The organism is Pedobacter sp. MR22-3 (assembly GCF_026240075.1).
Taxonomy (GTDB): Bacteria; Bacteroidota; Bacteroidia; order Sphingobacteriales; family Sphingobacteriaceae; genus Pedobacter.
In genome coordinates this window covers 461,372-519,042 of the sequence record NZ_JAPIVF010000003.1, presented here as the reverse complement: position 1 = coordinate 519,042, position 57,671 = coordinate 461,372, and the positions used below count along the sequence as shown (strand labels likewise).

Sequence of the window (57,671 nt, the reverse complement as noted above, 5' to 3'; positions counted from 1 at the left end):
GTTTTGAACATCAGTAGCCTCACCATTTAAAACATCCATGAAAATTTTTGCAGAAGATTCTACGGTATCTCCACCTTTAATATCATTCACGGAAACCTTTTCAAATCCCATGTCATTCAGGGTTAAAATACCCTCTCCCTTATTGTTAAAGGTTTTCACATCGCAGGTTAATGAAATTTCGTCATAACCTTCCAGCGCATGAACAATGGTATAGCTTTTTGTGGTGTCCTGGTAAAGATAATTGTATAAACGAGCCAGTTCCAGACTGAAAACACCCACCATCTGGTATTTAGGCTGCGAGGGGTTTACCATCGGCCCCAGCATATTGAAAAAGGTTTTAACACCTAAATCTTTACGGATGGGGGCCACAATCTTCATGGCCGGATTAAATAAAGGTGCATGTAAAAAACAAATGCCGGCGGTATCCAGGCTACGCTTTAGAGCATCCTGGTTATTGGTGAATGAATAACCCAGATATTCCATCACATTTGAAGAGCCACAACCAGATGACACGCCATAATTACCGTGTTTGGCTACCTGATGCCCTGCACCGGCCACTACAAATGATGACAAGGTAGAAATATTAAAGGTATCCTTTCCATCGCCACCTGTTCCGCAAAGATCAATCAGTTCATAGTCTGAAAAATTGGCTTTAATGCCCAGATCCAACATGGCATCACGGAAACCCTGTAACTCATCAACCGTAATGTTGCGCATGGCGTAGGCTGTAATAAAAGCGGCAATCTGCGAAGAATTAAATTCTCCTTGTGAAATAGAAATGAGGATATGCTTAGCCTCTTCCCTGCTGAAGCTTTTATTTTCAAACAAATGGTTTAATATTCTTTTCATGTTGATTTGCTTCTTTTGACGATAGCCCATAAAAAAAGGATTGCTTTTTGGGCAATCCTTTTTATCGTTTATAAAATAATTTAAAATATATAACAATAGAATTTGCCTAACGAATTTCGTTATGCCACCACCAATTGTTATTTAAGTTTTTAATGATCATGTTTGTATAGAACAAATATTGATATACTTTTTTGTAATTCCAAAATCTTTCTAAAAATATATGTCTTTTTTTAAGAGAAGAGTACAGTTTAATGATGATCTGGGTTTCGGCTCTACGCCCGTGATCAAAAACCAGCGGGTATTAAATACGGATGGAACACCAAATATTGAGCGGACCGGTCTGCCCTGGTTCAAGTTCGATGATACGTATACCCGACTGGTTACCATGAGCTGGCCCCGGTTTTTTCTTGTGATCCTGATCGCCTACCTGATTGTAAACACACTTTTCGCGGTTGCCTATAATGTAATTGGAATTGAAAATTTAGACGGCGCAAAAGGCATTACTTTAAGAGATCAGTTTTTTGATGCTTTCTTTTTCTCCGCACAAACCATTTCAACAGTAGGTTACGGACATATTTCACCACAGGGATTTATTACCAGTGTGCTCGCGGCCTTTGAGAGTATGCTTGGTTTACTGGCCTTTGCCTTAGCTACCGGATTATTATATGGTCGTTTCAGTCGCCCTACGTCAAAAGTGTCTTTCAGTAAAAAAATGGTTATCGGCCCCTATCAGGACCAAAAAGGCTTGATGTGCAGGCTCGTTAATTTAAGAAGGAACGCACTTATTGATATTGAAGTGCAGATGATCATCACCTTCAACGAACAGGTAGATGGAAAATTAAAAAGAAGTTTTCATCCTTTGGATTTGGAACGCAATAAAATCAGCGTACTATCCTTAAACTGGACCCTGGTTCATCCCATTAATGAAGACAGTCCTATTTTCGGAAAAACACTAGATGAATTAAAGGCAGCGGAAGTAGAGATTTTTGTGATTTTGAGAGCCTTTGATGATACTTTTGCGCAAACCATTCATACCAGAACCAGCTATCAGGATGATGACATCGAGTTTGATGCAAAGTTTAAGATCATGCATTATCACAATGAACAGGGCAAAACCGTGATGGATTATAGCTTGTTTGATAAAATTGAAAAGGTATAATCAGCGTTACTAACTTTCTGTCTGATATGAAATAAAGTTAGTAATGCTAAATGAACAATAGTTTAATCAAACTGATGAATAAATGTTAAAATTTCTTCATACAGATCATTCCAGCCTAATATCATCTGGCTAATCATAGGCACATGACTTTTCCCTTCGATCTCCTTAATTTCTACAGGAATATGGTGTGCCTTTAATTCTTGATATAACCTGGGAGTTTGTAATTTGATCGCTTCGTAAGTTTTGCCACCATACAACAGCAGATGCGGATTTTTAATATGATCAACATAATTTAATGGTGATGCTGCTTTCCATACCGCTGGCTGACTGGTAAAGGTTCTGATAAAATCGAAGTAAAAACTGTCCTTTTTGGCCGTGGTCAGGTATTCATACAGATCCAGTCCGAAGGGATCATTTAAGATTACGCCTTTGATTGGATTTTTGATTCCGGCATGGTTAAAATATCTCGGATCAGCGTTGATAAGTTCTGCCAAATGCCCACCTGCTGAATGCCCCATTATAAAGATCTTATCTGAACTGCCTTTATAAACAGCGATATTTTCCTTAACCCATTTTACGGCCAATGCGCAATCATCAGCCATTTTTTCATATTGTGCATCAGGCGCGAGCGGATAATTGATAATAACAGCAACTACACCTTTCCGTGCAAAATTTCTCCCTAACCACCAATACGTTTCTTTCTTGCCACTGCTCCAGGATCCTCCATGTATGAAAATCAGAACAGGTTTGTTTTCAATCTGATCGGCATTGTAAAAAACATTAAGTGAATTTTCTGCTTTAGCGTTATGGGCATAATTGATATCCTTCGCCGTCTTTACCTGAGCCGATGCTGTTATGGTTTGAAACAAGAGAATTGTTAGAAATAGTTTTTTAAGCATATGAAGGAATTAGGTTATGAGATCTGATTAGTAACTATCGGGTATTAAGCAGCAAGTATCACTTTGAAGATTGAAAAACTGGCATTAAACTTTTGCTTTGACCTTTAAGCAATCGGCCATTAGCGCTAAGCCTTAATCAGCGGATTTTTCTCTTTAGCAAATAAATCGAAAACCTTTTTATCTACAAAAGCAGGAAATAACTTATTCATCCAAACAGCCAGTTTTCCCTGGCCTGTCATCACTAAAGTCCGTTTGCGTTTCTCGATTCCATCGGCAATAATACCAGCAACTTCTTCAGATGTCATCATTTTTCCCTCATCCATACTGGTTTCACCATGAGCCGCACCATCTTTTGATAGTGCTGTAACACGAATATTGGAAGCGGTGAACCCCGGACAAGCCACTAAAACATTGACACCGGTTTTTAAAAGTTCGGTCCGCAGCGACTCCATAAAACCATTCATTGCAAATTTTGAAGCGGAATAGCCAGTTCTTCCCGGCAAACCCCGGTAACCGGCAATAGATGAAATTCCCACTACCGTACCTTTGGTTTTCAGGATTTCGGGTAGGGCATATTTGGTGCAATAAACAGTTCCCCAGAAGTTTACATCCATCAGGTTTTTAAGTACAGATAAATCGAGATCATGAAACAATGCACGCATGGATAAACCGGCATTGTTCACCAGGATATCAATCCTTTGAAAAGAAACCAATGTTTGTTTGATGATCAGTTCACAATCGGCCTCCTTACTTACGTCTGCCTGAACAGCCACTGCCCTGATGTTATATTTCTTTTCTAAATCGGCCGTAATTTCGCAAAGGGTTACATACTGGCGGGCAGCTAAAACTAAATTAGCACCACGTTTGGCAAATTCTTCGGCACAGGCTTTTCCGATCCCGCTGGATGCCCCGGTAATGATGATGACTTTATTTTTGAGGTTCATTTTTTTTGTGAGTATTGAGTCGCAAGTATTAAGACTTGATGATTAGACTGATGTTAGTATTGAATATCACGTATGAAGATTGACACTTATATTTATTTCTTTTATAGTCTTTTCGGACTCCAGACTTTTGACTTACAACTCTGGACTCCAAACTCCCAACTATTTCATCATCGCTGTTTCATAAGGTACCCGGGTAATGATCGAGCGGCCGAGGGTAATTTCATCTGTATATTCCAGTTCGCCACCAAAGGCAATGCCGCGGGCAATGGTGCTTACCGGAACATTAAAGTCTTTTAAGCGCTTGTACAGGTAAAACAATGTGGTATCGCCCTCCATATTTGGGCTCAGGGCCAGAATAATTTCTTTGATCCCCCCGGCAGATACCCTGGAAACCAATCCATCGATAAATAAGTCTGTCGGACCAATTCCATCCATTGGTGAAATTAGGCCACCCAAAACATGATAAACACCAAAATACTGACCTGTATTTTCGATCGCCATAACATCCCGAGTATCTTCGACCACGCAAATCGTTTCCTTATCACGTTTGGCTGAAGTACAGATTTCGCACACCGTATAATCTGAAATATTGCGGCAAATTGTACAATGTTTGATGTGTTGCTTTAGCTTAATAAAAGTATTGCCAAACTGATTCACTTCCTCCTGTTCTTTATTTAAAAGATGTAACACTAAACGCAATGCCGTTTTTTGTCCTACACCAGGTAATTTAGAGAATTCGTTTACTGCATCTTCCAGCAGTTTGGATGAAAAATTCATGTACAAAAATATACTAAAAGTTTGATACGGAAAATTGTTTGATTGTTATATTGATAAATTGCTGTATGGCTTCATTGTTGTCCTTCTATAGCAAGACCATTGTTGAAGTTAAGTTTTAACAATGGAGCATTTTAACAATTCTTTAAGCCATTGACTTTAAATCGTAATTTCTTACATTTATCAGCTTAAAACAAAACCATGTCGCCAACCATACTTTTATGTTTCCTAATCGGTTATTTTTTATTGCTGATTATTATTTCATTCGTAACCGCTAAAGATTCGTCTGATAACAACTCTTTTTTTGTAGCCAACAGAAATTCAAAGTGGTATTTAGTGGCATTTGGCATGATTGGCACTGCACTTTCGGGGGTAACGTTTATTTCGGTACCTGGTGAAGTGGGTGCACCGGCCGGGAATCAGTTTCAGTATTTTCAATTCGTTTTAGGTAATGCCGTTGGTTTCCTCATTATTTGCACCGTATTGCTCCCGCTGTATTACCGGATGAAACTGACCTCCATTTACAGCTATATTGAACAGCGATTGGGGCATTACAGTTATAAAACTGCAGCCTCCATATTTTTGCTGAGCAGAACACTGGGTTCGGCCACCAGGTTATATTTAGTGGTGATTGTACTGCAACGCTTTATTTTTGATAATTACGGCATCCCTTTCTGGTTAACAGTGCTGATTTCCTTAGCCCTGATCTGGTCGTACACCTTTAAAGGCGGTTTAAAAACCATTATCATTACTGATACGCTTCAAACGTTTTTCCTGGTGCTATCCGTTTTCCTCACCATCTATTTTATTTGTAGCAGCTTGAATTTTAATATCCCACAGGCTTTTGAAACCATCAAAAGCAGCAGCTATTCAAAGATTTTCTTTCTGGATAATTTCCTGACGAATAAGTTCTATTTCAGCAAACAGTTTATCGGCGGTATTTTCGTGACCATTGCGATGACGGGTTTAGACCAGGATCTGATGCAGAAAAACCTGAGCATGGGTACGATTAAAGAGGCGCAAAAAAACATGTTCACTTTTACAGGAGTATTTGTCATCTTAAATGTCTTCTTTCTGAGCGTTGGGGCTTTGCTGTATATTTTCGCCGCAAAAAATGGCATTGAGATTCCTTTGGATCATCTCACCGGAAAGGCTAGAACCGATTTGTTATTTCCAGAAATTGCCTTAAATCATTTAGGTGCAATACCTGCCATTATCTTTATGCTGGGCCTAACGGCAGCAACATTTGCCACCACAGATTCTGCCTTAACCGCACTAACCACTTCTTTTTGTGTAGATTTCCTGGGCATGGCCAAAGCTGAAAATGTAAACGCGAAAGATGCGGTAAAAAAGCGCCATACCGTCCACATCGCATTTTCTATTTTAATGTTTTTAGTGATCATCATCATCAATGCACTCAACAGCTCATCCGTAGTCAGCTTAATATTTACCATTGCCTCTTATACCTACGGACCACTTTTAGGCTTGTACAGTTTTGGACTATTTGTAAAAAAACGTGGTTTGTACGACAAATTAGTGCCAATAGTTTGCATATTATCGCCTTTTTTATGTTACTTGCTTTCCACGTATTCAACCCGTTTACTGGGTGGTTACGTTTTCAGTGTTGAACTGATTTTAATTAATGGTTTAATCACCTTTATAGGTTTGCTTTTCATCAGCAAAAAGACTGATGCGCAAACAGAATTTTAATATTAGAATAGCGTAAATATGACGAGTGAAGAAAAAATAAGAAGTGCCTTTGAAAATAAGGACTGGCAGGAAATTAAAGTAACGGATTCCTGGCAAATTTTTAAAATAATGGCGGAGTTTGTAGATGGCTTCGAAAAACTGGCTAAAATAGGCCCCTGCGTAACCATCTATGGGTCAGCCCGGACGGCAGAAACCAACAGGTATTATCAACTGGCAGAACAATGCGGTAAACTTTTAACTGATCGTGGTTATGGCGTGATTACAGGCGGTGGCCCGGGTATCATGGAAGCCGGAAATAAAGGTGCACATACCAATGGCGGTAAATCGGTAGGGCTTAATATCGAACTGCCTTTTGAACAGTTTCACAATAAATATATTGACCATAACAAATTGCTGGAATTTGATTATTTCTTTGTCCGCAAGGTAATGTTTATGAAATACAGCCAGGGTTTTGTGGTTTTACCCGGCGGTTTTGGTACCATGGATGAGCTTTTTGAAGCTTTAACGTTGATCCAAACGGGTAAAATTGCACGTTTCCCGATTGTATTATTGGGTAAGGATTACTGGAGCGGTTTAATCGACTGGATTAAAGGTACCATGCTACAAAAAGAACATAATATCCATGAGGAAGACCTGAACCTGTTCAGGTTGGTAGATACAGCCGAAGAAGCCGCAGAGCACATTTTCAGGTTCTATGATAAATATGTATTGAAACCTAATTTCTAGAACAGATAAAGAACAGGATTAAAAGAATTTGAGGTTTTTCAGGATTTGGATGTTGAAGCATATTCTCTTCAATCCTTGAAAATTCAAATCATTATCAAAAAGGTGCTTGTTTTACAGGCACTTTTTTATTTACAAACTTTTTCTGTAACGATTCGTTTATTCGGCAGTCTTAAAGCAAAACCTTGTTGTGATGGAGAAAATACTGAATTGGAGAAAAGGCTTACTTGATAGTAATTACCAGGTATTTGAAGATATGTTATTAAAATTTTCTTTAAATTTCTTTTCTTTAAAAAACTCTGCCATTGCCACCACACAATCAGGAATTTACCTTTTAAAAAGTGAGGGGTACTCCACTCCGGAGTCGAAAATCCTCAATAACAAAAATGAAGTTCTGGCGGTCATCCGCTATGACTGGCTGGGGTTTAAGGCCAGAATATTTTGTACCAGTGGTGATGAATTTGACTGGAGTTTTCAGAACAGCTGGTTCAGCAGATGGTCAGTGAATGATCATAAAAATAAGCAGATTATTTATAATTCAGCTTCGGGCAGTGGCTTGATCCACAGCAATACGGAAGATGATTTAGTAATGGTGGCGGGATTATTCATCCGGGAATATTATATCAGGATACTTTATGCTTTTATATTGCTGATGGTTTTCCTATCCTTCGCACGGAACATTTTTTAAATGCTTTTTTAATTTAAATGATTAAGACCAAGTGGTTCAGTTTTTAACGCATCCAATGGGTTATGACATTCAACATGGCAATTAATTGAGCGTTTAATTTCTCCATTCAACCACCTGTAGATCCCGCTTTTAAATACTCAGAGTCCGCTCACACCACCACTTACCACTAGTTTCATCGCATCGGCAGCACTCATATCCAGATCTTTCACTTTTTCTCTTTTCACAATACAAAGCTGACCTGCAAAAGAGTACGACAAAGGAAAATAAACCGCAACATCGTCAGGTAAATTCAGTTTATGCAGATCGTTCTGTGTAAGGAAACCAATCTTTTTCAATCCGCCTTCTACCTCCACCAATACCGGGTGATTAAATTTCTTTTCATCACCCACAAACGCTTCAGTTAAATCTTTAATGGAAGAGTAGATGAAATTAAGTAAAGGCAAGCGCTGCATCATCCTCTGGAACCAATTGTACATCGGCTCGGTAACGAGATTAGTTACAAAAATACCTGCCAGTAGAATAATGGTTAAAACAGTTAGCAAGCCTAAACCAGGGATGTTCCTGCTTTCACCCGTCTGCGGATTAACCCCAAGTATATTATTGACATTCAGCCAGCTATCTACAGTGGTAACTGCCCAGACCACAATAAAGATACTCACAGCGATGGGTACCACAATTAATAAACCTTTGATCAAATAGTTTAAAATAGCTTTCCCGATTTTGTTCATGCTGCAAATTTATTTAAAAATGTTCAATAGTCGGTAGTGAATGGTTTATTAGTTCAATAGTCATTGGTTCATTGGTTAGCATGGTTTATAATTAGCATGGTTTATAATCTGCATCCAAACTAATGACTAATGAACCAATGACAAATGAACCAGGTTATCTGCATCCAGACTAATGACTATTGAACCAATGACCAATGAACCAGGTTATCTGCATCCAGACTAATGACTAATGAACCAATGACCAATGAACCAGGTTATCTGCATCCAAACTAATGACTATTGAACCAATGACAAATGAACCAGGTTATTTGCATCCAGACTAATGACAAATGAACCGATTTATTCATAAAAATAAACCCGTTTAACACGCTGAGAAATATTGGTTAAAATCTCGTATGGAATGGTACCTGTATCATTTGCCAGTTGCATAATGGTATGTTCCTGATTAAAAACAATGGCCTCATCTCCGGCTTTTACTTCTAAACCTGTGATATCCAGCATGGTCATGTCCATACAAACGGAGCCAATAGTGGGTACCAATTGTCCGTTGACTAACATCTTCCCTACGCCATTTCCAAATGCACGGCTATAGCCATCTGCATAACCAATTTTTACCGTTGCTATTTTACCGCCTTTGGGCATCCAGCCTTTCCTGCTGTAGCCCACACTTTCGCCGGGTGCAATGTTTTTGACCTGGGTGATGGTCGTTTTTAAAACCATTACCGTTTGCAGACCCTGATTCTGCTGCAAACCGGCATCAAATCCATAAAGGCCGATTCCTAAGCGAACCATGTCCAGCTGGCTGTCGGGCCACCTGCTGATGCCTGAAGTATTAGCGATGTGCAATAGCGGCTGATAACCTAAAACACGGATCAGTTTTTTTGCGGCCAGATCAAAGATATTTATTTGCCGACGGGTAAAATCATCATGCGCTGCTTCCCCGCTGGCCACCAGGTGAGAAAAAATACTTTGCACCCTAATCAGCAGGTTATCTTTAAGCAACTTCACCAGATCATCAATTTCTGTTTCGTCAAAGCCTAAACGGTGCATACCGCTATCAATTTTTAAGTGAACCGGATAATGCAGAATATCTTCAGGAAGCGCATTTAAAAAACTATTCAGCACGCCAAGGCTATAAATTTCGGGTTCTAAATGGTGTTTGATAATGGCTTCAAAAGCAGATTCTTCCGGGCTCATCACCATGATGGGCAGGGTGATGCCCGCTTTCCTTAAGGCAATTCCTTCATCGGCATAAGCCACCGCCAGATAATCTACTTTGTGAAACTGCAAGAGATTGGCAATTTCAAAACTTCCGCTTCCGTATGAAAAAGCTTTCACCATAGCCATTATTTTTACGCCAGATGTAAGTTTAGCACGATAGAACTGGAGGTTCGCCACCATGGCATTCAGATCTATCTCCAATACTGTATCATGTATTTTCTGCGTCAAAATCTTACTGATCCTGCCAAATTCGAAACGCCGGGCACCCTTTACCAAAATGGTTTCGTGGTTAAACTGTAAGCCGGGAAAAGCCTGTAAAAAAGCATCGGTATCATCAAAAAAGTGGGTTTCGCACTGAAAAAGTTCCGCATATCCGGCCATCTGTTTTCCGATTCCAATGAAGCGGTTAATCCTTTTCTGTTGCAGTAAACCGGCTATTTCAGTGTATAAAACCAAATCTTCTTTACCGGTTTCAAATATCTCGGAAAGGATAACTGTTTTTTTAGTGTGCTGATTTTGCTGGTTCAGGAAATCAAGTGCGATAACTAGTGATGAAATATCAGCACTGTAAGAATCATCGATTATGGAACACTGGTTAATGCCATTTTTCAGTTCCAGTCGCATGCTTACCGGCGTCAGTTTTTCTAATCGTGAACCGGCTTGTTCAGGTAAATAGCCCATGGCCAGTAAAGTGGCCCAGCAAATAATGCCATCTTCTATTGATGCCTGATCTTTAAATGGCAAGCTGCAGCTGATTTCCTGATTCTGGTAGATTGCCCGTAAGTGGCTGCCTGATATACCATGTTCTACCTCGATAATACGAAGATCAGCACCTTGTATGCCACTCCAGCTAAACCTCTTCTGCCCCGGCAATACCGGCAAATCAATTTCAGCAATGTCATCCGGTGAGTAAATCAGTAGTTCGCATGTTGTAAAGAGCTTGAGTTTTTCGGTCAGCTTTTCTTTTCTTGAAGCAAAGCCTTCCGCATGTGCTTCACCAATATTGGTTAAAATCCCGATTTGTGGCTGAATAATTTTGGCCAGGGTTTCCATTTCACCCACAGCAGAGATGCCTGCTTCGAAAATACCCAACTGGTGGCCGGCATTGATTTGCCAGATAGATAGTGGCACCCCAATTTGCGAATTATAACTCTTCGGACTCCGGATGATATTAAAATCAACAGCCAAAAGCTGATACAACCATTCTTTTACGATTGTTTTTCCATTGCTTCCGGTGATGCCTATGGTTTTTAAATGGAAATGCTGACGGTGTGCTACAGCCAGTAACTGCAGTGCAGCCAAAGCATTTTCTACCAGGATGAAGTTACAATCAGGATATGATGCAATATACCCCTGTTCGGTTACCACAAAATTCCTGACCTGTTTCTGGTAAGCATCTTTAATAAACTCATGCCCGTTCCGGTGTGCCGATAAAGCAAAAAACAAGGAATTTTCCGGAACCATCACCGAACGGCTATCCACCACCAGGTACTGAATGCTAAGTTCTTCATTACCTAAACGGGCTTCAGCACCAAGAATTTCTGCAATTTTGGAAATGGTATATATCGGGTTATGCATCATATTATTCAAAAAATACGTTAATCGCCATTATTTTTTGCGAATTTCATCAATTAATTATGAAAAGCGGCAAACAAGAGACAGCAATATTAGATAAAAAACAGGCATTGGCCAAAGCAGAAAGTTTTTGTGTTTACCAGGAACGTTCTCAAAAGGAAGTCCGTTATAAACTTGTTGAATGGGGTATGCGTGGGGATGAGCTGGAAGAGATTTTATCAGAACTGATTGTCAACAATTTTTTGAATGAAGAAAGATTTGCAAAATCGTATGCTTCAGGGAAATTTAACATTAAAAAATGGGGGCGCCTTAAAATTAAACAGGGCTTAAAACTGAAAGGCGTTCCGGATAAGATCATGCAAAAGGCACTGTATAGTTTGGATGAGGAGGATTACCTGCAGACTTTAGAAAATCTGGCGATCAGAAAAGCAGATACCTTAACCGAATCGCACCCTTTAAAAAGAAAAATGAAGCTGATGACCTATCTTCAGGGGCGCGGATTTGAAAATGATTTAATTTTACTTGTACTGAAAGACAGCAATTTAAATTAAATATTAAATTTTTAATAAAAAATCCCTTGACAGAAATATAAATCTGTCTATATTTGCATCACCAAAACGAAACGGCATATCAGTTTTGTTTCATGCGAAAGTAGCTCAGTTGGTAGAGCACGACCTTGCCAAGGTCGGGGTCGCGAGTTCGAATCTCGTCTTTCGCTCTAAATGCCTTCTTACCAGGAGGCATTTATTTTAAAACATTAATCTTACCGGGGATCCGGATAGACTAATGCTCGGGTGGTGGAACTGGTAGACACGCAGGACTTAAAATCCTGTGCTTTCAAAGGCGTGCGGGTTCGATTCCCGCCCCGAGTACTTCAAAAAAATCGAAACAGGAAACCTTTCAGCAATGGAAGGTTTTTTTGTTTACTTGAGTTTTCGGATCAATCAAAAAAAGCCAGAAACACGGGCTGGATCAGGATGAATATTCATGCAGATCTCCGATTTTTACGGACTGATCATCATGATAATCTCATCACTTTCTCATATATCATCTTTTCATTTTGACAAATGTCAAATACTGACCATCAACATGTATTTTGTAAATTTACTAAGACTATATTTGAGCAGTTAAATTATAGTTGTCAAATTATTCCAGTAAAGTAAGTCTCATATAACAATCGTTTGCATAAGGTAAATATAAAACCATTATTTTCCTGTTTAGGGTATATTTAATTTTATAAATTACCATTTAGTCAAATGTTGTAACAGATCAAAAGCTGTAATATTACTCGCTAATCCCATGGAGTTTATCTCAGATATACCAGATCTTAATTTGCCCATTTCGTTTTTAGAGGCGGGCGGGATTAGAAAGCATGAGCCTTCAGGAAATATGTGGTCTCCAGCAACAACTAAAGGAATAGATTCGAAGTTAAACAACGTCAATTACATCTTCCATAATTTAATTAACCAGATTTCAAATAAGGAATTTATCTTTTTAAAAACTTCTTTCCTGGAAATGAGTATGCGAGTACATCACTTAAATAAAGAGATGGAAAAAATACGGCACATGGTAGAACAAAAAGTAAAAGAACTAAAAAAAAGACTGAAATCACATCAGGAATTTTTCTCAAAAATTGCGATGATCAATGACACGCATATTAGCACAGCAGCTGTGAAAACCGCCGATGAAATTTCCGCCATTCAATATGAAATAAACAATTTACAACACCATAGAAGATATAACGTACTTTCTGATCGTTTACATAAGGCGCGAATAATTCCTGTAAGTACACTGGAGCGGCATGAAATCGTCAACCTGATTGGTCTCGGCCTGCTGGAGGAAATCCGGTTTCCGTTTAGCCTGAAAAAAGAAGATAAAATATTTATCCAGACCAATTCTTCAGGTGCTGATGTAGAATTAAAAGAATGCCGCTATTGTTATACCACGTTCGGACAAGCGTTTATGGAAGTATGTGAAGCTGAAAAACATGTATTCAGATCAATAATTTAAAAATAAAAGTCGCGTTCCCGAAAGCAAAATAGCCTTCTATACTTTGCCAGCAAATTCAAAAAACTTAATCTTTTAGACTCGTTCTGCAAATGCCTGCCTGATCAATAACTGGTTTTTAATAAATTAGTTTATTAATGGAAGGATGTCATAGCGTTTTCCCGGTTTTGTACTAAATGTAAGTTCATAGCCATTTCCAGATTTTTCGGACGGAAGCTTCAGGTGTTTTAACCTGAAGGGATGTGCAGCTTTCACCACACAAACCCCGCCTTTTTCAGCAGTAATCTTGCCGTAAAGCAACCGGCCATCCTGCCATTTCATATCCACCTCAAAACCACCTCTTGCCTTTAGGCCAGATACCATACCATCTTTCCAGGCCGATGGCAAAGCCGGCAACAGTTCAATAGCGCCATTATAACTCTGCAAAAGCATCTCTGCAATACCTGCTGTTCCGGCAAAATTCCCGTCAATCTGAAATGGCGGATGTGCATCAAAGAAATTGGCGTAGGTACCTCCTTTTGATTTTTCATTGGCATCCACATAATTTAATAATTTCCGCAACAGCAGGTAGGCATGATCACCATCTTTTAACCTCGCCCACCAGTTAATTTTCCAGCCCCTGCTCCACCCTGTTCCGTCATCCCCCCTGATGGATAGCGATTTTGCCGCTGCCTTAAAAAATTCAGGCTGATCCGGCGTAATTTCTTTCCCCGGATAAAGACCAAAAAGGTGTGATACATGGCGGTGATGGATATCGGTTTCTTCAAGGTCCTGATACCACTCCAGCAATTGCCCATTTTTTCCAATCTGCAATGGGTAAAGCTTTTTGATTTTGGCCTGCAATGTATCCCGGAAATTCAGGTCTGTGTTTAGGATTTGTGCCGATTTGATCACGTTACTGAAAAGATCGCGAATGATGGACATATCCATTGTAGTGGCAATGGATACGGACTGTGCCTTCCTGTTTTGATCATAAAAAGCATTTTCAGGTGAGGTGGAAGGCGCCGTAACCAGGTAGCCGTCTTTAGTCGGAACTAGCCAGTCGAGGCTGAATGCTGCAGCAGACTTCATGATGGGATAAGCTTTTTTCAGGAAATCCTTATCCTGCGTATATTGATAATGTTCAAACAGGTGCTGGCAAAGCCAGTTTCCACCCATCGGCCAGTTGGCCCATAAAGGATCTCCGGCACCAAAATCGCCTACCGGATTGCTCAATGCCCAGATATCTGAATTGTGATTAGCTGCCCATCCCTTCGCGCCATAAAACTGCCTTGCAGTAGACTTACCTGTTTGTGCTAAATTGCCGATAAAATCGAGCAGCGGAAGATGCATTTCGGATAAATTGGTAACCTCTGCAGGCCAGTAGTTCATTTGTGCATTGATGTTAATGGTGTAATTGGAGCTCCATGGCGGCCGCACCATATTATTCCAGATACCCTGAAGATTTGCCGGCGGACCTCCGGGACGTGATGCAGAAATCAAAAGATACCTTCCGAATTGAAAATAGGTAGTTTCCAGTTCCGGATCTGGTGTTGCGGAAGAATAGGCTTTTAACCTTAAATCAGAAGGCAGCTGGCTTTGCACCTTGTTCTTATCCTTACCCAATTGCAGTGATACCCGATTGAAATAGTGCGTATAGTCTTGGTGGTGGCGCTTTATTAAATCGGTATATGTCCTTTTCACCGCAGCCTGAAGTCTTTCCCCGGCAATTTTATTTTCATCAAGGCCTTCACTGTCCGGACATTTATCAAATCCGTTAAAACTGGTTGCTGCCGTAATATAGATGGTAGCATCCGAAGCATTTTTAAGTTCAATTAAATTTTTACCTGAAAAAATTTTTCCATCAGCAGAAACCACTTTTATCCTGAACTGAAACCGCATGCCCTTGCAGCCTGAAGTATCATTATAGGTTATGGGCTCCACCTTTTCAGGGTTATAATAAACTGGCAATACATTTGCCGGAGCTTTTCCCTGTACAATCATTTCACCGCCATCACCGATATTTTGATGGTATTTCAACAGGCTATTTGCGGCTATAGAGAAATTTAATGCACCCTTTTTACTGGCCTGAAGCCTGATTACCATGACCTGGTCGGGAGCAGAAATGAATGCCCTGCGAGAATATTGTACACCATTAACGGTAAATAAGGTGGTGGTTAAAGCACTATCCAGGCTCAATGCTCTCCGGTATGCCGTTGGTTTCTGACCCTTTAAATCCTGTTTAATGATGACATCTCCCATTGGCAGATAAGACTGGGAGTAATAGCCCTGCATTTTCCTGGTCAACTGATCTGCCAGGCCATAATCCTGGTGTTGTAACAAAGCTTCCCTGATTTGCGGTAGATATTTCAAAGCATCAGGATTAACGGATTGCGGAACTGGTCCACCGCTCCATAAGGTGCTTTCGTTTAACTGCAGTAGTTCTTCATCTACCTTGCCATATACCATCGCCCCGAGTTTACCGTTCCCTAAAGGGAGTGCTTCCACCCATTTTTCAGCCGGCTGCTGGTACCAAAGTTTAAGGTTTTGCTGTGCAAAGGATTTTTTTGTGCTGACAATCAGCACTAAAACAACTGACAAGGTAACGGCTATAAACTTATTGAAGTTAAATTTTTGCATTTGGATTAACCTATTTCTCATATCAAAACATCAGGTTCTAATTTTTTCCCATTGCGTAAATCAGAATAAACAATTTAACACCGGGCTGAAATGTAGCTTACAGCATGCATATGCCTGATCTGCGTGATTTCATTTAAAAGTGCTCAATATATAAATCTTTATACATTAATGCTTATTAATTGCAGGCATTTTGTTTAACAATTTGATGGTTTTCAACATAGCTGAAATTCCGCATTATTGATTTACAAAATCTTCACCGCAGTTTATGAAAGCATCTGAAAATTCAATTTAAAACTCAATTAACCTTGAAATTAAAATTTTATAAATTATTTTTGCATGTGCTATTTATATTCCTATATTTGCAACCCCAAAGGGAATACAGCGATTGTATTATCATGCGAAAGTAGCTCAGTTGGTAGAGCACGACCTTGCCAAGGTCGGGGTCGCGAGTTCGAATCTCGTCTTTCGCTCTAAATGCCTTCCTACCAGGAGGCATTTATTTTAAAAGGTTAATCGCCTGCTCGGGTGGTGGAACTGGTAGACACGCAGGACTTAAAATCCTGTGCTTTCAAAGGCGTGCGGGTTCGATTCCCGCCCCGAGTACTGATGTCCAAATAGGATAAGGTTTGTAAATAAAGCGTCATCCGTGATGTTTAGCTTTATTAGAACATATAAAAACACTGACATATATAGTTAGTTATAAAAATAGGTTCGATTCCCGTACGTGGTACAAACAAAGATTACAAAACTATAGAAGCCTGCAAATTAATAATTTGCAGGCTTCTTTGTTTATAGCTATCTCCCAACTTTCACAAAGATTCTCCAAATTAATTAGCGTCAATCGTGCGTCTCACTTTTTTAAAATAAAAGACGCACGATAAGTACTTAATTAATTGATTATCAATATTTTTAAAGCATGAACATTTTGTTTAGCAAAGGCTTCAATCCGACATTTGTTTAACTTAAATTATTCAGTTATGTTGGAGAAAAGCTTTGGCTTGCTTTATTATTTAAAGCAACCAAAAAATTAGAAGGGAAAAGATCGTTTTGTTTATTTAAGGATCACGGTAGATGGTAAGCCTAAGGAGGTATCAATTAAAAGAAGGTGGCATTGTGATAAATGGAACCAACGAGCAGGTAGGGCTACAGGAAATAAAGAAGATGCCCGTAGCCTCAACGAATATCTTGAAAGTTTAACTTCTAAAATTTATGAAGCTAAAAAGTTGCTCATTGATACCGGAAGACGGATTACTGCTTTAGGTATTATAAGCATTGTAACCGGAAGTGGTCCAGAAAGAAGAATGGTTGTGGATATTTTTAAGCAACATAACAAAATTATCGAGGGTTTAATAGGCGTCGAATTTTCAAGAAAAACATGGCAGCGCTATGATACGGCCTGTACCCATTTACAGAACTACATTAAGTTCAAAACAGAAATTGATATCGATGGCGTCGATATGGAACTCCGGGATGTTAACTATGACTTTATACAACAGTATTATTATTGGTTGCGCGCAGAGAAAAAACATTCTTACAATACAGCAGTAAAGTACTTGAGTTTATTTAAGACGATTATTATTCAATGTCGTAAAAAAGGATGGCTATATACAGATCCATTCGCAGATTTCAAAACGAGTCCCAAGGACATTCCTGTAATTCCGCTCAGGCGCAGCGGGGTCTATGCCATACAGAATAAGGTTTTCTTTACTGATCGGTTGAACGCTGTTAGGGATATATTCATTTTCAGTTGCTATACTGGTTTGGCTTACATCGACATCAAAAACTTGATGCGTTCTCAAATTGAAATTGATGACGAGGGTAATAAATGGATTTTATCGAGCAGACAAAAGAACGATGCACCTATTAAAGTACTACTCCTGCGCGTAGCTGAAGAACTATTGGACAAGTATGCTACGCATCCGAAATGCTTAATAAATGGTTTTGTTCTGCCCGTCGCGTCAAATCAGAAAATGAATGAGTATTTGAAGGAGATTACTGCGCTTTGCGGCATTAACCGAAGGTTGACGTTCCATATCGCACGACATACGTTTGCGACTACTATAACGCTTGCAAATGGTGTGCCTATCGAAACCGTTTCGAAATTATTAGGGCATAGTAGGATAAAACAAACACAGCATTATGCCAAAGTTATTGATACGAAAGCAAGAGAGGATATGCAAGAGTTAGATGATAAATTAGCTCCTAAACAGACTGTCGAAATAGAATTCGATTTCACCGACGCAGTTGCTAAGGCTTCTTGATGGTAGGATTCGTGTCTAAATTTGTATGCTTAATTGCGTTGACAACAAAAAAAAGGGATAGCAACCATACCAGTTGCTATCCCGTTTGATCCTAACCGCCTTTACTTTAAGAAAAGAGTATCGACCGTTACCTGGATATTGTAATGCACATTCTATAAGCATAAGACTGCCTTACTGCCAATCTTGGGATGATAAGACGGCTCATATTTTAAATAACCTGTAAGCACCAATTCTTTTAGGTATCGGTGATATGTCGCTATACTTTTAATATGAGAAATACCCATAACCTGCCGACGGGAAATTTGTACTGTCCGGAAACAACTAGTTTCGATTGCAATATGGAATATTGCCATGATTATTGCCATGTGGATCGCTTTAATCTTTGGGTCCCCTGACATCAATTCTATGTACCTGGCCAAAAGACCTGCATTTTCTTCACTTTTCATCCTCACATTTTTAATCAAACAAAGCCTCAATTTCATTCTTATTGTAGTAATAGACACCTAATATTTTTTTAGGCGTAATTTTGCCACTAATCCTCAAATTCTGAAGTGAGCTAAACGAAATTTGTAATATTTTTTTCACTTCCGCACTCTTTAGCCACTCATTCTGTTTCTCGAAAGGCCGCGCTTTGAGCAATTCGGCGATTTCATTCAGAAGGTTTCTTCCAAATTCTTCTAAGTCTTCTTTTGTTACATCTCTACACCCATCCGCTTTCAAATTCTTAAAATACAAATTCAATTTTACTTCCACGAAATCTGTTAAACGACGACCTATACCTTATATAACCGTACTCCGCTAGTTCCTTTATTGTCCTTTGATAGGTGTAGCGTCCTCCGATTTTTGCGATAGGCATTACCTCATGGGAAAAAACCAATACGCAACTATTTGTTCCTTTGTTGAGCCACGCGTAATACAATGCTGTGAAAACCGCAATATGAAATGGCCCGATCTTAGGATCGCTACGTATTTCTTTAAAAAAAGTAAGAAACGTCTGTATTGCTTGATCCCCCCGCTATTACACAATTTTCCATCCTCAACTTTATCAAACGATTTTCATTTTACTTCTGGCAGCCTGCTGCTGCTTAACCTCTACTTTTGATGACACTTTGCTCTCGCGCTCTCTATTCTTTTCGTTAAGGTATTGAGCGCTAAAAACGCTTAGCTGCCTTGGATTGGCCTCAATCTCTAACCCACCATTAACACCAACTGAATTTAAACGTACCGTTTTCCCATTTTCAAGTGCTGCCATAAGCTTTAACCGCTCTGCAGGGTCCTGGGTTTCTTTTGCCTCGATCTCGCTCAACAGCTTATCAAGATCGAAACCGTATTCTTTCGGAAACGACATTACCTTACAATTGCCCATTGCGTCCCGATCGTTGAAATCAAGACTGAGCCAGGTATCTCCTGACTTTATAGACTTACCTGCAAGCAATCGGTGAGCATGATCAGCAGTCAGGTCCTGAAGAGCACTGTCCAGTTTTAATGTACCGCCTTCTCTAGGCCGCCCCTCAATCTTTAGTACAGCTACCGCTTCTTTAATCTGGTAATCCCCATTGAGATCCTTTTGGATATTGATCTTAAACGACATCGTTTCTTTCTCTGAAACATTATAGGAAACAGGAATAGTAAATTCCTGTTTCCCGAGCCTGGCCTGCTATTCAAATTCCTTAACCGCAGCACCGAAGCCTTTTAGATTAAGTGACGATTTTACAGCATCATGGTTGCGTTCAATAGCGTAGACGCTCTTTCATGGTCAACAGCTTTTCTTCCTTATCCTTTCCGTAAAAATCCCGATCAAAAACGGACTCATTATGGATCATCCTGAAAAGGGCATTGGTCTGCTTATTGGAAAACTGTTGGATCATAATTTATTTGGCCGACGTGTATGCGGGCACAAATATAATAAAAGCGGCTCGGCAAAAAATACAACCGGGAAATCCTTGCTCTATAACAAACTGCAAGATTATTAATCCTAAGTGAATCCTTACATTGAAAAACTGCTTATATAATCACGTGGAAATTATTATTTTGCCGAAAATCTGAACACATGAATGTTGCACATGACACCCTTGAAAATCTACATCATCAAATCGATTCCTTAAAAAAGCTTTCTGAAGCACATAAATCTACATTTCAATTAAATGAAATACCTATACAGACAGCCCTAATCGCAGCTTGCACGACTTTAATTACTGTTTTTTTGGGCTTCCTTATCAAGGATTATCTTATCCCCTTGATAGTAGAAGATCGAGTCAAAAGGCGGAAAGGACAGGAGTTATTTTTAAAAATTAAACGTAATCTTTTTTCTTCCGCAAATTCCTTTAATCATCGGCTGCATGAGATCTTCCGTACAAGGTCACATTATTTGTGGAAACAAACACCTTTGATTGAGTTTTACGATTACAAATACCGCAGTACTGTATTCCGGCTTTGTACATTATTGGGATGGGTTCGTATCTATCGTATCCAAGAACCTAATTTAGTCATTAAGAAAAAGGCAGATACAAGTCACTTCATATTAGAACGAATACAAGCTATTGAGTCTAGCTTAGCAGATGGTCAACGAGTTGAAATGTATATAGTTAAAGCGATCTTCAGACTTTTAGGAAAAGATACGAACGCAGTGCAGAAAACAGATTTGGAAAAGTTTTCTGTAGAACTTGACCATTTAGTCCACGCTGTACATAGCAGGCACAATATCGTTCAGCTAAACGATGCTGATACCCCTATAAAAGATCAATTTATTAAAGATCTTGCATCCGCAGCGCAAAACATATCAATTACATTAGCCGATTTGCAGGATAATAAAGACAAAGTCATTGATGAAGTATCCGTAAAATTAGGGCTCATATATAGGGATTGGCAGCAAGCAATAGGAGATCTGATGCTTTTGAAAAATGGTGAGGAATATCAAACAATTAGTTACAAAACCTTTGAAGCTTACTGGGATCAAGCCGATACAACATCCGAAAAGAAATGGCTGAAGAGAGCAGAAGTGATGTTTGATAATTTGAACCTCACTGCAAATACTAAAAGCGATTCCCGAATCGAGCAGATACCTCTAATTTATTCATCGGTATATGCCCTGCAAAAAACACTTTATAACATTAAGATAGGTCCAGCCCCCATTAGCAAACTAAATTTCGATAAAATAAATGCAACCATAAGTTAATCTGTATAAATTAATAGTACTTAATATCTTGTTGAACTTAGGGTGCAGATACTATTTACCTGAAATATTGCTAAAATTTCATCGATGCTTGCGAATTGCATTTAAATTCTTAATATATCTATGCCCTAGATTTTTTTTGTATTTTACAACAAGTTCGACATTGAAATTATGAGCATATGGGCCTATAATGAAATATCCTCTTATACTGATCAAGAAAAAATGAGTAAATTCTTTTGTTCATTTTGTAATGTTAAGCTAACAGAACAGTCAATTAAGAGAGGAAAGGAAATTTTACAAGTTGATCACTGTCCTCAATGTGGTTGGTGGAAGGGGTATCACAATATTCAAACTCAAGCCTCTTCTCATACCGGTTTCTGGATTGAATGCAATATTGCCTATGCTACATTAAAAGAGTTAGACTTAATCAACATTGACATTCCACTATCAGACCTTATAGATTATCTTGCCCTAAGTTTTAAAAATGTAGATGTTATATCGCCAAGAAAATTTGAACTTGTTGTGGGTGATGTTTTCAGAAATTTAGGTTATCATACGGTGGTCACTAATTATAGCAATGATTATGGGATTGACGTTATATTGCACGACCCACAATCAAGGTTAATAGGAGTGCAAGTAAAAAAGTATAAAAATAAAATCGAAGCTTCCCAAATAAGAGAATTAACAGGTGCTCTAATGCTGGGTAATTATACGAAAGGGATCTTTGTTACTACATCAGATTTTAGAAAAGGAGCAAAGACAACAGCATCTTTATCGGAAGCAAAAGGAATCTCAATCGAATTACTTAATGCCAATGAATTCTACGATGCGCTTAAACTATCTCAATTATCCAAAAGTCGGGTTTTCGAATGGGAAGATTTCAACCTGGAAAAGTTTATTAAAGGTGGAACTTACGAAGGCGACTTTCTCGACGATGGGACAATTCTAACGTATTGATATTTTTCTTTAAATACGATATTAAAAAACAGTTCTCCTAACGATCATATAATCCTCACTCATAAGAATTAATGGAAAATAGCAAAGTCTATTAGAGTAATCGGATAGCCACTTGGATCAAGATAGAAGTATACTAATGGCCAAGTGACTTTCAAAATTTGCTGATGTCACGTTATCACTCGCCCTGTTTATAAGTCTCATTAAAGAAATTATCCAGGAATTCGTATCTTTGAGCAGATAAGGATTGTAGTACTTTGAAATCAATTTATATAAGTATTGCAGGCTTAATAGTAAGTAATGACATCCTTGATCTGTTGTTGTGATATTGCGTAATTCGTGCGTTCACCGGCAAAAGATAAAAAAACATACTGTACTACAGCGTGTTATCGAAACAGTTCGATTCCCGCCCCGAGTACTTAATGGGAAGCACATGCTAAAAGATGTGACTTCCCATTTTTATTTCCTTTAACTTTTTAGCAGTCAGCTAAGCTCAATCCCCTAAAAAGGGATATCCTAAATGGTCAATCCAGCCCGAACGATTAAGTGACTATAAAATTTGCATTTGTATTTTTTTGTTAATACTTTCAATTATAAATTAACAAATCTCAAACAACATGTTACCTATCAATTATTTTGCCGGGCCGGAGGCCTACAATTCCGATTTTTTCAACAGTACAGCCGAGGCATCTTTTGCGGTGTCAACCCCCTACCTTGTTGCCCAAGGCAATATCAGTATTCCGGATGTAACCGTGAGTGGCGAAACCGTAAGTTTCAACAACACAGCCTTTACTGTATTGACCAATTACATTAATCCCGGTCCCAATTCGTCAGGCGAAAATTATTACACCGAAACCCCTGCGGCTTTTGAACCGGTATGGCCGAAACCCTTATATCCTGATGCGGTATTTACTCCGGTTACAGGTGCTGGCGGCGGTACATTTACCGGCACACTGGATTGTGTGGGGTTTGGCTGCCGTGTCATCACTGCAGTGGGCAGTAATGATCCGCAAAACAATGCCTATAGCCTGTTACATCAACAGGTTGATTTTGATGCGATCCATTTTGCTGCACCTGGAATTGTACCCACGGCGTTGGAAATCGCGATCGCCTTCCCGGTACTTTTACCAGGCCGGTGGAGTTATGTTGCGGGTTGTATATCCGCAAGCACCATTCAGGAAGCTGAAAACGAGGAATCTCAAAAACTGAATCAGCCACTCAAAACCTATACCGGTGAATCGCAGAGCGGACTATCTTCTGCACAAGCCGGAGATATTGTATCCTTTGGTTATACTGCCGGACATTCTAACGGCCATTTCATGGTGCTTACTTCCGTACCAGAACGTGTACCACTTGATGAAGTGCTTAACCCGGAAAGCTTTGTCAAACAGGTTTACCGCATTTCCGTTTATGACAGTACGGATGCGGGAGGCTCTTTACATTTCAACGATTCCAGGAGAAACAGCAATCCGCAGAGCTGTGGCATCGGCTATGGTGAATTACTGCTACTGGCTAACGAACAGGATCAGCCTGTGGGATTTGTGTTTGGCCCCGAAGAACGCCCTCATTATGTCACCGGCTTAAGCCAGCTGGCAGACGAACTGGTGGTAGCTGCCATTACCGTTGCCCGTTTTCAATAACCATTCACCGTTTAAAACCTCAACCATGTCTACTGAAAATTTAGCTGTAGCAGATCCGCACTGGAATCTGAAACACCTCTATGAACATATCCAATACGCCGCAGACCTGGAGCTGTGGACGATTCCTTTTTACATGTCGGCCATGTATTCTGTTGTGAACCGGAGCGCAGAACCGTTTCAGCTGATCCAATCTGTTCTTCACCAGGAGATGCTGCATTTACAATGCGTCGCGAATATCGGCAATGCCTATGGTTATCGTCCTAAAATCAGCATGCCTGTTTATGAAGGACAGACTATTCCACATCTTGATTTTAACCTGGATGTACCAAATCCTACGCAAAACTTTCAGCCCTACACGGCCGAAATAGGTCCGCTGGATATGTCCCGGATCAATGCCATGTGCCTGATTGAATATCCGGAATGGGATTCTGCGACCCAGCCATCGCTCAAACAAAATATAAAGGAATATGCCAATATTGGCGATTTCTACCGTGCACTGCGTTATGGCGCCAGCCTTTTTAAAGACCGCATTAAGGGCGGTGTAAACCAGGTAAACTATTTTTCGGCTTATTACAGGCTCATGCCAGGTATGACAATCACCGAAAACGGAAATGCCGGTTTCAACCAGGTGGGCATGCTGATTGATCTGATCACCGATCAGGGAGAAGGTTCAAATGCCAGCCAGGGCAATGATCCGCTGATTGCGAATTTCCAGAACACGGCAGATGACCCGGAACAAACCGCTGATCATTTTGAAAAATTTGAACAGATCAAAAACAATACACCGCTACAGGATACCTATGCATTTAAACCGCTAAGCGATTATACTGATTACGACCGGCAACTGATCGAAATATTAAAAGAGAACTTTAATAAACTGCGTAACCGGCTTGATGCCCTTTTTGTTGGCGAAAACCCGGATGATTTTATACCCGCCATGGTCAGCGTAGGCGCAGCCATTCAGAACTGCTGGAAAAACGGCGTGACCCCACAATTCAGTTAACCTTAAAAGATTCAAACCATGTCAGTAAATAAAGTATTCCGCATACACCCTACCATTAATTTTGCGCGCATAGGCTCCAGTAAAGCGTATTATCTTTCGCCAGAAACCAGTGCCGGCTTGCCGCTGGCGGGTTCGGCAACGACGGGAGGACTGCCTATTAAACCAGGAACGGAAAATGAAGCCATAGCGGCGACCGACCTTCGCGATGAGGATGGTTACCTTAAAAGACAGGCGGCCCGCTTCCGCTTATATTATTATGAATTAGACGGACCCGATGCTTATCCCTGCCCCGCCAAACCTGCGGAAGTAGTTAAGGGGACCACGCTTGCTGACGGACGGGTGGTTAAAGATATCATCTGGACGGTGCACCTGGCCAATAAAAAGGCTGCTTCCTACAATGTGGTACCGCTGGTGGGTATCAATGCATTCCAGGACGGTTTTCCGCAATTGCGCAACCCGCAAGTATACGGTACAACAGGTACTGTAGCAGACCCGATCCGCTTAAGAAACCTGGTGATTGATCCTGGTCCGAGGGCTGTTTCCGCCATTGCGAATAATAAAGCCAAATTCAATGCAAAAACCCCGGCCAGTTATTGTTCAAATGGAAAGATTGAGGAAATCACCGCCTATCCGGTCACCTTCCCTGCCGGCGAACTGCATTACCCCGCTGGCAAACTCGATTCATTGGGTGAGGCGCTAACAGACGAGCAAGGCAGATTACTGGTATTGGCTGCTCATGGCCATACCGCTGCAGGAATAGATGAATATGGCGATCCGGTACCTTGCACAGGCGATCTTAATAACGCCAGCTGGTATGATGACGCTGCCGATGGGCCTGTATCTGCCACCATTGTCTTTGAAGATGGCAGCTTTCAGGAGGCTTTTAATGCCTGGGTGGTTTGCTGCGATCCGGCTTATGCGCCGCAGATCCGCAATGTTGTTTCCACCTGGGATGATGTTTATGATACCTGGGTAAGGGAAATGAACCTGCAGCCGGAACTGTTTGATGCCGAAAGTTTTAATCCGGCCTTTCTCCCGGCATTTGAAAGCATGGTGAGGCCGGTATTCAGGGCTGCGTTACTGCAACGCTGGACCGTAAACCTACCCCGAATGGCCGTTAAAGCACATGAAGCCGTGGATGCCATCACCGGCGCGGACAACCCTGACAAAACCATCATGGCCGGACTGAATTTTATCAGAAATCCGAACCTTACAGGCACCCCACAGTCTGAAGTGAACACCGGTGTACCGCTCATGCCTTTATCAGTGGGCGATGCCGGAACATCCTTCCTGACGGTGACCAAAACCCAGTATTTCTTTTTGGAACAATGGAGCAGGCACCAATTTATTGATGGTGAGGGCCAGCAGCTCGGCAAGGGTGAATACCTGGATATGGCATCCCTGAGCAACTGCCTCGGCGGCCGGTATGTACCCGGCATTGAAATGAGTTATATCGTGAGATCAACAGATATTTACCAGCAGGACTGGCAAACAACCGGCGCAGGACCGTTCAGATTGAAAGCCAGCCCCCTAAATTATGCTTCAGCGAATAAAGCGCCATTTTTAACTGCCGGATGGTTTCCGCTACAGGAAGACCTGAGTGGTCTGGAACCCGGTGATATGACCAAGTTCATGGCCATACCCTGGCAAACGGACTATAATTCCTGTTCCATACACCAGCCAAGTATCAATACCAACGGCGTAAATAAAACGAATGGCAATGGTACAACCCTGTATTGGTCGTGGCCCGCACAACGCCCTGATGCGGTTTACGTATCCAGCCAGGTGGTTAATAATGTTTTACCTAAACAGCAATGGGCCATCAGGGGAAAAGGTACTTATTCGCTGGATCCTAAAAGTGCCAGTACTTTCCAGAAAGCCAATCAATCTGTAAAAGACTGGGATAAGCTGGGCATTGTTGTGCAGGGTACGGTGATTGGACCTGACTACGATCCGGATTATTACCTTGAGGTACAAAACCAGTTTGATGAAACCATCATACCGGATAACCCGGCACTGGAATGGCCCTTTAACACCAGTCCTTCTGCCAACAACCCCATTTGATGCGGAGCGCAGCATATGATGTAGTGATCATTGGAGCCGGGCCGGCCGGGCTTGCAGCAGCCCTAACCCTGAAAAAACATGCTGATGTACAGGTGCTGGTTATCGATTCGGGAAAGGCTGACAAGATCAGGGCGGGGGAAAGCATCCCACCCGCCGCCCTGTCTTGCATCAGTTTTTTAGGTTTAAGGGACATTTTTGACCGTGCAAACCATTTTGCCTATCCTGGTCATGTATCGGTTTGGGGGCGTCACCTGGCCGGATTTAATGATTCGGTACTTGACCCGATGGGTCCGCCGTGGCGGCTAAACCGGCCGGTATTTGACTGCATGCTGGTGGAAGCGGTAAGCCGGCATCAAATCGATATCGCCTGGAAAACACAATACCTGAGCCGGCAACCCGCTCTCGATGGTTTTGAGCTTACCCTGTATGACCGTGTTAAACGGCAAAATTACAGCTTACGTGCAAAAATGGTGATCGATGCATCCGGACCTGGTGCGCACTTTGCCCGTTCGTTAGGCATCAAAACACATCTTCAGGATCAACTGATCGGTTTACTCAGGTTCAGTTCCATCACCGCCGGAAAACTGACTGCCCAAACCCTGTTAGAAGCAGATCAAAACGGATGGTGGTATGCAGCCAAACTACCGGAAGATAAACTGGTCAGTATGTATATCACCGAAGCCCCGGTGCTCCGGCAAATCAATGTGGCTATGGCTGAAAATTTTTCCAAAGGCATTAGCCAAACCCAACTCCTTGCTGCCCATTTAGCGCCGGTTGCGCTAAACGATCATTGCTTTTATAAATTTCCGGTCTACTCCTCCCGTTTGGAACAAGTGTATGGAAAACATTGGCTGGCTGCCGGCGATGCTGCCCTCTGCTTTGATCCAATTGCTGCGCAGGGCATTTACAAAAGCCTTTCAACTGGCATTAAAGCCGGAAAAACAGCATTGGCCATGTTAAAAAGCAATGGCCATGACATGAGCGCGGCGGTGCTGTATCAAAACCACATTGACAATTCCTGGCAGCAATATATTGATCAGCGCAATCAACACTACCGGCAAGAACAACGCTGGCCGGAATCCGTATTCTGGCAGAAACGGGCAGAGACTAAAGTATACCCGTATAAAATGAAGCAGGAATTCAATACTTAATTTGCAGCTGCTGAAATTGATTTCACATCCCTGGAAGATTCAAGCAGGACTCATATCTTCCAGGAAAAACGCCCGCATAAGCAGCCGGAGTGGAAATTCTGTTTGTGGTTTTAAGCTAAATAATGGTTTTGCGGGTGCTTAACCTGTTTAACGGATCATTTGCATAATTTTTCTTGATGTCTTTCAGCTTGGCATAACTCTCCTGAAAATACACAGCAGTAGGGATGCTGGCATCTTTGAAGCTGATAAATGCACCGTATGTTTGCGGAAAATCAAGATCCCGGCACCATTCCAACCAGTCCAATGCTTTATTTACATACTGGTCTGCCTGTTTATTAACCCCGTTCTGGTTCCACCATACCTGATACTGTATGGTGTAGGGACTGCTTTTGTATGGAAATGCACTGCCATCATATTCACCTCTTTTCTTTTTATTGATCTCACTGTTATATTCTGTATAAAAGGAGCCTGAAATAGCCCCGAGGGTGATATAACAGGCTAACCCGGCATCAAATCCTTTCTGTTCGAGCAAATCAGACTGCAGACTTTGAATTAAAATTTCCCGACCGGCTTTACCCAGTCCGCCGCCTTCATGACCTGCCTTCACCAGCTTTGATGTAATTTTCCGCGGTGCAGGATCATCAACCTCTGGCGGAATAAATTCATAGCTTTTCAATCCTGAATACTGAAGCGGTGAATTGTTGTTATCTTTCCAGTCAATCACCCGGTCCCAGGCAGAAAGACCGCCCCAGAAACTGTTGCTATTTAATCCATTCTCACCGGGATCTGCTGATAATCCATCCTGGAACGTCACATCATCAGGCGTCAAATCAGAATGGAACCATTGGCCAATTACTTTCCGGATCGCATTTTGGTCAACATCACTGCTCTGGTAATACCCATAAAAATAGCATTCCTGACCAGTTGATTGATCATCGCCTGATTTAGCCATTATTTTTAAGTTAGTACCCAGCAGATCAGGGTTGTCGCCACTGATAATTTCTTCCCACTTTTCCAGTATTTCCAATGCCTTTCCATTTTTCCAGGACACGGTAAATTTGGTGGTGTAAGGGGGAAGCTGAAATGTTTTATAGACTAAACTGGTCACAATTCCATAGCTCATGCCACCGCCGCCACGGAGTGCCCACAGCAATTTCCGGTCATCATCGGTTATGCTGGCTACCGGCTCGCCATTTGCTTTTTTGGGCAACAGTTTTTCATCCCATAATTCCTTTACTGTTCCATCACCTAAAACAATGGTTACGCCGGCCAGGCTTTCGCAGCCCATGCCTTTGGCGCGTGTCCATGGTCCCCAGCCACCACCAAATGAAAATCCGGCAACCCTTACCGAATGGCAGGTACCATGCGGGATTCCTACTCCATCCTGATTTAACTGCGTAATCAGATCAATAAACTGGATGCCCGGGTCAATGATGGCGTAATTGTTATCCTGTTCCTTTTCCAGATTAAAAACCTGCACACTGTTCATACCAGAAAGGTCTATCACCAGGGCATCTGTACCCATGCACTCCCCTTCATGATCATGTCTGCCGGAACAAACCCTGATCGGCCCATCGAAAAAAGGGATCATCTTCACAATGCTCTGTACATGCTGCGTTGTAAAACACATCGCAATATATTTTGGCATAAACCGGTAATAGCGGTTATGGATTTTTCTCTGTTGATCATAATAGTAGGTTTTACCCTGATAGGTGATCTCTTTTTTTTCAATCTGAAGCAACGGCGGAAATCCTTCGCTTATGGTGTCTATAATATCCGGCCGATCGGCCAATTCTTCAAACTGACTGCGCATACTTTCCATATGCGGACGAATCTGCTCGCGTTCCGAAACGCCGTTTTCATAGCTTACATCCAGCTTAGAGAGGAAGTCTAAAATTTTTGACATCGTTAAATTGTAATTTAAATACCTGTTGTGATCCGGAAGATAACATGGCTAAAGAGCCCTTTTAAACAATTCCTCGGCTTAAAAAGCAGCCTGTTTTGCCTGTTAACCTGTATTGATCAGCATGAATAAATGAATGAAATTTTTGATTTGAGAAAGCGTCAGCCCCTCATGACGAATATGTAGAGGCTGACGTATTGAATTGAAAAGCCATTAAGGCGCAGATACATCTATATCCGACCTTTAACGGCCTCATCAGATGTTATCCGCATAATGACCAGTCTTTGTTCAGTACCTCATCTTCACCTGGCCGGTCATTTTTATAGGCAATGGCTTCCGGAATATCCACCTCGGGCAAATGCACATGCACAATAAAATTGGTGTCTTTTACATCAAGTTTTTTAAGCACATCTTCCAGCTCATTCATAGTAGACACTTCGAAACCTTTGCCACCAAAAACATCTGCTAATTTGGCGTATTTCCACTGATGCATTTTATTATAAGGGTAAACCTCGTTCATATGCTCTACCGGATAATTTATTTTTTTATCGGCCGCTCTGAAAGGGTTTGGATTCGTGAGCATTTGTTCAATCCCATAAATGGTGTTGTCCAGTACAAATACAATGGTATTGTGCCCCAGTCTGGCCTGGTTGCTGATGGCCTGACAGGTTTCCTGGAAAGCTCCATCACCCACAAAAACAATCACCTGCTTTTCAGGTAAGGCACACTTGACGCCTACGGCAGCTGGTACCGAATAACCAATAGAAAGCCACGAGGCCTGCGCCACAAAACCATTGGCTTCTTTAATACGCAAACCTTGCGCACCCAGTAAGGAAAAGCCGGAATCAGAAACCACCACATGATCTGTCGTGATGAATTGATTCATCCGGCCAAAAAAGCTGTCGTAGGTGATCGGCAAATCAGCATCTTTCTTCCGTGGTTCAACCACAAAAGTTGCATCGGCCACTTTCTGACTACTATCGTACATATGATGGGGTTTATACGCTACGTCTTTGAGTTGCCTGCGCAGTTCGCTCATAAAATCGCCCAATGATACGTTGGGTTCAAACTGTGCACCGATCCGCACCGACGAATGGTTGGCCAGGACGGTATGCTCCCCCCAAATATTAAAGCCACCCAGGTTTTTACCTGTGGTCCAGGCACCGAGCCCGATTTTGACACCGGCTTTTTTAAACCGTTCCTGCACATCTTTTGGAGAAGCATTGCCATTAAAAACACCCCGGAAATACCGGTTGCTTTCTGAAACGACTGATTTGCCCATAATGGAAGTGGTAAATTCAATCTTCGTCTCTTCCACTAACTTTAGAAATTCTTCCTGTAAGCCTTTCCGCTGAATTTCTTCACCGGCCCAAAAAATGGGCGCACCAAATTCCTTAATCAGTTCTACCGTTTTCTTTGCGGCCTCCACAGCATTTTGCGTGCAACGCTTATAACCATTAATCGCCAGTTTATGCTTCGGTGCTTCACAAGGCATGCGCCATACATCTTCAAAAACCTCGAGATAAACCGGCCGGCCATAAATCAGGCAGGCCATCAGTACAGCGTCTATTTTATAGGGTGCATCTACACTGCTCATCACCAGCTCTGCAGCAACGGTAACATGGCGATATACGTTGATGTTGCTGTACATGTCGCCGGTCATGTGTGAGGCCAGCAGGCCTTCACCAATACTTTTCATCTGATCGGCATTGGTGGGCGAACCATTGATCACCAGTACCGGGCAATGCTCTACATACGAACCTGCCGTAGCATTCAGCAAGGTAAAAGCACCCACGCCATAGGTCACTGCTACGGCAGCAAAACCTTTCAGCCTGGCATAGGCATCGGCGCAATGGCCGGCATTAATTTCATTCGTGTCGCCTATAATGTTTATTTTATCTGCGCTTTCATCTTCATCAATGGTATTTAAAAAAGGAGCCGAATAATTACCCGCTATCCCAAATAAATGGGTCAGGCCAAGCTCCTTCAGCCGCAATACCAAATATTTTGCAACGGTCATGTCTGTTAAATTTTCCATGGTGCTCAGGATTTAAGATCAACAGCCAACGGATTAATTACAGGTGAATCACCATGAACAGCAGCTTCCTTCAGCTCATTCAGGTAAACAGGTGTTTCATTGACCTCAAGTGCCGTGCGTATTCCTGATTCAATAGCTCCTTCTATCCATGCATGTTTCAAAGAGGCATGTTCACCGGCGAAATGGGCCTTCCCCTCCCATTCTGTTTTTACAATATGCTTTTGCAGTAAATGCAACTGGCCGGGGTTAAATATGGCTGCTTCGCCGAAAGCATAAGGGTCCTGCATCCAGCTTTGGGTTGCACCGCCTATAATATTACCGGGATCGGCATTATTGCTCTGGTCTTTCTTTTCTTCACCACGGGTGACATGCAGTACTGCCAGACTTTTGATCCGCTTTTGTTCGGCCAGGTCCTGAGGTGCGTGGATAACGGCCACATTGTCCAATGCAATATTGTACCTGTCGATATCACTCATAGAATCCCATCGGCTCGCCTCATCAGACCAGCAATAGGAGGCCAGCATCAAACCGTGCCCGTCTTTACCAATATCCTGGCTTGGATAATAAACAAACCTGTTGGACAGGTCAGTAATGGTACCACCGCCAACTATACCATAAGGTTCTTTTTCCCACCAGCGCTCCTTAAATTCGAGCAATACCTTGGTTGCAGAATCGTAATGGAGTTCACGTATCGCTCTTCGTTTTTCCTGACTGAATTTCGGCCACACATGCACCATCCGGAATGCTGAAAAAGGAATGGTAACGATTACTTCATCAAATTCCATGCTGTCAAGTCTGTGGCTGTGCACGGTGTATTCATCTTTTTCCGGATGTTTCGTTTGATGGTCTTTTTCGCGGTCGGTGGTGATTTTAACCTTTCCCGTTTTTTCATTGATCCAGAGTTTGGTGACATGGCAATTAAAATAAATGTTCTGGTGCAGTTCATGCTTTTCGAAAAATCCGGTGGTCAGCAAGTCTGTACCGCCAATAATCTGCCAAAACTGGGTATCATCCTTAATCACGTTGGATTCGATAAAACTCTGGATAAAATCATAGGCCAGACGCGATTCCAGGTTTTGCAACACGGCGATCATTTCTATGGCATTCTGCGAATACAGCGACTCCATTAAAAAGCGCATCATCGAATAATTGCCATAGCGCTCGATCAATATCGGCCAGTTTTTTTCAGGGTTTTGCGCCAGAAACGCTTTTAATGGATTAAGCAATGTACCCAGCAGCTGATCAGCACGCTGGTTTTCAAAGTTATTGGGACTGGTTTCCAGGTGATAATCCAGTAACTGGTTCACATCAACACCTTTTTTATAATATTCACTTTGGATCACCCTAAGGTAATTCACAAACAAGAGTGATTTCCGTTCCTGTTCGGGCAAATCTTTGCGGGTGCCATTTTTGTAGGCGATGGCCTGTTCTTTATTTACCGAAACATAGTAAAAGGGTTCTGTTTTCAGTTCAAGCTGTTTAATATATTCCATGACCATCAGGTGGATGCTGGGAATGCGCATGGCACCCGCTTCGCAATACAGGGAGTCATCTTCGAAATACTTTTTTCCGGCGGTATTGCGGAAGGTTTTGATCCGTCCGCCAACACGAGTATTGGCTTCTGCGATAGTAACCTCATGCCCAACCTGCTTTAACATGGCCCCGGCAACCATACCTGCCATGCCGGCGCCAATGATCAATACCTTTTTTTTCTTTTTGGGGTCAGGAATTTGTGTGCGGATGTAATGAAGATACTGTTGGATAACAGGGTCTGCGCTTTCATCAAGCAGACCATGGAGATAATTTTCCATTTAATGAGAGTGTTAAGAGTGATTAATCAGTTTTTTTTTGTATGATAAATATAAATACAAAATTATGATTTCAACAAATAACTGCTATTAAATATGAGACAACAGCAAAATAATCCAGATAATCTGAATCAAGCACTTGCTTCAGATATGTATTAAATTTTATGCTCGAAAATATGATTGCCCAACATTACAAGAATAACAACAATTCCCTTTATATAACAGATTGCTTGGGCATATTTGCTTTAAGAAAATCGAAGTATTCTCCATCACTGTCTTCTAAAATTTCATCACCCGCCATTTAAAACATTCCAGCTAAACACTTCCCCCTTAAATAAGCAAGGCAGTTAAAATTCGGGTTTCACCTCTTTATTCCAAATATCCTGATATTCATCAGGATGGCGCTTAAACTGTGTCGCCACGTAAGTGCATAAGGGAATTACCTTCAATTGATTGGAACGGGCATAATTACTCATGGCCGCTAACAGCAGTTTAGCATATCCCTTCCCTTCCTGATCTTCATCTACTTCTGTGTGATATACTTTTAGATCACCACCCAGAATCTCCACGATCATTTCGCCAATTTTCTTATCCTCATCAAACAGGTTGAATGCGGCAGGCTCCTCCCCATCATGTTGAAATTTAACTTCTGCCATAATATCATTTATAAAACAATTTATTTTTCTTCGTTATCTGCATTTGTTTTCCCTTCTTCATAGCGGTCTTCCCCACTTTCATCTTCATGTACAATTAAGGAGTTTGGTGCTGCACCTGCTGGGTTACCCCCTGTTCCGGTTGTTTTGGGTGTGCGCAGTAGGTCATCGTTTGCCTGTACATCTGCTGTTTCGGTTACATCTGTGTTGCCCAGTGCCTGCTGGCTTAACTGTTCCTGATCTTTTTCTTTTCTTTCATTTACTTCATCCAGAGGGGATGAGTGTACTGTTTTATTACTCATATCATTTCGCTTTGATTAAGGAAACAACAATGCGAAAATCTGAATGTTTCGATAAATACTTTCTTTATCTCAGCTGACGGTAAACAAAAAAACAGTATCGGGGTTCGATACTGTTTTTTTTAAGATCACTAGCTGTAAATGATCTGGTAGTTCACATTCACCCGTTTAGGATAATTGCTTTCCTTTTCATTTAAAGATACAAAGGCCGCATTGGTGTGAACCTTTGCCTTCAATGCGTGTTCGTAATGAAATTGAATGGTTTTTTCGTAATCTTTTTCTGTGTACATGGTGTTTTCTGCTAACAGATTCCGATCATTCAGATCTTCTGGCAATAAAGTGATGTCGCAATTTCCATCACTTATTTCTTTTACTAGATATTTCATTTTTGTTTAAATGTTGGTTTCCGCGCTCTAAACTATCTTCTGCGAAAGCACCAAAAATATGGTAAGTCTGCGTGTTGCATGTAATCTGAAAGTTAATTTTAAATTATTTATACCTGTTAACGTCATTCACCTGCTTTAATTTATGATTTCAATCTTTTAAATACGTTGAAATTATTTATCTTTAGGTAAAGATCTCACCATGAATCATCTCCAACCCATAAAAGTAGAAACACTGATTGATGTCCCTGTTGAAAAAGTCTGGACATTCTGGACGCAGCCGCAACACCTTACCGAATGGACCTTTGCTTCCAGCGACTGGCATGTTCCATATGCTGAAAATGACCTGAAAGTGGATGGAAAATTTAAAACCACCATGGCTGCAAAAGATGGCAGTATGCAGTTTGATTTTGAAGGCATTTATGGTGTAGTTGATGCACATAAACGCATCGCCTATCAATTAGCCGACGGGCGGCAGGTGGATATTACATTTGAAGAAATTAACGGACAGACCAAAGTGACAGAAGTTTTCGATCCGGAAAATCAAAATCCAATTGAAATGCAGAAAGAAGGCTGGCAGTCTATCTTAAACAATTTTAAAAAATATGCAGAAGAACACGCATGGTAAGTATCATGCGCAACGTTAACCAGTATTTTTTTGATCACCCCAATTTCACTGGCCCCACGTAACATTTCGATGATTATTTGATTCGCATAATTTTTGATTTGAACTAAATAATTGGATATTGTAGCCATAATTTACATTTGCGGTGTAAATTATACCATATGTTTCGCAAGTCTTTATCCTATTTTGCCGTTTCATCCCTTATCTTTCTTTCATTAACTGCAAAAGCACAAAAAATAAGCTTAAAAGAAGCTGTAAACACTGCTTTAACCAACTATGGTACCATTAAGGCAAAGGATAATTATGCAAACGCATCAAAATCTTCCATTCAGCAAGCCAAGCGGGAATATCTTCCAAATTTTAGCTTAAGTGCGCAGCAGGATTATGGCACCATTAATGGTCAGAACGGACCTCAATATGGTTTGGGTGGCCTGGGAGCCGCATCGTCTGGTCCTGCACTTGATCACCAGAACTGGAATGCTGCTTTTGGCGCATTATATTTAGCCAATATCAACTGGGATTTTTTCACTTTTGGCCGGGTAAGTGCGCGCATTAACATTGCCGGCGCCACCTATCAGAGAGACCAGAATGACCTGGAGCAGGAAAAATTTCAGCAGGAAATCCGGGTTTCAGCGGCTTATTTAAATCTGCTTGCTGCAAAGCGTTTAACCCGGTCGCAAGAAAAGAATTTAGCGCGGGCCATTATTTTTAAAAACACGGCAGTAATCAGGGCTAAAAACGGTTTAATCGCCGGTGTGGACTCCTCCTTTGCCAAAGCTGAGGTATCAAGCGCAAGGATAGCGCTTACAAAAGCCAGGGATGTAGAACAGGAACAAGCCAATAAACTCGGGGTTTTAATGGGTTTAAGTGCTGTATCTTACGAGGTAGATACCGCTTCCATTACGCGAATCCCCGGCAACCTGCTGAGCGACACCAGCATTAAAAGTTCACATCCTTTATTAAGATTTTATCAAAGCCGGATAGCCGTAAGCGATCAGCAGGTAAATTATTACCGGAAACTGTATTATCCCACCTTTTCTTTTTTCGGGGTAACCCAAACACGTGGCTCCGGTTTTAGCTCCGCCTACCTGCTCAACCAAAATGCTTATACCAGCAGCTATCTTGATGGCATTAAACCTACCCGTGAAAACTATTTGATTGGCATAGGTATGACCTGGAACTTAAGTGCTTTGCTCAAAAACCATCCGCAGGTCCGGGCACAATCCTTTATCAGTGCCGGTTTGAAGGAAGAATATGAAATGGCCGACCAGCAGTTAAGGGCGCAGCTTTTACTAGCCGAGGCCAAATTGAAAAATGCCCTCGAAAATTACAGGGAGGCCCCTATCCAGGTAAAGGCGGCATCTGATGCCTATCTGCAAAAAAGCACGCTGTATAAAAACGGGTTGACCACACTGGTGGATTTAACACAATCGCTCTTCACTTTAAACCGGGCTGAAACCGACCGCGACATCGCTTATACCAATGTTTGGCAAGCCTTATTGTTAAAATCTGCAGCATTGGGCAATTACGACATATTTATTAACGAATTTTAATCAACACCATACATGAACCTTATCCGTTTTGCCTTACGTAAACCCATATCCATATTGGTTTTAGTTGCGGGCTTATTCTTTTTCGGCATCGGGGCCATCAACCAGATTAAGGTTGATATTCTGCCGCAGATGAATTTGCCGGTGATCTACATAGCCCATCCCTTTGGCGGCTATACGCCCACGCAGATGGAATCTTATTTTGGCAAGCAATACATCAATATTCTGCTGTTTGCGAATGGTGTGAAAAGTATTGAAACCAAAAACACCCAGGGTTTGATGCTGATGAAACTCACCTATTATGAAGGTACCAATATGGCGCAGGCGGCTTCCGAACTAAGTGCCTTATCCAATCGTGCGCAGGCCATTTTCCCGCCGGGTTCGCAGCCGCCTTTTATTATCCGTTTCGATGCATCCTCACTTCCTGTAGGTCAGCTGGTGCTGAGCAGTCCCATTCGTTCCAATAATGAACTGCAGGATTTAGCCAATACTTACGTCCGTTCTTCATTCTCTGCCATACCAGGACTTTTATCTCCGGCACCCTTTGGCGGTAGCCCCAGGACCATTGAAATCAATGTAGACCCAACCCTCTTGCGCTCACACAATTTAACGGTTGATCAGATTGTAGAAGCCATCAGGTTAAATAACCAGACTGCACCATCCGGAAATGTCCGCATTGGGGATAAAAATTATATTACGCCTACCAATTACACGATCAAAAAAATAAAAGATTTTGAACATATTCCACTGTTTAAAGGCGGGGTACAAAACCTGCAGCTCCGTGATGTGGCCACGGTAAAAGATGGTGCCGACTTAACCGCAGGTTATGCCCTTATTAACGGGAAGCGATCGGTTTATTTAAGTATTGCCAAATCAGGCGATGCCTCTACCTGGGATGTGGTTAAAAACTTAAAAAAGAACCTTCCGGCTATACAAAATACCCTGCCCGAAGACGTTAAATTATCCTATGAATTTGACCAGTCGGTTTATGTGATTAATGCCGTAAAAAGTCTGGTTAGTGAGGGAGCTATCGGTGCCATTTTAACTGGTTTGATGGTATTGCTTTTCCTGGGCGATAAAAGAGCAGCCCTAATTGTGATCCTCACCATTCCCACCTCCATTATTGCAGGCGTTTTATTCCTGAAATTATTCGGGCAAACCATCAACATCATGTCATTAAGCGGCCTGGCGTTAGCGATCGGTATCCTGGTGGATGAGTCTACGGTAACCATTGAAAACATACACCAGCATTTCGACATGGGAAAACCCAAAGCACTTAGCATCTGGGATGCCTGTAAAGAGATTGCCTTCCCAAAACTATTGATCTTATTGTGTATTCTGGCCGTATTTGCACCAGCCTTCACCATGACCGGGATTCCGGGTGCATTGTTTTTACCCCTTGCCCTGGCCATAGGCTTCTCTATGGTGGTTTCTTTCCTGTTATCGCAAACCTTTGTGCCCATTATGGCCAACTGGCTCATGGTGGCGCATCCTAAAAAAGGAACTGCACATCACCCGGGTATTACACAGGATGAGGCTGATTTTGAGGCCACCGGAATCGCGATGGAAAGCGAGGGAGATACCTTAAATCAGAAGAAAATGCTCGTTGAAAGAGCAGATTCTGGCGGGGATGGCAAAATAGGTTTCTTCGACAAATTCAGGAACCGTTTCATGCGCTTCCTGGACAGGATTCTTCCCCACCGGAAGATAGTGGTGATGCTTTACCTGCTGGTAATTATCGGCTCTGCGGCACTACTCCTAATGAATATTGGTCGGGATGTATTGCCAAAAGTAAATTCCAGTCAGTTTCAGCTTAGGTTAAGGGCACCTGACGGGACCCGGTTAGAAAGGACAGAAGAAAAAGCAAATACCGTTTTGGCAGAACTAAAAAAAATGGTTGGGGCAGAACACGTTTCCATTTCTTCGGTGTATGTTGGTCAGCACCCCGCCCTGTTTTCTGTAAACCCGATCTATTTATTTATGGCGGGTCCGCATGAAGCTGTTTTCCAGGTCAGCTTAAAAGATTACGAAGCCGATATGGATGATTTTAAAGATCAGTTGAGGGCCAGAATTAAAGAGAAACTGCCCGATGTAAAACTTTCCTTTGAGCCGATTGAACTCACAGATAAAGTACTAAGCCAGGGCTCTCCAACCCCGGTTGAAGTGCGTATTGCAGGTAAAAACAAAAAACAGAACGAACTTTATGCCAACAAAATCCTGGCTGAATTAAAAGAAATTCCCTACATGAGGGATGTGCAGCTGGCTCAACCCATTAAATATCCGTCGCTGAATATCGATATTGACCGCACCAGGGCAGCACAGGTTGGTGTAGATATGGCTGATATTTCGAGATCATTGATTGCCTCAACATCATCCTCCCGTTACACAGATAAAAATGTCTGGCTGGATGAAAAAATCGGATTGCCTTACAGCGTCCAGGTGCAGGTACCCATGAACCAGATGACCAGTAAGGATGATATTGGTGAAATTCCGCTGCTCAAAAATACTGCACGCCCGGTGTTAAGCGATGTAGCTACCATCACTGCAGATACAACTTATGGCGAAAACGACAATGTGGGCGCCATGCCATTCTTATCGGTTACAGCAAACCTTTACCATACCGATCTGGGAACTGCTACTAAAGATGTGAACAAAGCCATTGCGGATATTGGCGAACTACCAAGAGGACTGAACATTTCGGCTATTGGCTTGGGTAAGGTATTAACAGAAACGCTGGACAGTTTACAATCTGGCTTACTGGTGGCCATTGTGGTGATATTTTTAATGCTGGCGGCAAATTTCCAGTCGTTTAAAGTTCCCCTGGTAATTTTAGCAACCGTTCCGGCGGTAATTCTGGGTGCTTTGCTCCTGCTTACCTTAACTGGTTCCACGCTTAACCTGCAATCCTACATGGGCATTATCATGTCGGTTGGGGTATCCATTGCCAACGCTGTTTTACTGATCACCAATGCTGAACATTTGCGCAAACACAATGGCAATGCGCTGGAATCAGCCAGGGAAGCCGCTGCATTGCGGCTTCGTCCGATTATTATGACGAGTGTGGCCATGATTGTGGGCATGATGCCCATGGCCATTGGCCATGGTGAAGGTGGCGGGCAGGTTTCGCCCCTCGGAAGAGCCGTAATTGGTGGATTACTGGCCTCTACATTTGCGGTTCTGATTATTTTACCGCTAGTGTTTACCTGGGTGCAGGGCAAGGAAACTACCGATTCCATGTCATTGGATCCGGAGGATGAAGAAAGTGTACATTACATTAAAGGTTTAGCAGAAAACGAATAAATTACGACCATCATGAATATAAAAATATTGTCTACTTTTTTAGGATTAACCCTGATCACCGCCATATATGGTTGCGGAAATACGGAAAACAAAGCCGAAAAGAAAAAAGAAAAGCCTTTAACCATTGCCACTTTCGAATTAAAAAAAGAACGGCTGTCTACCCGGCTGAGTTTACCAGGAGAATTGATTGCGCTGCACCAGGTTGACCTGTATGCCAAGGTGAGCAGCTTTGTTAAATCGCTAAAAGTGGATATCGGATCAGAAGTGAGCAAAGGTCAGTTGCTGATGACTTTGGAGGCACCTGAAATGAGTTCTCAGCTGGCGGCGACACAATCCAGGATTAAAGCGCAGGAGGCCATTTATACGGCCAGCAAAGCAAACTATAACCGTTTGTATGAAACCAGTAAAACACCTGGAACCATTTCAACAAATGATCTGGATCAGGCCTTGGCTAGAAAGAACGCAGATCTGGCGCAATTGGAAGCTGCCAGAGCGGCATCCAAAGAAGTGGGCTCCGTGCAGGATTATTTAACCATCAGGGCACCGTTCAGCGGAATTATCTCAGCCAGAAATGTAAACCTTGGTGCCTATGTAGGTCCATCCGGCAAGGGCTCAGATCTACCGTTATTTACGCTTCAGGACCAGAAAAACCTGAGGTTAGCCGTTTCCATACCCGAAGTTTACACCGGTTATTTAAAGGCTGGTGACGAAATCACTTTTACGGTTAAATCATTGCCCAACCAAAATTTTACAGCTAAAGTAAAACGCCTTTCGGGTGCTTTGGATTTACGCCTCCGTTCTGAACGCATTGAAATGGATGTGCCAAATGCGGGTAAAACATTATTGCCCGGTATGGTAGCAGAAGTCAATATTCCCTTACCTGCCCATACAGGCACTTTTGTAGTGGCTAAAAAAGCACTGCTGGATACCAGCGAAGGTTTATTTGTATTGAAAGTTGTAGATGGAAAAATGGTAAAAATAGCGGTTAAAAAAGGCAGGGAAGCAGATGATCGGGTGGAGTTATTCGGCAACCTCTCAGAAGGTGACAAATTAGTTGCAGAACCGACGGAAGAAATGCATGAAGGAATGCCGATTAAATCTTAAATTTGATTTCATAATTGTTTTAATATGCTGGCGAGAAATCAGGAAATTAATGCCTTAAATAAAAAAGAAACCCTGGAGGATTTTTACAATAAACTAAAAATTACCCGTCCTGAAATTCCTACGCCCAGCCTGAGAATGATTGATGACATCGGTCATTTCAATGTGTTTAACCGTGCGGTGGTTTGCACCAATATGCCTTCAGCATTTAGCAGGCGCGATTTTTATAAAATATCGCTCATCATTGGTAATGGCATCCTGCACTATCCGGATGCGCAAATAGAAATTAAAGGAAGGGCCTTATTGTTTACCAATCCCAATATCCCATATTCATGGGAAAGCACCTCAGTGAAACCTGCCGGATATTTTTGTCTATTTACCGAAAATTTCATCCATAGCCGGAATGAAAGCTTACGTGATTCTTTAATCTGGCGAATTAATGACTGCCCGGTTATTCATATTGATGAAGCACAGGAACAAACGCTGGTGGGTATTTTCTCCAGTATGATGAAAGAAATGGACGGTGATTATGTACATAAATACGACCTGCTGCGAAATTATGTACAACTGATCATTCATGAAGCCTTAAAGGTTAAGCCGAAAGACAGTCTCTTTAAGCAAAATAATGCATCAGTCAGGTTAACGGCTTTGTTTATTGAATTGCTGGAGCGGCAGTTCCCGATTGGTTCTACAGAACATGTATTGGAATTAAAAACGGCACATGATTTCGCCTTACGTTTAGCTGTTCATGTGAACCACCTTAACCACACGGTAAAGGATGTAACAGGAAAAACCACTTCAGAGCATATTGCCAAAAGAATTACCACAGAAGCCACTGCTCTTTTAAAGCATACCGAATGGAATATTTCTGAAATTGCCTATTGCCTTGGTTTTGAATATCCTGCCAATTTCAATATCTTTTTTAAACGCCAAGTTCAGTGTACGCCAAAAGCCTTCAGGGCAGGCTAACCTTCAGCCAGCCGGTAATGCTCATCCTCGGTTTATGGGTAATCAAAACTTCATGGGGTAAATCTGCACTTCTGAAGAATACAGTTTTGCCACTCTCCGGTGAGATACTTTGCACAAAGTCATCATGATAGATGCAGAGTTCTCCCCCATCGCCATCTTCCCAGCCGGTATTCAGGTAAAGGATCATGGAATATTGACGGCTACCATTGTTTTGAAACTGATCAACATGTTTTTGATAAAAGGTGCCCGCTTCGTAAAGGGCGTAGTGAAATTCATAGTCTGTAATGCCGGTATAACAGGTGTGATTGAGATAAAGCACAAATTTGTCCATTAAATCAAAAAATTCATTTTCATACTTGTTGTGATGAGAACGATCCAGCCAATAAATGACATCACTCCTGATGCGCTTATCCTGGTTGATGATCACCTCATTCCCTGTTCCCCCGTTTAAAAATTCCTGATCGTGATATAAACCGAGGAGATTTTCCTTTAAATTTGCAGATAGTGTAAGATTCAGAAAGTTTTCTGCTGTACCCACTTTACTCTTGATATAACGATCAATGAGGCAATCAAATATTTTTTCCAATGAAAAAGATAATCTTAAAGCTGAATGCCTAGAGGCTTTAAAGGTAGCCTTTAATCAGGACTATATTTTTAAAACTTTACCTTAGTATAAACATTCTCCTTATGCAACACCGTTTGTTCCCAGCTCAATATTCTACCCTTTCATCAGCTGCCTTACAAGCACATCTTATAGATGCCTACCAATTACCTGCTGACACGACTTGCAGGCTGCTGATCAGAAATGTAAGCGACACCTATCTTTTAGAAAACAGCGAAAGCCAATACATTTTCAAAATTTATCGTGATGCGCACCGTAAGCTGGATGAAATCAGCGGGGAAGTTTATTTGTTGAATGCGCTTAAGGCTGACGGACATTCGGTATCTTATCCCATAACAGATCGGCATAACAGGCAGATCCAGCAGTTTAATGCCATAGAAGGGCTAAGGAATGGCATTCTTTTTACTTTTGCACCGGGCAAAGTCATTTATGACCTGAATGAAACGCAACTGCGTACGCTGGGTACGGACATTGCAAAATTGCATGTCAGCACATCTGCCATCACCTTAAGCCATCCAAGGCCTGTTTTTAATTTTCAAACTACCCTACTTGACCCATTAAATAGCCTGGAGCCACATTTGAAAGAAATGCCTGAAGATTTTGAATACTTAAAAGATATTGCTCAGCGGGTCATTCAAAAATTCAAGTCTTTTAATAGCGCATCATTTTCAACCGGCTATTGCCATTACGACCTGTTTCCGAAAAACTTCCACTTTGATGAAAAAGGAAAAATTACTTTTTTTGATTTCGACTTTGCAGGACATGGTTATCTGGTGAATGATTTAATGTCGTTTCTGAATCATTACTTTTTTCACCAGCTGAACAATGCCATCACCAAAGAACAGGCGGCTAAAGATTTTAACATCTTTCTGGATGCCTATCAGCAGGTTAGAAAACTTAGCCCGGATGAAATTGATGCGATACCTTATCTCGGCATTTGCTTCCATATATTTTTTCTGAAATTCTTTTACGACCATTTTGATGATTGGTCGAATCCTTTTTTGACACCAAAATTCACCAGAAGCAGGATAGAACTGATTCGGAAGTGGGAATTGATGTATTGTAATTTTTAAGCAAATGTTAAAAAGTTCAACCAACCTGATTATCTTGTACCAACACTAAAAATCATTTAAAATGGATCAGAAAATTATCACGCTTTACGATGAATATACCCATAGCGGACTGAACAGAAAGGATTTCTTAAAGAAACTGGCTTTACTGGCCGGTGGCACAGCCATGGCCATGACCATTTTACCCTTACTGGAAAACAATTATGCGGCAGCCGCAGCCTTTACCAGTGATGAAATTGAGGTAGAAAACATTAGCTATGCCGGCACGGATGGAAACATGAAGGCCGTATTAGCAAAGCCCAAAACGAGCAGAAAATTGGGTTGCGTTTTGGTGATCCACGAAAACCGCGGATTAAATCCACATATCATCGATGTAACAAAGAGAGTAGCAGCTGAAGGTTTTATCGCCTTAGGTGTAGATGCACTTTCACCCTTAGGCGGCACACCTACCGATGAAGATAAAGGCCGCGAGCTGATTGGAAAACTTGATCCGGAAAAGAACCTGCAAAACTACTTAAGAGGCCTGGAATATCTTCGCAACAGAAAAGATGTAAATGGCAAAGTGGGTTGCGTTGGTTTTTGCTGGGGCGGTGGAATGGCCAATAAGTTAGCAGTAGCTGATCCAAAATTACAGGCTGCCGTGGCCTACTATGGTGCACAGGCAAATGTGGCAGATGTTCCTCGCATTAAAGCCAGCTTAATGTTACATTATGCTGGCCTGGATGAACGGATTAATGCCGGTATTCCAGCCTATGAAAAAGCCTTGAAAGACAACAACAAGGATTATAAAATCTATATTTACGATGGTGTGAACCATGCATTTAATAACAATACTTCACCAACCAGGTACAATGAGGCAGCGGCGAAACTGGCCTGGGGCAGAACAATTGATTTGTTTAAACATAAGTTGGCTATATTAACGAGATGATAACCCAATCCGTCATGCTGAATTTAGTTCAGCACCTTATTTTAGATTAACATCTTAAAGATAACGGCTATTCAAATAATTTTCCCGCAGATCTAGAAGATTTCCGCAGAATTAAGTGTTAAAATCTGCGCTGATCATTTAAATCTGCGGGACCAGCTTTTGCATCATGCTGACCCATTCATAATAACGAAACTAATTCACGAAGACGAATCTTCAAGGGGCATCGTCATTGCTGGAGTCACGACAGCCTGCCCCGACATTTCGGGGAAGCAATCTGCTTCATAAAAATCTGCGCTGATCATTTGAATCCGTGGGAATAACCCTTCTCATCGTGCTGACTCCACTCCTCTTAACGATGATACGGTATCCCCTTCGGAAGGACGAGTATTCGAATAAATCCTCATTACAATAAAGTTTATATAAGGAGATTCTACACTCCAACCTAAAACAGTTCTGTTTTTAACATGGCCTTTAATATATTCGATTGTACGTCGAAATTATTGAGGTGGTTTAAGAAATTGATATCTGAAATTTTCATATAACTATCTTCCAGCAGTGCAGTAATCTCTGCCGGAATCGCTACCTTCAGTACGGCGGCATTGCTTTTAAGTTTGTCATTTTTATATTCCAGTTCCTGTACAATGCGCGCTTTCTCAGAAAGGTTATTTTCTTTCTCTATTCCGTTGAGCAGGGATACATCACAAAACAGGAATAGGTTTCTGCTGGGAAAGAACATAAAATACCGGTCTGTATCCAGGAAACGATACACCTCTATCACCAAATCGCCACACTTTAAACCCAGGGCAAAGGTGGTACGAAAATCATGCTTGCACAACAGGCCCATCAGTTTCTTTTCTATAACGGCATTGATATTGGTGTAAACCTGCTTCGTACTGAAATCGATCAGCCGGGCAAGCTGATCAGGATTGATATCGAAATAAAAATCGTTGGCATACTTTGAGCTGAATACAAGCATGTTTTTTGAGAAAGGAAAGTCGGTACTGAGATCGGATAACACAGCGAATAACCGTCTTAACGACTGGTTAATTTTTAAAGATTGCTTTTGCTGATCTAAACGGTAATTTTGCTGGTTAACGACCGAACCGGAAATCCTGCTGATGAGTTCTTCATTAAGACTGATCTCATCATAAAGCAGACTCACATTTTTTTCGTTGCTCTTTTTTATTTTCCGCAACAGTGCAATTACACTTTCTGTAAACTGAACATGGAAAAGATCCAGTTTATCAATTTCCAGTTCTTCATTATTGGCAAATAGCTGATGAATAACCTGGCTCCGTAGATAAATTTTATATATAATCTCTTCATCAAAAAACACCGAAAGCAACTGTAAACGGTTGATTTCGGTGCTCGATTTTTCTAAAATATTTAAACGGTAATCATCCATGCTTTAATTTAACTCACCCTCGTTACGTTCTTTTTCAGCTCTGCTTCTAAAGTTTTCAACTCACCATCCAGCACTTTTCTGCTTTGTGCCCCTGCTTCATGAATTTGTTTGACCTCATTCAGGGTACTGATTAACGATGCTGTCGTTATTTTAAGGGTCTCCAAAGATACCACAGTTTTCTCATTCTCCTTAGCTACATCAATGCTGTTTTGTTTCAGCATCTCTGCATTCTTCTGCAAAATGGTATTGGTAGTATCCGAAATTTTCTTCTGCATCTCTACATTGGCCTTTTGTCTTTGTAAGGCAACCGCAATGGTGAGCTGGTTTTTCCATACGGGGATGGTGGTAGAAACAATAGACTGTGCTTTTTCTGCAATAGAGGTATTGTTATTCTGTACCACACGGATCTGGGCCAGGGATTGCAGCATGATGAACCGTACGATCTTCATATCGGCCAGTCTTTTATCCAACCGGCTGATAAAGTCTCTTAAATCCGCAATTTCATAATCCTGATAGTCTGCCGGCCGGCCTTCCATTTCAGCCAGTTTTAACGACAGTTCATTATATTTCAGCTGTCCAGCAATAATCAACTCTTCCATTTGGTGAATGTAGCCCACATTGCTATCAAACATGGTTTGAAGGGAACTGTTATCCTTAATGGAATTTAATCGGCCAGCCTTAATTTTATTGGTGATCTTATCGATGTTATTCACCACCACATCATACTTCTGGAAGAGCTTTTTAACATCTACCACCAGCGATTTCAGAAAAGGAATCCTGGAAATAAAACTTTTAAAGCCGCTCTGCTCCAGCTCAGAAATATCAATATAATTCAGTTCGGAAAGCAATTCATTAATTAAGCCACCCACTTCGCCACTGTTGTAGGTCCTTACCGATGATAAAAAATCATTACTGTATTTCTCCATCGAATTCTGGGCATCGCTGCCGTAATTTAAAATTGAATTCACATCGGAGGGTTCCAGCGACTTGCCCAGTGCTGCATATTTTTCGGTTTCCTGAGGGGATATTTTTTCAAGATTTACATTTCCGTCTTTATCCAGTTTTACCGGGGTGAGCTCCGGAATAGTGTTTGGGTTGGTTTCCATAGTTTAATTTTTTTTAAGCTTTAGCTTATAAATAATTTTGAGTCACCGTTTTCACCGTATCTTCCAGTTTCTTATCTTTTGTAGGCTCTCCAATGGCATTAAATTTCCATTCGTTGTTCTTCTTATAGAAAACACCCATCACCATAGATACATGGCCGGCAAAGTTGGATCCGTTGGCAATGTCATACTTGGCGAAAACTTCTGTTACCTGTTTGGTTGTACCTTCGTAAATCCGGATAGAGGCAAAAGGAATGGTTCCGAAATCATGCCCCCTGAAGCTGTTTAAAACAAAAGCTACATAGGCCACATTGGCATCCAGCTTCGAGAAGTCGAGTGTGATAATTTCATTGTCCAGCCCGTCATCACCGCCCATATCTCCGGTTAAATCATCGCCACTGTGCTTAACAGATCCGTTTTTTGATTTCAGGTTACCAAAATAAACCACTTCCAGCAGTTGCTTGTTTTCACTGTACAAGGCACAGCTGGCATCTAAATCCACTGCTTCTTTTGATGAGCCAAAACCAAATAATCCCTTTTTCTCTATCGCGCCCCAGTTAATGCCTACACACACGTTTTGCAATTTGCTCCCGTTGCTTTTTTCCAGGCTGATGCGTTGTCCTTTTTGCAGATTGATTGCCATAATATTATTGATATTTGTTTAAATAATCCTGTAAACCACCTTTCATACCCACTCCTACGGCTTCAAATTTCCATTTGCCTTCACGCTTATAAATCCGACCGAATTCTACAGCGGTTTCAATAGAAAAATCTTCTTCCAGTTCATATTTCAAAATCACTTCATTGGTAACGGCATCAAAAATGCGCACAAATGAATTCCGCACCTGACCAAAGTTCTGTCTTCTGTTCTCCGCATCATGAATGGTCACCACCACACAAATTTCGCTCACTTTCGGGTCTATCCGGGTTAAATCTACCTTAATTTGTTCGTCATCTCCATCACCATCGCCGGTTAAATTATCGCCGGTGTGTTCTACTGCGCCGTCTGGTGAAACCAGGTTATTGTAGAAAACAAAATTCTCGTCAGAGATTAATTTCTTCTGGTCGTTTAAAATAAAAATTGAAGCATCCAAATCAAAGGCAGACCCTGTTGATGAATTGTTGGTATCCCAACCTAAACCTATTGTAAATTTCGGCGCATCGATATTTTCTCTCTGCCCCTTTTGCAAGTTGATAGCCATATTATATTAATTTATAAGTATTGTCTTTAATGTAACTTTTAATGAGTTGTAAATTATCAGCATAAGCCTCCATTAAATGGTAGCTGTTGCCTAAAGCCAGATCGTACAGCTGGTGAATAAAATCGTGATCCATACGCTCTAAAAATATCGAAAAGCTTTGGTATTCGGCATTTAAGATATATTTCACAATCCGGGTATTGAAACAAAAATAACCGTTGCTGATGATTTTTTCCAGGTCGAAAATTGATTTTACCTGATGGTAATTCAGAAAATTCTCTACGTTGGGATGAATCTGAGGGTTAACCAATTCTGCAAAATAAAGCATATGGATTTCATTTTTTAAACCGTATGCTTTGGCCATTTTTAAAATCATGCGTTCATGGCTTCCGGTGATTTTAATATCATCGAGGAACAATAAGGTTTTTCCTTCCAGAAAATCCCTGTCGATGTGAAAAGTATCATTACCGATCAAATTCATGCGTTCTTCGGCACTCAGTTCACCGTAATCCTCCTTATAGGTAATGGTACGGTGCACTTTTGCTTCCTGCACGGTAAGTCCGCCGTTTTCCACCAGCCAGCGGTTCAGTTGCGATACAAAATAATTTTTCATCGCAAAAGTTGCCGTAGGAATAAAACTGTAAGGACTGGAAATCACCACAATCTGGTCGGCTATCCGGTTATCGGCCAGGTAATACCTGATAAAGCCATCGGCCAGGTCTTTACCAAAAGAACGGGCCACCAGGTCATCGCCGAATTTAAAGCGGCTGTAATCATTCGGATCGAAGCCAAAATCGGCAGTATTATCTATTTTATGAAGGGAGTAGGTATATGGAATCATGAGAGTAGATTGGAGATAGATAGGTTGTTAGAATGGATCAGCATGCTGTTTATGCCCATTTGCTGCGCGCCACGGATATCGGCCAAAGGATTGTCACCCACATGGATGATGTCATGTAAAGTCAAATCCGGATGTCTTTCCCGGTCGATCGTGTCAATCATCAGCTGAAAAAAACCACTGTTGGGTTTAGACATCCTCACTTCATCAGAATAAAGCTGAAAATCGATAAATTCATCAATTCCCAAATGAGTGATCACCTTTCGGAGGGTATGGCCTTTTATGAATCCCGTATTGCTTAAAATATTGGTGGAAGTCTCACCATGACCTTTAATTGCCGATAAAACGTCCAGGCAACGGTTACAATAAATTAAGGGCATGTGATGAAGCAGCAGTACTTCCATTTGCTGGTATAGTGCTTCCAGATCAAGATCATGAAAGTTAAAATCGTAGTCATTGATGATGCTGATCACCATCAGGTACATTTCATCGGCATCAACATTTTTACCGGTTTTTTCATTGATGGCATTCACCATTAAATCTACCTGTCTGAATACCAGTCCCACTTCATCCAAACTTTTATGCCTGGAATTAAGATGTTGATGGAAATAGCGTGTCCGCTCCAGTTTAAAAGCAGGGTTAGACTTAATTAAGGTTAACCAGAGATCAAAAGAGTAATGTTTATAAATGCGCATTCCCAATATGTTTTCCTGTAGCTATAATTGTAAATTCATGACCATACCTGTAACGTAGCTTTAAGAGTTATAATATGTAACACCTTAACAGACACGCGGCTGAGAATGTTTTATGACTGTTCTAAAACGTCTTCAGCTTTATCCGCTACCTCGAGGTCATTTTTGGTTTTTTTAGGAAAATTAAACAAAAGCGATAACAGTACCGGTAAAATAAAGATGGCTACGGTAAATATGGAAACAAATAAATCTGTTTTTTCGCCTTCTATAGCATGAGAAACAGGAGATTGCGGATTGAAATGCGTGAATAGAGAGGAGGTTAACTTAATTCCCAGGACACCGATTACAATGAAAGCAACCGTTTCTAAAAAAGTAAATTTCTCCATGAGTTTAACAAATGCCTGGGCAACGAAACGCATGGCTAAAATCCCCACAAACACGCCAATGTAAATCAGGTAAATATTATCGGTAAAGGCCACTGCAGCAAAAACGTTATCGATGGAGAAAGCCAGGTCCATTACTTCTACCAAGGCTACCGTAGCCCAAAAGGTACCAACCAAACCCACTGTAGATTTATAAATCCAGCTTTTGCTTTTATCCACTTCTTCTTCCGCTTCATTCTTTTTGGCATTCTTTTTCCAGAAATAATCAAAAGCAAGGTAAATGAGGTAAAGGCCACCCAGTGGTTTTAGCCACCAGATTTTCACCAGCCAGGCCGCCAGGAATAAACAGATTCCACGGAAAACATAAGCCCCTATAATACCATATTTCAGTGCCTTATCCCGTTGATCTTTTGGAAGATCCATCACCATTGTAGCTAAAACCGCCGCATTATCGACTGACAGAAGGCTTTCAATTACAATTAAATTTAAAATAATAAGCAGGGCAGCCTGAATGTCATCACCTAAAACAGTGTGCAAAAAATCCATAGAACGTTATATATAATTAAGTATTGAGTTAACAAAGAAAATAAAATATTCTGATTTGTATGAATAAACAACAATTTTAAAAATGCAGGTGATTAAGGCTTAGACCCGGTTGGCAAACAACTGTTACAATTGGTATCAAATCAATTACCTGCTGAGGATCAGTTCATAAATATTGCCTTTTTCACCAGCGAGGATGATCCGGTTTCCCTTTGCTGATTTTTGCACGGCATTAAAACTGTGGTCTGACAGATGTTTCCAGTTTTGTCCACTATCGGTAGAGATATCTGTTCCGGATGTTCCGGTAGCCACCAGCACCTGTTTATTCAGGTAAGTGACACCAGACCGAAAACCTGAAACAGGTGTGATGGGTTTGTTCCAGGTTTTTCCCCCGTCAGCAGTGATTAAAACATTATTGTCATTGGCTTTATCCTTCACATAGTTTCCACCCACCACAACGCCATTTTGAGCATCAAAAAAATCAATCGAAAACGGGCCTGTGGTGTTTTCTCCCTGCCAGATCGGGCATTGATAAATATTCCAGTTTTTGCCGTAATCTGCAGAATAATAAATATGGGAAACAGATCCACCTGTGGCAATCCATACCTTTCCGCCCGCGAGCGTTTTAATGGTGGTTCCGCTTGCGGCAAAACCGGCCTCCCCTTCCGCCAGGTGCTGTTTCATGCTGGACGAGACATCTTTCCATGTTTTTCCTGCATCCGTTGTTTTTAACAAAGGCATTTTACCGTGAATAGGATCGCCAAAAATCATCCCGCTGTTGCGGTTCCAGAAACCCAATCCATCTAAAAAAATGGCTGAATCAATATTTTTATAATGCACACTCCAGGTGGCTCCACCATCATCGGTTTTAAGCACATAGGCAGGTGATCCGGCATTTACAAGGATGGCATGCTGACGGTCAAAAGCTTCTATATCCCTGAAATCCAGTTTTTCATACCCCTTTGGTTTGACCCACTGCCAGGTTAAGCCACCGTCTTCAGTTTTCCCTACAGCACCATTGCTACCGCTGGCCCATATTACCTGATCAGATACCACACTTAAACCACGTAAGCTGGTGTTGGTATTTTCATTTAAAGGCTTTAGGCTAAACGACTGCGCAGTGCAAAAAAAAGGTGCCATTAAAAGGCACCATATCAGTTTTTTCATTGTTATTATTTAACCCGCTTAAAAGTTTCAGATCTGCCCAATAGCGATATGCCGACATAGCCCCTCACATTTAACACATCATTTCCTTTCATGCTCATGTTACAGCTATAGGTTTTGCCACTTTTAGGATCATAAATGGTACCGTCTGTCCATTTCCCGTCATCGTAAACAAAATCTTTTAACAGCTCAACATTTAATAATGGCCTTTTTTGTAAAGCTGCATTTGGATTTTTAACATCCAGTTTTGGCTTTCCATTAATATTAGGTTCTTTAATCCAGGCTAATTTGCCGAAGTATTTATCACCTTTTTTATAGATCTCGATTTGTCCTTCGCCGGATGGATTAAGCCATTTACCAACAATTGCATCTTTATTCTGCGCAAATACTGAAAATGACGTGGCTACAAACAGTAGCATTAACAAGGGAAGCTTTCTCATATTTTTATTTATAGTTAGTTTTTAAAGATAGTGAATTGACTTTTGTATCCAAATAATTAAGCAAAATAATGCATGTTTCCGAACATTTACCCGGTAACAATAGGCAGGTATTTTTGTCTGTAGGCATAGAAAAGGAACACATTCAAAATCAGCATCGCCGCCACCATAGGCAATTGTTGAGGGCCCAGGAAGGCATGATAAAGAAAAATATTTAAGGTAACCGGAAAGATGAGCAGTGCGCCTAGTGGTGCAGTACGTCCGATCAGCAATAAAATACCTGAAACCAGTTCTGTTCCCTTAATCAGGGGCATGAGGTAAACGGATGCCGTGACGCCGGTCATGAAAGTGGTTTGGTCGGCGGTCATGGCCGGCATTTCTCCGGGCATTATTTTCAGGAAATAAGGAACCGATGCAAAAAGATACATGGCCGCCAATAATAAACGGACAACAATGGCTGCAATTTTCATAATAATTTGATTTTTATAGGTTTAAAAAATATTAAATTATAAAAATTCCGGTAGATTTTCACTGCCTGTGCTTTTATTTCTGCGGCACATCGTAATTAACCATCCATTGTATCCCGTATGGATCAGTTAGCATCCCAAAAAGTGCACCCCAGAACATTTTTTCCAAAGGCATGGTAATTTCGCCACCGGCAGATAAGCTTTCAAAAACCCGACGGGCTTCTGCTTCACTTTCAGCATCTACAGAAATCGAAATCCCGCTGCCATACGTGGCCGGTGGCATGGGTGGCAGAACATCAGTGCCCATGATGATGCTCCCTCCGACGGGTAGTGCGATATGCATGATTTTTTCCAGATGATCCTGCGGCATGCCTTCGCAGCCAGGCGCATCTTTGAATCGCTGAACAACCAGGAACTCCCCGCCGAAAACGGATTTATAAAAATTAAATGCGGCTTCTGTATTGCCATTGAAATTTAAATAGGGATTTATTTTAGCCATCTTTTTCTTGGTTTTTTAGCTTTTCGGCATGAATTAATCAATCTTGTTTGATGCTCTTTAATGAAACATAAAAATAAAATAAAATATTTTTCAACACTATTGACTTATTTCTTTTTTATTTCTATGTTTAATAAACAATTCACAAAAACTTAATGTAAAAATAACCTAACCAACAAACATCTAGTATTATGAGCACATTCCTATTAATCACAGCAGCCTTCTACGTCGGATCATTCGCCCTCATGTTATATTGCTATTTTTCTGCTGAACAGATTCCAAGCGACGACGAAAAATTCTAGGTACAATCTCAAAAAAATAAATCAGCGCTCTCAACAAGTTTTTTCCACCTGACCTTCCTGATTATTTCCAGACCTATAGCGCTTTAACCCGTTTTTATTTCTTTTCAATCCATTCCATGATTGCGGCAGCCTTGCCTGTATACCATAAAATCATCAAAGTTAATAAGAGGATCAATAATATCCACAAGATCGGCCATCCTTCAAATTTACGTTTTGAAGCCGGCACATAGGATTCTTTAAGATGCTTATGGTCAGATCCTATCCTATCGGAGTTTTTAACCGGTTTCGGATGAGATAAATTACTCATAAAATATATTTGGTTAGCCATACAAAACTAAAGGATAAACCTCAATTTCAAAATAATTATTCAAAAAAAGTTTCGCTTTTTTTCGATTTCACCACAACACCCCTCAAACCGAAAGAAAACCAAACCCAACAGGCTAAATCGTTTAAGAAAATCCGGTGATTGATGTGTTCATGGTGTCGGATAGCCGTTATTCGGGTAAAATGTTGATCATGTTGCGCAGTGCAGTGATCACCGTTTACATTGGAAGCATCCATCCGGTTAAAACCAGTGCATTCAAAACACAAACGGCCTCCGGAAATATCCGGAAGCCGCCTGATTTTGCTAAAAATTAAAAAAACGGGTTAATTCCATCCGCCACCTAGCGCGTGGTAAATATTTACCACGGCATTAAGCTGTTGTTTTTTGGTTTCGATTAATTCCAGTTTGGATTGCAGGGCATCGCGCTGCGTCATTAATACTTCGAAATAATCTGCACGGGCCGATCTGAATAAAGCATTGGAAATATCAATCGATTCGGTAAGTGCCTTTACCTGCTGATTTTTTAAATCATAACTTTTTTGCAGATTATTGATATTCGACATCTGATTCGCCACTTCAATATAGCCATTCAATATGGTTTTCTCATAATCGAACACGGCCTGCAACTGTTTCGCATTTGCGGTAAGATATTCTGCTTTTATCGCATTTTTATTAATCAGCGGACCCGCTAAATCTCCGGCAAGGGAGTAAATTAAAGATTCTGGTGTTCTTAATAAATAGCTTGGGTTAAAGGCCTGATAACCTAATGTTGCAGAGATGCTTAGCGAAGGATAGAATTGTGCCTTCGCCACTTTCACATCTAATTTTGCCGCAGCCAGTTCCAGTTCGGCCTGTTTAATATCAGGGCGGTTCGCCAATAATTGCGATGGAATACCAGATTGTACCGTTGTTGGAACCAGGTCTGTAAAACTTTTGCTATCCCTGATGATGGGTTGCGGATACCGGCCCAGCAGAAAATTAATTTTGTTCTCTGTCTCTGTTATATCTTGCTGAATATCAAATTGCATGCTCTTAGAGCTTAAAACCTCAGCCTGGAATTTCCTTACCGCAAGTTCAGTAACCCTGGTAGCCTCTTTCTGAATCTTCATGAGTTCCAGGGCATCACTTTGAATTTTAATATTTTGTTTTACAATATCCAGCTGGTTATCCAGTGCCAGTAATTCATAATAGGAATTGGCTACCTCAGCCACCAGGTTCGTGACCACAAAATTCTTTCCTGCAATGGTTGACAGGTAATGATTCACCGCAGATTGCTTTGCATTCCGCAATTTATGCCAGATATCTGCCTCCCAGTTGGCCTGTAGTCCAAATTTATAATCAGGCAGTACTTCAGGAACACGTTTTCCCGGCGTAATATCTGTTGAGGCATCGCCGGCACCGGGGCTGGTGTACCGGCCCACTTTTTCCAGTCCGGCACCAACACCATAACCTACTGTTGGTAAAAGGTCACCTTTTTTGGCTTTGATATCATTTCTGGCAATTTCAATATCCTGTAAAGTGATATTTAATTCCTGGTTATTTTTCAAAGCAGTATCAATGAGGCTAACCAGATTAGGATCTGTAAAAAATGTTTTCCATTGGATGCTTGCACTGTTTACGGTATCCTTTGAGTCGCTAAAACCCTCAGGTACGTTTTTATTTTCAGCACGTTGCGCCACCTCCGGTAATTTACAGGCGGTATAAGCTGCACATATTACAGCTAAACCGAGGCTTTTATAAATGCTATTTTTAAACATTGTCTTCAATTTCTTCAGTTAACGGATGTCCTTCTTCAATATTGATCAGCTTACGTTTGGTTGCTATTGTACCAAAAATGTAAAACAAACCCGGGATGATCAATACGCCTAAAACGGTACCGAATATCATCCCGCCGGCAGCGGCTGTACCAATTGTCCGGTTCCCGATTCTTCCTGGTCCGGTGGCTATGGTAAGCGGAATTAAACCAGCCACGAAAGCAAAGGATGTCATTAAGATAGGCCTGAACCTGATGGCAGCACCTTCCATTGCAGCCTTGATAATGGTCACCCCCTGACTATGCCGGTGCATGGCAAACTCCACAATCAACACGGCATTTTTCCCCAGCAATCCAATCAGCATCACCATCGCCACCTGTGCATAGATGTTATTTTCTAAGCCAAACAGTTTGACGAATAAAAATGCCCCAAAAATACCGGTAGGAAGCGATAGGATAACCGCCAATGGCAGAATAAAGCTTTCATACTGTGCGGCCAATACCAGATACACGAAACCCAGACAGATTAAGAAAATATAAATGGCTTCATTTCCACGGGATACCTCATCTTTTGAAATACCTGCCCAGTCAATGGCATAACCACGTGGTAAAGTTTTCTGTGCCACTTCTTTAATCGCCTCAATCGCTTGTCCGGAGCTGTATCCCGGTGCTGCCTGACCACTGATCTCTGCGGCATTGTGCATATTATGGCGTGTAATTTCAGATGGGCCATATACTTTTTTCATCGTCATAAAGGCAGAAAAAGGCACCATTTCATCTTTATTGTTTTTCACATAAAGTTTCAAAACATCTTCAGGTAAGGCCCTGTATTGTGGCGAAGCCTGAACCACTACTTTATACGGACGGTCATATTTAATGAAACTGGTTTCATAATCACTACCCACATAAGTAGATAAGGTATTCATGGCATTATCAATACTCACCCCTTTTTGCTGTGCCAGATCATTATCAATGTTCAGCATGTACTGAGGGAAACTTGCACTGAAGAAAGTAAATACCGAAGCCAGTTCTTTCCGTTTATTCAGTTCCCTTACAAAATCGTTACCTACTGTTTCCAGTTTTTTGTAATCGCCACTTCCGGCCATATCCAGCAAACGACACTCAAAACCACCCGCTGCGCCATACCCCGGTACTGCTGGTGGTTGGAAAAACT

Annotated in this window: 53 protein-coding genes, 4 tRNA genes and 1 pseudogene (2 of these 58 running past the window's edge); 26 read left to right on the top strand and 32 right to left on the bottom strand. The window is 41.3% G+C overall.

All coding sequences use genetic code 11. The features are described from left to right. Window positions 1-849, bottom strand: partial view of an anthranilate phosphoribosyltransferase gene (gene trpD, locus OQ267_RS09195; protein ID WP_088302868.1) — the 5' portion only. It extends 138 nt beyond the left edge of the window; the window shows 849 of its 987 coding nt (coding positions 1-849); its start codon is at window positions 847-849; the stop codon falls past the left edge of the window. 220 nt (window positions 850-1,069) lie between these two features. Here trpD and OQ267_RS09190 point away from each other — a divergent pair, with 220 nt between their 5' ends. Further along, a complete protein-coding gene (locus OQ267_RS09190; protein WP_265835650.1) occupies window positions 1,070-2,008 on the top strand; it encodes an ion channel in 939 nt (312 codons plus the stop codon). Between the two features lie 62 nt (window positions 2,009-2,070). Here the strand turns inward: OQ267_RS09190 and OQ267_RS09185 are convergent, their stop codons facing one another. From OQ267_RS09185 to recR, 3 genes are all read right to left on the bottom strand, one after another. After that, a complete protein-coding gene (locus OQ267_RS09185; RefSeq protein ID WP_265835649.1) occupies window positions 2,071-2,907 on the bottom strand; it encodes an alpha/beta hydrolase in 837 nt (278 codons plus the stop codon). 125 nt (window positions 2,908-3,032) lie between these two features. After that, entirely contained in the window at window positions 3,033-3,851 is an 819-nt protein-coding gene (locus OQ267_RS09180) for an SDR family oxidoreductase (protein ID WP_265835648.1), read from the bottom strand. Window positions 3,852-4,010: 159 nt separating this feature from the next. Continuing rightward, window positions 4,011-4,628 (bottom strand): recombination mediator RecR, encoded by a 618-nt coding sequence (gene recR, locus OQ267_RS09175; protein ID WP_088302852.1) that lies wholly within the window; start codon window positions 4,626-4,628, stop codon window positions 4,011-4,013. Between the two features lie 198 nt (window positions 4,629-4,826). Between recR and OQ267_RS09170 the strand changes: the two genes are divergently transcribed. The 3 genes from OQ267_RS09170 (at window position 4,827) to OQ267_RS09160 (ending at window position 7,746) form a co-directional block, all read left to right on the top strand. Next, window positions 4,827-6,335 carry a sodium:solute symporter gene (locus OQ267_RS09170; protein ID WP_265835647.1) on the top strand — a complete coding sequence of 503 codons (1,509 nt, stop codon included), beginning with the start codon at window positions 4,827-4,829 and terminating at the stop codon, window positions 6,333-6,335. 18 nt (window positions 6,336-6,353) lie between these two features. Beyond that, complete coding sequence (locus OQ267_RS09165) at window positions 6,354-7,061, top strand: TIGR00730 family Rossman fold protein (protein WP_029289075.1); 708 nt, start codon at window positions 6,354-6,356, stop codon at window positions 7,059-7,061. A 190-nt stretch (window positions 7,062-7,251) separates the two neighbouring features. Continuing rightward, the gene (locus OQ267_RS09160) at window positions 7,252-7,746 is read left to right on the top strand and encodes a hypothetical protein (protein WP_088302850.1); all 495 of its coding nucleotides are present in this window, start codon (window positions 7,252-7,254) and stop codon (window positions 7,744-7,746) included. 137 nt (window positions 7,747-7,883) lie between these two features. Here OQ267_RS09160 and OQ267_RS09155 read toward each other — a convergent pair whose 3' ends face one another. Then, a complete protein-coding gene (locus OQ267_RS09155) occupies window positions 7,884-8,474 on the bottom strand; it encodes a DUF502 domain-containing protein (protein WP_088302849.1) in 591 nt (196 codons plus the stop codon). Window positions 8,475-8,813: 339 nt separating this feature from the next. Beyond that, entirely contained in the window at window positions 8,814-11,276 is a 2,463-nt protein-coding gene (locus OQ267_RS09150; protein WP_322974838.1) for a bifunctional UDP-N-acetylmuramoyl-tripeptide:D-alanyl-D-alanine ligase/alanine racemase, read from the bottom strand. 56 nt (window positions 11,277-11,332) lie between these two features. Here OQ267_RS09150 and OQ267_RS09145 point away from each other — a divergent pair, with 56 nt between their 5' ends. From OQ267_RS09145 to OQ267_RS09130, 4 genes are all read left to right on the top strand, one after another. Further along, window positions 11,333-11,821: a regulatory protein RecX gene (locus OQ267_RS09145; RefSeq protein ID WP_088302848.1), complete on the top strand. Its 489-nt coding sequence runs from the start codon at window positions 11,333-11,335 to the stop codon at window positions 11,819-11,821. Window positions 11,822-11,915: 94 nt separating this feature from the next. Further along, window positions 11,916-11,988, top strand: a tRNA-Gly gene (locus OQ267_RS09140). 70 nt (window positions 11,989-12,058) lie between these two features. Further along, window positions 12,059-12,142: transfer RNA gene (locus OQ267_RS09135), tRNA-Leu, on the top strand. Between the two features lie 427 nt (window positions 12,143-12,569). After that, complete coding sequence (locus OQ267_RS09130; RefSeq protein ID WP_088302847.1) at window positions 12,570-13,280, top strand: hypothetical protein; 711 nt, start codon at window positions 12,570-12,572, stop codon at window positions 13,278-13,280. 123 nt (window positions 13,281-13,403) lie between these two features. Here OQ267_RS09130 and OQ267_RS09125 read toward each other — a convergent pair whose 3' ends face one another. After that, the gene (locus OQ267_RS09125; protein WP_265835646.1) at window positions 13,404-15,896 is read right to left on the bottom strand and encodes a glycoside hydrolase family 95 protein; all 2,493 of its coding nucleotides are present in this window, start codon (window positions 15,894-15,896) and stop codon (window positions 13,404-13,406) included. 397 nt (window positions 15,897-16,293) lie between these two features. Here OQ267_RS09125 and OQ267_RS09120 point away from each other — a divergent pair. The 4 genes and pseudogenes from OQ267_RS09120 (at window position 16,294) to OQ267_RS09110 (ending at window position 18,157) form a co-directional block, all read left to right on the top strand. Next, a tRNA-Gly gene (locus tag OQ267_RS09120) sits at window positions 16,294-16,366 on the top strand. A 49-nt stretch (window positions 16,367-16,415) separates the two neighbouring features. Next, a tRNA-Leu gene (locus OQ267_RS09115) sits at window positions 16,416-16,499 on the top strand. Window positions 16,500-16,957: 458 nt separating this feature from the next. Further along, window positions 16,958-17,119 (top strand): annotated as a pseudogene (locus OQ267_RS22540) (Arm DNA-binding domain-containing protein); the annotation flags it as partial. Beyond that, a complete protein-coding gene (locus OQ267_RS09110; RefSeq protein WP_265835645.1) occupies window positions 17,120-18,157 on the top strand; it encodes a site-specific integrase in 1,038 nt (345 codons plus the stop codon). Between the two features lie 152 nt (window positions 18,158-18,309). Here OQ267_RS09110 and OQ267_RS09105 read toward each other — a convergent pair whose 3' ends face one another. The 4 genes from OQ267_RS09105 to OQ267_RS09090 all read right to left on the bottom strand — a co-directional run bounded on the left by OQ267_RS09105 (window position 18,310) and on the right by OQ267_RS09090 (window position 20,025). Next, window positions 18,310-18,603, bottom strand: a complete 294-nt coding sequence (locus OQ267_RS09105) for a hypothetical protein (RefSeq protein WP_265835644.1) — start codon at window positions 18,601-18,603, stop codon at window positions 18,310-18,312. Between the two features lie 10 nt (window positions 18,604-18,613). Beyond that, window positions 18,614-18,910, bottom strand: a complete 297-nt coding sequence (locus tag OQ267_RS09100) for a helix-turn-helix domain-containing protein (protein ID WP_265835643.1) — start codon at window positions 18,908-18,910, stop codon at window positions 18,614-18,616. Between the two features lie 292 nt (window positions 18,911-19,202). After that, the gene (locus OQ267_RS09095; protein WP_265835642.1) at window positions 19,203-19,748 is read right to left on the bottom strand and encodes a hypothetical protein; all 546 of its coding nucleotides are present in this window, start codon (window positions 19,746-19,748) and stop codon (window positions 19,203-19,205) included. A 139-nt stretch (window positions 19,749-19,887) separates the two neighbouring features. Beyond that, complete coding sequence (locus tag OQ267_RS09090; protein WP_265835641.1) at window positions 19,888-20,025, bottom strand: hypothetical protein; 138 nt, start codon at window positions 20,023-20,025, stop codon at window positions 19,888-19,890. Between the two features lie 182 nt (window positions 20,026-20,207). Between OQ267_RS09090 and OQ267_RS09085 the strand changes: the two genes are divergently transcribed. The 6 genes from OQ267_RS09085 to OQ267_RS09060 all read left to right on the top strand — a co-directional run bounded on the left by OQ267_RS09085 (window position 20,208) and on the right by OQ267_RS09060 (window position 28,141). Further along, window positions 20,208-21,332 carry a hypothetical protein gene (locus OQ267_RS09085; protein WP_265835640.1) on the top strand — a complete coding sequence of 375 codons (1,125 nt, stop codon included), beginning with the start codon at window positions 20,208-20,210 and terminating at the stop codon, window positions 21,330-21,332. Between the two features lie 219 nt (window positions 21,333-21,551). Beyond that, window positions 21,552-22,286: a restriction endonuclease gene (locus OQ267_RS09080; protein ID WP_265835639.1), complete on the top strand. Its 735-nt coding sequence runs from the start codon at window positions 21,552-21,554 to the stop codon at window positions 22,284-22,286. Window positions 22,287-22,900: 614 nt separating this feature from the next. Further along, complete coding sequence (locus tag OQ267_RS09075; protein WP_265835638.1) at window positions 22,901-23,923, top strand: hypothetical protein; 1,023 nt, start codon at window positions 22,901-22,903, stop codon at window positions 23,921-23,923. Window positions 23,924-23,948: 25 nt separating this feature from the next. Next, complete coding sequence (locus OQ267_RS09070) at window positions 23,949-24,926, top strand: ferritin-like domain-containing protein (RefSeq protein ID WP_265835637.1); 978 nt, start codon at window positions 23,949-23,951, stop codon at window positions 24,924-24,926. An 18-nt stretch (window positions 24,927-24,944) separates the two neighbouring features. After that, complete coding sequence (locus OQ267_RS09065) at window positions 24,945-26,990, top strand: LodA/GoxA family CTQ-dependent oxidase (RefSeq protein ID WP_265835636.1); 2,046 nt, start codon at window positions 24,945-24,947, stop codon at window positions 26,988-26,990. Then, window positions 26,990-28,141: an FAD-dependent monooxygenase gene (locus OQ267_RS09060; RefSeq protein ID WP_265835635.1), complete on the top strand. Its 1,152-nt coding sequence runs from the start codon at window positions 26,990-26,992 to the stop codon at window positions 28,139-28,141. Before OQ267_RS09065 ends, OQ267_RS09060 begins: the two co-directional genes overlap by 1 nt. A gap of 115 nt (window positions 28,142-28,256) precedes the next feature. Here the strand turns inward: OQ267_RS09060 and OQ267_RS09055 are convergent, their stop codons facing one another. The 6 genes from OQ267_RS09055 to OQ267_RS09030 all read right to left on the bottom strand — a co-directional run bounded on the left by OQ267_RS09055 (window position 28,257) and on the right by OQ267_RS09030 (window position 35,228). Then, entirely contained in the window at window positions 28,257-30,047 is a 1,791-nt protein-coding gene (locus OQ267_RS09055) for an FAD-binding oxidoreductase (RefSeq protein WP_265835634.1), read from the bottom strand. A 259-nt stretch (window positions 30,048-30,306) separates the two neighbouring features. Further along, window positions 30,307-32,082 carry an alpha-keto acid decarboxylase family protein gene (locus OQ267_RS09050; RefSeq protein ID WP_265835633.1) on the bottom strand — a complete coding sequence of 592 codons (1,776 nt, stop codon included), beginning with the start codon at window positions 32,080-32,082 and terminating at the stop codon, window positions 30,307-30,309. Between the two features lie 5 nt (window positions 32,083-32,087). Continuing rightward, window positions 32,088-33,893, bottom strand: coding sequence for a flavin monoamine oxidase family protein (locus OQ267_RS09045; protein ID WP_265835632.1), 1,806 nt, complete (start codon window positions 33,891-33,893; stop codon window positions 32,088-32,090). A gap of 344 nt (window positions 33,894-34,237) precedes the next feature. After that, window positions 34,238-34,546: a GNAT family N-acetyltransferase gene (locus OQ267_RS09040; protein ID WP_265835631.1), complete on the bottom strand. Its 309-nt coding sequence runs from the start codon at window positions 34,544-34,546 to the stop codon at window positions 34,238-34,240. 20 nt (window positions 34,547-34,566) lie between these two features. Then, window positions 34,567-34,845 (bottom strand): hypothetical protein, encoded by a 279-nt coding sequence (locus OQ267_RS09035; RefSeq protein ID WP_265835630.1) that lies wholly within the window; start codon window positions 34,843-34,845, stop codon window positions 34,567-34,569. A 128-nt stretch (window positions 34,846-34,973) separates the two neighbouring features. After that, window positions 34,974-35,228 (bottom strand): hypothetical protein, encoded by a 255-nt coding sequence (locus OQ267_RS09030; RefSeq protein ID WP_088302837.1) that lies wholly within the window; start codon window positions 35,226-35,228, stop codon window positions 34,974-34,976. 199 nt (window positions 35,229-35,427) lie between these two features. Between OQ267_RS09030 and OQ267_RS09025 the strand changes: the two genes are divergently transcribed. The 5 genes from OQ267_RS09025 to OQ267_RS09005 all read left to right on the top strand — a co-directional run bounded on the left by OQ267_RS09025 (window position 35,428) and on the right by OQ267_RS09005 (window position 42,770). After that, window positions 35,428-35,853 (top strand): SRPBCC family protein, encoded by a 426-nt coding sequence (locus tag OQ267_RS09025; RefSeq protein WP_088302836.1) that lies wholly within the window; start codon window positions 35,428-35,430, stop codon window positions 35,851-35,853. 158 nt (window positions 35,854-36,011) lie between these two features. Next, complete coding sequence (locus OQ267_RS09020) at window positions 36,012-37,403, top strand: TolC family protein (protein ID WP_265835629.1); 1,392 nt, start codon at window positions 36,012-36,014, stop codon at window positions 37,401-37,403. Between the two features lie 12 nt (window positions 37,404-37,415). Beyond that, on the top strand, window positions 37,416-40,700 hold the full coding sequence (locus tag OQ267_RS09015; protein WP_265835628.1) for an efflux RND transporter permease subunit: 3,285 nt from the start codon (window positions 37,416-37,418) through the stop codon (window positions 40,698-40,700). Window positions 40,701-40,712: 12 nt separating this feature from the next. Beyond that, window positions 40,713-41,804, top strand: coding sequence for an efflux RND transporter periplasmic adaptor subunit (locus OQ267_RS09010; RefSeq protein WP_265835627.1), 1,092 nt, complete (start codon window positions 40,713-40,715; stop codon window positions 41,802-41,804). 24 nt (window positions 41,805-41,828) lie between these two features. Beyond that, on the top strand, window positions 41,829-42,770 hold the full coding sequence (locus tag OQ267_RS09005; protein ID WP_088302832.1) for a helix-turn-helix domain-containing protein: 942 nt from the start codon (window positions 41,829-41,831) through the stop codon (window positions 42,768-42,770). On the opposite strand, the gene OQ267_RS09000 is transcribed toward OQ267_RS09005, so the two are convergent. Then, a complete protein-coding gene (locus OQ267_RS09000) occupies window positions 42,757-43,356 on the bottom strand; it encodes a 2OG-Fe(II) oxygenase (RefSeq protein WP_265835626.1) in 600 nt (199 codons plus the stop codon). The two genes, OQ267_RS09005 and OQ267_RS09000, sit on opposite strands and share 14 nt — an antisense overlap. A 101-nt stretch (window positions 43,357-43,457) precedes the next feature. Between OQ267_RS09000 and OQ267_RS08995 the strand changes: the two genes are divergently transcribed. Both OQ267_RS08995 and OQ267_RS08990 read left to right on the top strand, forming a co-directional pair. Beyond that, entirely contained in the window at window positions 43,458-44,465 is a 1,008-nt protein-coding gene (locus OQ267_RS08995) for a phosphotransferase enzyme family protein (protein ID WP_265835625.1), read from the top strand. A gap of 61 nt (window positions 44,466-44,526) precedes the next feature. Further along, window positions 44,527-45,390, top strand: a complete 864-nt coding sequence (locus OQ267_RS08990) for a dienelactone hydrolase family protein (protein WP_265835623.1) — start codon at window positions 44,527-44,529, stop codon at window positions 45,388-45,390. Between the two features lie 442 nt (window positions 45,391-45,832). On the opposite strand, the gene OQ267_RS08985 is transcribed toward OQ267_RS08990, so the two are convergent. The 12 genes from OQ267_RS08985 to OQ267_RS08930 form a co-directional block, all read right to left on the bottom strand. Further along, window positions 45,833-46,795 (bottom strand): hypothetical protein, encoded by a 963-nt coding sequence (locus tag OQ267_RS08985; protein WP_265835622.1) that lies wholly within the window; start codon window positions 46,793-46,795, stop codon window positions 45,833-45,835. Window positions 46,796-46,803: 8 nt separating this feature from the next. Continuing rightward, entirely contained in the window at window positions 46,804-47,901 is a 1,098-nt protein-coding gene (locus tag OQ267_RS08980) for a toxic anion resistance protein (protein WP_088302827.1), read from the bottom strand. A gap of 25 nt (window positions 47,902-47,926) precedes the next feature. Beyond that, window positions 47,927-48,541 carry a TerD family protein gene (locus tag OQ267_RS08975; protein WP_265835621.1) on the bottom strand — a complete coding sequence of 205 codons (615 nt, stop codon included), beginning with the start codon at window positions 48,539-48,541 and terminating at the stop codon, window positions 47,927-47,929. Between the two features lie 4 nt (window positions 48,542-48,545). Next, window positions 48,546-49,100, bottom strand: a complete 555-nt coding sequence (locus OQ267_RS08970) for a TerD family protein (protein ID WP_088302825.1) — start codon at window positions 49,098-49,100, stop codon at window positions 48,546-48,548. 1 nt (window position 49,101) lies between these two features. Next, complete coding sequence (locus OQ267_RS08965) at window positions 49,102-49,938, bottom strand: phosphoribosyltransferase family protein (protein ID WP_265835620.1); 837 nt, start codon at window positions 49,936-49,938, stop codon at window positions 49,102-49,104. Beyond that, on the bottom strand, window positions 49,935-50,630 hold the full coding sequence (locus OQ267_RS08960) for an HAD family hydrolase (RefSeq protein ID WP_265835619.1): 696 nt from the start codon (window positions 50,628-50,630) through the stop codon (window positions 49,935-49,937). The genes OQ267_RS08965 and OQ267_RS08960 overlap by 4 nt, the downstream gene beginning before the upstream one ends. Window positions 50,631-50,740: 110 nt before the next feature. Then, window positions 50,741-51,556 carry a TerC family protein gene (locus OQ267_RS08955; protein ID WP_265835618.1) on the bottom strand — a complete coding sequence of 272 codons (816 nt, stop codon included), beginning with the start codon at window positions 51,554-51,556 and terminating at the stop codon, window positions 50,741-50,743. Window positions 51,557-51,700: 144 nt separating this feature from the next. Further along, window positions 51,701-52,720, bottom strand: a complete 1,020-nt coding sequence (locus OQ267_RS08950) for a WD40/YVTN/BNR-like repeat-containing protein (RefSeq protein WP_265835617.1) — start codon at window positions 52,718-52,720, stop codon at window positions 51,701-51,703. Window positions 52,721-52,725: 5 nt separating this feature from the next. Next, window positions 52,726-53,157 carry a DUF2147 domain-containing protein gene (locus OQ267_RS08945; RefSeq protein ID WP_088302820.1) on the bottom strand — a complete coding sequence of 144 codons (432 nt, stop codon included), beginning with the start codon at window positions 53,155-53,157 and terminating at the stop codon, window positions 52,726-52,728. A gap of 86 nt (window positions 53,158-53,243) precedes the next feature. Then, on the bottom strand, window positions 53,244-53,624 hold the full coding sequence (locus OQ267_RS08940; RefSeq protein ID WP_265835616.1) for a DoxX family membrane protein: 381 nt from the start codon (window positions 53,622-53,624) through the stop codon (window positions 53,244-53,246). A 73-nt stretch (window positions 53,625-53,697) separates the two neighbouring features. After that, window positions 53,698-54,120, bottom strand: a complete 423-nt coding sequence (locus OQ267_RS08935) for a VOC family protein (RefSeq protein WP_265835615.1) — start codon at window positions 54,118-54,120, stop codon at window positions 53,698-53,700. Between the two features lie 393 nt (window positions 54,121-54,513). Continuing rightward, window positions 54,514-54,726: a hypothetical protein gene (locus tag OQ267_RS08930; RefSeq protein ID WP_088302817.1), complete on the bottom strand. Its 213-nt coding sequence runs from the start codon at window positions 54,724-54,726 to the stop codon at window positions 54,514-54,516. Between the two features lie 209 nt (window positions 54,727-54,935). On the opposite strand from OQ267_RS08930, the gene OQ267_RS08925 reads away from it, so the two are divergent. Beyond that, a complete protein-coding gene (locus OQ267_RS08925) occupies window positions 54,936-55,058 on the top strand; it encodes a hypothetical protein (RefSeq protein ID WP_265835614.1) in 123 nt (40 codons plus the stop codon). 9 nt (window positions 55,059-55,067) lie between these two features. Here the strand turns inward: OQ267_RS08925 and OQ267_RS08920 are convergent, their stop codons facing one another. Further along, window positions 55,068-56,501 carry a TolC family protein gene (locus OQ267_RS08920; RefSeq protein WP_265835613.1) on the bottom strand — a complete coding sequence of 478 codons (1,434 nt, stop codon included), beginning with the start codon at window positions 56,499-56,501 and terminating at the stop codon, window positions 55,068-55,070. After that, a protein-coding gene (locus tag OQ267_RS08915) for an efflux RND transporter permease subunit (RefSeq protein ID WP_088302814.1) crosses the window boundary here: on the bottom strand, window positions 56,494-57,671 show its 3' end. It continues 1,993 nt past the right edge of the window; only the last 1,178 of its 3,171 coding nucleotides appear in the window; its start codon lies off the right edge, out of view — the gene reads right to left on this strand; its stop codon occupies window positions 56,494-56,496. The genes OQ267_RS08920 and OQ267_RS08915 overlap by 8 nt, the downstream gene beginning before the upstream one ends.

Bases quoted from the DNA above. Each gene is read 5' to 3' on its own strand.
- OQ267_RS09160 (WP_088302850.1), top strand. From the start codon at position 7,252: ATGGAGAAAATACTGAATTGGAGAAAAGGCTTACTTGATAGTAATTAC.
- OQ267_RS09030 (WP_088302837.1), bottom strand. From the start codon at position 35,228: ATGAAATATCTAGTAAAAGAAATAAGTGATGGAAATTGCGACATCACT.
- OQ267_RS08995 (WP_265835625.1), top strand. From the start codon at position 43,458: ATGCAACACCGTTTGTTCCCAGCTCAATATTCTACCCTTTCATCAGCT.
- OQ267_RS09085 (WP_265835640.1), top strand. From the start codon at position 20,208: ATGAATGTTGCACATGACACCCTTGAAAATCTACATCATCAAATCGAT.
- OQ267_RS09145 (WP_088302848.1), top strand. From the start codon at position 11,333: ATGAAAAGCGGCAAACAAGAGACAGCAATATTAGATAAAAAACAGGCA.
- OQ267_RS09170 (WP_265835647.1), top strand. From the start codon at position 4,827: ATGTCGCCAACCATACTTTTATGTTTCCTAATCGGTTATTTTTTATTG.
- OQ267_RS09035 (WP_265835630.1), bottom strand. From the start codon at position 34,845: ATGAGTAATAAAACAGTACACTCATCCCCTCTGGATGAAGTAAATGAA.
- OQ267_RS08930 (WP_088302817.1), bottom strand. From the start codon at position 54,726: ATGAGTAATTTATCTCATCCGAAACCGGTTAAAAACTCCGATAGGATA.
- OQ267_RS08980 (WP_088302827.1), bottom strand. From the start codon at position 47,901: ATGGAAACCAACCCAAACACTATTCCGGAGCTCACCCCGGTAAAACTG.
- OQ267_RS08945 (WP_088302820.1), bottom strand. From the start codon at position 53,157: ATGAGAAAGCTTCCCTTGTTAATGCTACTGTTTGTAGCCACGTCATTT.
- OQ267_RS09150 (WP_322974838.1), bottom strand. From the start codon at position 11,276: ATGATGCATAACCCGATATATACCATTTCCAAAATTGCAGAAATTCTT.
- OQ267_RS09020 (WP_265835629.1), top strand. From the start codon at position 36,012: ATGTTTCGCAAGTCTTTATCCTATTTTGCCGTTTCATCCCTTATCTTT.
- OQ267_RS09090 (WP_265835641.1), bottom strand. From the start codon at position 20,025: ATGATCCAACAGTTTTCCAATAAGCAGACCAATGCCCTTTTCAGGATG.
- OQ267_RS09095 (WP_265835642.1), bottom strand. From the start codon at position 19,748: ATGTCGTTTAAGATCAATATCCAAAAGGATCTCAATGGGGATTACCAG.
- OQ267_RS09055 (WP_265835634.1), bottom strand. From the start codon at position 30,047: ATGTCAAAAATTTTAGACTTCCTCTCTAAGCTGGATGTAAGCTATGAA.
- OQ267_RS09025 (WP_088302836.1), top strand. From the start codon at position 35,428: ATGAATCATCTCCAACCCATAAAAGTAGAAACACTGATTGATGTCCCT.
- OQ267_RS09045 (WP_265835632.1), bottom strand. From the start codon at position 33,893: ATGGAAAATTATCTCCATGGTCTGCTTGATGAAAGCGCAGACCCTGTT.
- OQ267_RS09105 (WP_265835644.1), bottom strand. From the start codon at position 18,603: ATGAAAAGTGAAGAAAATGCAGGTCTTTTGGCCAGGTACATAGAATTG.
- OQ267_RS09015 (WP_265835628.1), top strand. From the start codon at position 37,416: ATGAACCTTATCCGTTTTGCCTTACGTAAACCCATATCCATATTGGTT.
- OQ267_RS08925 (WP_265835614.1), top strand. From the start codon at position 54,936: ATGTTGCGCAGTGCAGTGATCACCGTTTACATTGGAAGCATCCATCCG.
- OQ267_RS09075 (WP_265835638.1), top strand. From the start codon at position 22,901: ATGTTACCTATCAATTATTTTGCCGGGCCGGAGGCCTACAATTCCGAT.
- OQ267_RS08940 (WP_265835616.1), bottom strand. From the start codon at position 53,624: ATGAAAATTGCAGCCATTGTTGTCCGTTTATTATTGGCGGCCATGTAT.
- recR (WP_088302852.1), bottom strand. From the start codon at position 4,628: ATGAATTTTTCATCCAAACTGCTGGAAGATGCAGTAAACGAATTCTCT.
- OQ267_RS09005 (WP_088302832.1), top strand. From the start codon at position 41,829: ATGCTGGCGAGAAATCAGGAAATTAATGCCTTAAATAAAAAAGAAACC.
- OQ267_RS09065 (WP_265835636.1), top strand. From the start codon at position 24,945: ATGTCAGTAAATAAAGTATTCCGCATACACCCTACCATTAATTTTGCG.
- OQ267_RS08975 (WP_265835621.1), bottom strand. From the start codon at position 48,541: ATGGCAATCAATCTGCAAAAAGGACAACGCATCAGCCTGGAAAAAAGC.
- OQ267_RS08960 (WP_265835619.1), bottom strand. From the start codon at position 50,630: ATGCGCATTTATAAACATTACTCTTTTGATCTCTGGTTAACCTTAATT.
- OQ267_RS09010 (WP_265835627.1), top strand. From the start codon at position 40,713: ATGAATATAAAAATATTGTCTACTTTTTTAGGATTAACCCTGATCACC.
- OQ267_RS09130 (WP_088302847.1), top strand. From the start codon at position 12,570: ATGGAGTTTATCTCAGATATACCAGATCTTAATTTGCCCATTTCGTTT.
- OQ267_RS09190 (WP_265835650.1), top strand. From the start codon at position 1,070: ATGTCTTTTTTTAAGAGAAGAGTACAGTTTAATGATGATCTGGGTTTC.
- OQ267_RS09070 (WP_265835637.1), top strand. From the start codon at position 23,949: ATGTCTACTGAAAATTTAGCTGTAGCAGATCCGCACTGGAATCTGAAA.
- OQ267_RS08990 (WP_265835623.1), top strand. From the start codon at position 44,527: ATGGATCAGAAAATTATCACGCTTTACGATGAATATACCCATAGCGGA.
- OQ267_RS09040 (WP_265835631.1), bottom strand. From the start codon at position 34,546: ATGGCAGAAGTTAAATTTCAACATGATGGGGAGGAGCCTGCCGCATTC.
- OQ267_RS08950 (WP_265835617.1), bottom strand. From the start codon at position 52,720: ATGAAAAAACTGATATGGTGCCTTTTAATGGCACCTTTTTTTTGCACT.
- OQ267_RS09080 (WP_265835639.1), top strand. From the start codon at position 21,552: ATGAGTAAATTCTTTTGTTCATTTTGTAATGTTAAGCTAACAGAACAG.
- OQ267_RS09180 (WP_265835648.1), bottom strand. From the start codon at position 3,851: ATGAACCTCAAAAATAAAGTCATCATCATTACCGGGGCATCCAGCGGG.
- OQ267_RS08965 (WP_265835620.1), bottom strand. From the start codon at position 49,938: ATGATTCCATATACCTACTCCCTTCATAAAATAGATAATACTGCCGAT.
- OQ267_RS08970 (WP_088302825.1), bottom strand. From the start codon at position 49,100: ATGGCTATCAACTTGCAAAAGGGGCAGAGAGAAAATATCGATGCGCCG.
- OQ267_RS08985 (WP_265835622.1), bottom strand. From the start codon at position 46,795: ATGGATGATTACCGTTTAAATATTTTAGAAAAATCGAGCACCGAAATC.
- OQ267_RS09185 (WP_265835649.1), bottom strand. From the start codon at position 2,907: ATGCTTAAAAAACTATTTCTAACAATTCTCTTGTTTCAAACCATAACA.
- OQ267_RS09060 (WP_265835635.1), top strand. From the start codon at position 26,990: ATGCGGAGCGCAGCATATGATGTAGTGATCATTGGAGCCGGGCCGGCC.
- OQ267_RS09050 (WP_265835633.1), bottom strand. From the start codon at position 32,082: ATGGAAAATTTAACAGACATGACCGTTGCAAAATATTTGGTATTGCGG.
- OQ267_RS08955 (WP_265835618.1), bottom strand. From the start codon at position 51,556: ATGGATTTTTTGCACACTGTTTTAGGTGATGACATTCAGGCTGCCCTG.
- OQ267_RS08920 (WP_265835613.1), bottom strand. From the start codon at position 56,501: ATGTTTAAAAATAGCATTTATAAAAGCCTCGGTTTAGCTGTAATATGT.
- OQ267_RS08935 (WP_265835615.1), bottom strand. From the start codon at position 54,120: ATGGCTAAAATAAATCCCTATTTAAATTTCAATGGCAATACAGAAGCC.
- OQ267_RS09165 (WP_029289075.1), top strand. From the start codon at position 6,354: ATGACGAGTGAAGAAAAAATAAGAAGTGCCTTTGAAAATAAGGACTGG.
- OQ267_RS09125 (WP_265835646.1), bottom strand. From the start codon at position 15,896: ATGCAAAAATTTAACTTCAATAAGTTTATAGCCGTTACCTTGTCAGTT.
- OQ267_RS09155 (WP_088302849.1), bottom strand. From the start codon at position 8,474: ATGAACAAAATCGGGAAAGCTATTTTAAACTATTTGATCAAAGGTTTA.